The organism is Rhodococcus quanlei, assembly GCF_055231015.1.
This window is the reverse complement of sequence record NZ_JBUYWD010000021.1, coordinates 1-56534: the sequence shown is the minus strand read 5'-3', so window position 1 is coordinate 56534 and position 56534 is coordinate 1. Positions and strand designations below refer to the sequence as shown.

Here is a 56534-nt window from a genome sequence, read left to right as displayed (position 1 = left end):
GAACTGACGCCTCTTCGCGAGACCGGCAATTCAGTACCGACCCCGGTATCGGCGAAACTCTGCTCGAGGTCGAGAACGTGGGTTTTCGATACAACGCGCGGGCGCCGTGGCTCTTCAAGGATCTGTCGCTCACCCTGAAATCCGGTGACATTCTGTCGATCCTCGGACCCAACGCGCGGGGCAAAACGACGCTACTGAAGAACCTGGCCGGGATGCTCGAGCCGGTCCGCGGGCGAATCATCGCGCATGCACCGATAGGTTACGTTCCACAGGATCACGGCGCCCAGACTTCCTATCTTGTCAGGGACATGGTGCTGATGGGCCGTACCCGGATGTTGCGCACGTTTCAGGTACCCGGCCGCGGTGACCGCCAGGCCGCGACGGAAGCGATGGAGCGTGTCGGCGTAGCGGACTGGGCGGACCGCGAGTACTCGCAACTGTCCGGTGGACAGCGGCAGCTCGTGCTTATTGCTCGGGCGGTGGCGTCCCAGTCACAGATCCTGATCCTCGACGAACCGGCGTCAGCACTGGACTTACGCAATCAATCGAAGGTGCTCGACGTTCTCAGGCAGTTGGCCGGCGATGGGCTGGCAGTCATCATGACCACGCATCATCCGGACCACGCCCTGCATGTTTCCCGAAACGCGTTGCTCTTCGTCGGCAGCGAGGACACACGATGGGGGCCGACGGAATCGTTGCTGAGTGCCCCGGTCCTCAGCGACGTGTACGGTCTGCCGATCAGTGTGCACGGTGTCGAAACGCGCTCCGGGACAAGACAGGTTGCCGTGCCGGATTTCGGGCCGTCACTGAGAACGGTGCGGCCAGCAACAGAGTCTCGGCCAGCAAAACACGAACTAGGAGAACACGCAGTATGACGGTGTACAGGCTAGACGGACGCGTCGAACCGCCGATCCTCGAACACGCGAGCTGGATGGACGAAATCACCAGCGTCGACGTCTACGACTTGGACGACAGCGAGGCACGAAGCCGGATTCTCTCAGGTGCTGGACTCATCGTCCCGGCCGGCGCAGATCATATGTTTCTGGCCACTCACGTGGATGCGCTCACCGAGTTCGTTCGCGGAGGCGGTCGTGTGCTGATCAACGGGCAGATATCGGTTCCGTTCATCCGGGACCTGGCTCCCTGGTCGAAACTCACCGCCCGGTCGGCGCTGGAACTACAACCGATTCAGGTGAGCGACCACCCTGTGTGGGCCGGGGTCGACTACGACGACCTTCATTTCCGCACCGGAGCCCCGGGGGTTCACAGCTACGACACACTCGTAGAGATCGGTGTGGCCGGGTTCTACGGTCGTGGGTACCACGTCAACCTGCCGGCTGACGCTACGGTAATCACCGGGATCGGTCCACTCTCGCTTCCGTTGGACTACAGCTACCGGATCGGTAGTGGAGAGGTTTTGGTCCACGCCGGCCGGGATCTCGAAAAGTATGCGGACCCCCGATACAGCACAGGGGCTTTCGGGGAGAACCTCGTCCGATGGTTCCGTGGCGACACGTCCGCGGACGTATCCAACCAGACTTCGGAAGGAGTGAACGCATGAAACCGCCACGTATCGGAATCCTGCACTGCGGTTCGTTCCCCGCACTCTCGACTCTGCGTGATCCGGCGCTGCAGGCGTATCACGTTCAGCCGATATACCTGCCCACTGCGGATCCGGCCGAACTCGACGCGCTGGACGTAATTCTGGTGGGCGACCGCTTGCCGCCGGTGCAGCGGAAGCGGTTCGAAGCGGGGCTGCGAGGTGCGCTGGAGGACTCATCGAAGACGTTGATCGTCCTTGGCCAGAACGATGTCGAACAGTGGTTGCCGCAGCTTTCCTACACGTTCCGTCGACCCGTGTTCTGGAAATGGCGGACCGGTGAGGACACCGGCACACGCGCGCGGTTGAAGGACGACCCCTTCTGGGAGTACTTCACCATGTCGGCCCTCAATTGGCACAATCACGGTCTTGTGCATCCGAGTGAGGGTGCGAAGTCCTTGGTCGTGGTCGAAGAGGAGGGAGAGGACGTGGGCACTGTTCTCTTCGTCGACGAGGTCAATCAGCCGGCTCGCCTACTGGTCACCACGATGGATCCGGTTTACCACCACGGCTCTGGATTCATGCCAGGTGCTACGGAACTCCTGTACTCGCTGCTGCGGTGGGCAAGCGAAACGCGGCTGACACCTGTGAGTGGTTAACGACCCTCTGGACTCGCTAACCACTCACGGGCGGCGGAGCCGCGCCGTGACTTTCTCGGATTCCATTCGGCGCTCGGTCTTTTCGTCGTCCGGGTTGGCCACCTGTACGAGCGAAGCACCTGCCGCGAGGACGGAGAGGAGACCGTCGACGAGTTCCTCGGCCGTGGTCCACGGAGTAGACGACAGAACGCGGTCTGTGCCGCTGATGTTCTGCCGCGCCGCGGATTCCCCGGCCGCGGCCAGAAGGTCGTCGACGTTGCGGCCTGCCAGCGCAGGCCCTGCGACGGAGGGGATGAACTGGTCGCCGTGCACCCGCACTGATGTTGCGTAGTCGGTGATCCCCACGGGCAGGTCGGGAACCGGGCGGCCGAAGGCATCCAGGGACAAGACGGCGATTTCGGCGATATCGTCGACGTCGTCGAGGTGGTCGGCAGTGACCATCGCGAGGTCCGCGTCCGGGTCCGCAGTGAGCAGTACTTCGGCTCCGGCCCACCAGACTCCGAGGAGGACGGCGGCGGTCTGCCAGTGCGCGGGCAGCAGCACCGAAACCCGGGCTCCCGGCTCGATCGCAAATTCGTCCCGAACCATGTTGGCGGTCTTGGCCGCCCAATTGGCGAGGGTGATCGCTGACAGTTCCACCCGTTCACCGGAGTTGTCGTCGTAATAGGTCACGCGAGGGCCGGCAGGGTCGGCCGCGAGGATCGGATCCAGCAGCGCGTCGGTCAAGGTGCGGTTGGCGTGGTTCATGGACAAGACAATTCCGTTTCTCTGGTGCGCGCCCACATCAGTTGACGCAGCGCGGTCCTTCGGTGCCTGCATCGATCGGTCGTCCCGGCGGCGCAGGTGTGGGGGAGGTGGACGCGTTTCCCGTTCCTGACGAGGATTCGGCCGATGCGGAGCTCGAGTTTTCGGCGCTCGTAGGTCCGCTGTAGTCGTTCGAGAGGACAACGTGCACGGTTCCCTCGGGAAGCGACGTATCCGATTCGATCGCAATGTCGCCCAGTTTCGCTGCGACTGCGGCAGCGCCCTCGTCGTTTTCCGAGTGTGCGAACACGGTCGATTCGGACAGCGCTTCGCCTTGGTAGTTCGCGACCTCGCCTTGGCCGTAACCGGCGGAGCTCAACACGTCGGCCACGTCGCCGGCGAGGCCTCCGACACTGCCGGCGTTCGACACGTTCACGGTCACCGTCGACGGCTCGATGTTCGGTGCCTCTGTGGTCGTCGTCTCCACGGATTCGGGTTCTTCGCCGACCAGCCTGGCGATGTACTTCTTCACTTCGTCCGGCTCGACCCGCACGATCGATTCGCCGTAGTCGGTCATGCCGTTGATGTCGGCAACGGGAATCGTTTGGAACTTGACCGCACCGCCGGCGAGATCCTTCAGTTTCTGCGCGAAATCGACGATGTCCCACCCTTCGTCGAGGACCACCGAGCGCTCCACCGCCGAGGAGAGCTCGCTCAGCTTCGACGGATTACTGAGTGTCTCCGCGCTGAGGACCTTGTTGACCAGCGAGGCCATGAATACTTGCTGCCGCACGATTCGGTCGAGGTCGCCGCGTGGAAGCGCGTGTCGTTGACGGACGAAGCTCAGTGCGTCGGCGCCCTGCAGGGTCTGTTCGCCGGCCTCGAAATCGGCCCCGGACAGCGGTTCGTACACGTCGTCGTTGAGGCAGACGTCGACACCTCCCACCGCGTTGGTGAGGAGCACGAATCCGAGCAGCCCCACTTCGGCGTAGTGATCCACCGTGATTCCGGTGAGATCGGCCACCGACTCGATGAGGGCCTCGCGCCCTGCCTCGGTCGACTTCTTCTCGGCTTCCTCGGGTGTGGCACCGTTCTCGACGGCCTCGAGTCGTGTGGTCTCCTTCGTCGCGCCATACGCGGCATTGATCTTCGACATGCCGAGACCGGGCACCTTCACGTACGAGTCCCGGGGGATGGAGATCGCCGTGGCCGAACTGCCGTCGTTCGGAACACGGATCAGGACGATCGTGTCGGTGTTCGATGCGACTTCCTCGCCCGCGCGAAGCATCGCCAATTCCTGCTCCGACAACGGATTGCCGTGCGCATCGGTCCGGCTGTCGGTGCCCACCATCAGAATGTCGACAGCGCCGTCTTCACCACCGCCCAGCCCCAGCCCGCCGGCCGTTGCGAGGTTGTTGCGCAACGAGTCGATGCTCTGCCACGCAAATCCGGTGATGACCAACGCCAGTACGGACAGAACAGCGAGGGCGATGCGACCCGTACGCCGCGGGGGCGCCGAATGCGCGTCGGTGGTTCGCGAGTCGTGTGGCACGAAAACAAGGTTACTGGTCGGGGTCTGTGGGTTCGGGAGGCGCAAAGGGCGTGCCAGACTGTTGTTCGTGACGCAGATTTTGGTGACCGGCGCCAACGGCCAACTGGGGAGCAAGGTCGTCGCGCGTGCCGCTGCCCGGGGTTTCGACGTGCGAGCAGCAGGGTCCGACGACCTCGACATCACCGATGCGCAGGCGGTGAACGAGCAGGTCGAGCCGGGATCGATGGTGATCAACTGTGCCGCGTACACGGCAGTCGATGCCGCCGAAGCCGACGAGGAACAGGCTCGCGTGGTCAATGCGACAGGCCCGGAGAATCTGGCGCGCGCGTGCGTGGCGGTAGGCGCCGACCTGATTCATGTCTCCACCGACTACGTCTTCTCCGGAGAAGCGGACACTCCGTACGAAACGGACGCCCCTACCGATCCCCGCACTGTGTACGGTCGTACCAAACTTGCGGGTGAACGGGCCGTCCGTCACGTCATGCCGACAGCTCGGATCGTGCGCACGGCCTGGGTGTACACCGGCACCGGTTCCGATTTCGTCGCAACGATGCGACGGCTCGAGTCCGAGCGCGAGACTGTGAATGTCGTCACAGACCAAGTGGGTTCGCCCACGTTCGCCGGTGATCTGGCCGACGGGCTCGTCCAGTTGGCCGAATCCGGTGCCGGCGGCGAGACCGTCCTCCACGCAACCAACGCCGGCGAAGCGAGTTGGTTCGACCTGGCCCGGGCCGTGTTCGAGGAAGTGGGCGCCGACCCGAACCGGGTTCTGGGCTGTACCAGCGCCGAGTTCGTGCGGCCGGCGCCGCGACCGGCCTATTCCGTGCTGTCCGGGCGCGCCTGGGCAGCGGCGAAGTTGCGTCCCCTGCCGCACTGGCGTGATGCTCTCCGCACTGCTCTTTCCTGACACGGTGAGGTGCTGTCGCGGAGAACGGCTACGCTTGCCCGCGTGAGTTCGAAGCTGGCCGTGGTGACGGTGACCTACTCGCCTGGCGAGCATCTGGAGCATTTTCTGGAGACCCTCAGCGTGGCGACGACAGAAAAGCCGCTGGTGATCATGGCGGACAACGGTTCGACCGATGGCGCACCCGAAGCCGCCGCCGCGGCCCACGACCGTGCGAGGTTGCTGCATACCGGTGGCAACATCGGCTATGGCGGCGCGATCAACCGCGCGGTGGCCGAGATCGACGAGGACATCGAGTTCGTCGTCGTGGCCAATCCGGACGTGCGCTGGAGCCCCCGGTCGATCGACGACCTGCTGGCCGCGGCGCAGCGCTGGCCCCGTGCGGGGGCACTCGGCCCGCTCGTTCGCGAGCCGGACGGCAGCGTCTATCCGTCGGCGCGTCAGGTGCCCGACCTGGTGTCCGGTGCCGGACACGCGGTGTTGGGTTCGGTATGGCCGTCCAATCCGTGGACTCAGCGCTACCGCCAGGAGAACGAAGCGGTCAGCGAACGTTCGGTGGGCTGGTTGTCCGGCTCCTGCTTGTTGATGCGCCGCGCAGCATTCGATGCGATCAACGGGTTCGACTCCCGGTACTTCATGTACATGGAGGATGTGGACCTGGGGGATCGACTCGGCAAGGCCGGCTGGCTCAACGTGTTCGTCCCGACCGCAGAGGTGACCCACGCGAAGGGGCACGCGGCCGGTCGGCATCCGGAACTGATGTTGCCGGCCCATCACCAGAGTGCCTACCGGTTCCAGGCGGATCGGCACCCGCACTGGTGGCAGGCACCGATTCGCTGGGGGTTGCGGGGCGGGTTGGCTGCGCGGTCGCGGATCGCGGTCGCCGCTGCAGTGCGCGAACGACGTAGGGAAGAGAACGAGGGTGTGACCACACATGGCAATTGAGAAGAACACCGACGCGGTCGTACTGGTAGGTGGCAAGGGCACACGGTTGCGTCCGTTGACGTTGTCGGCACCCAAGCCGATGCTGCCCACAGCGGGGCTTCCGTTTCTCACACACCTGCTGGCCCGCATCGCGGATGCCGGCATCGAGCACGTCGTGCTGGGAACCTCGTTCAAGGCCGAGGTGTTCGAGGAACACTTCGGCGACGGGTCGAAACTGGGCCTCGAGATCGAGTATGTGACCGAGACCGATCCACTCGGCACCGGCGGCGGCATCCGCAACGTGCTCCCGAAACTGCGTGGCGAGAACGTCATGGTGTTCAACGGTGACGTTCTGGGCGGCACGGACCTGTCCGGCATCCTCGACACGCACGTCACCACCGACGCCGACGTCACCTTGCACCTGGTGCGAGTGGGGGATCCGCGCGCATTCGGCTGCGTCCCCACCTCCGAGGACGGTCGCGTCACCGCGTTCCTGGAGAAGACACAGGATCCGCCGACGGATCAGATCAATGCCGGTTGCTACGTGTTCAAGCGTTCGGTGATCGAGCAGATCCCGGAGGGGCGTGCGGTATCGGTGGAACGCGAAGTGTTCCCGGCGTTGTTGGCCGAGGGCGCGCGTGTGTTCGGCCATGTGGACAGTTCGTACTGGCGCGACATGGGAACGCCGGAGGACTTCGTTCGCGGCTCGGCCGACCTCGTTCGTGGCATTGCGCCCTCGCCGGCGCTCGAAGGCCCGCGCGGTGAGTCGCTCGTCCACCCCGGTGCCGGTGTGGCGCCGGGGGCCGTGCTGATCGGCGGAACAGTGGTCGGTCGCGGAGCCGAAGTCGGTGCCGGGGCACGGCTGGACGGTGCGGTCGTGTTCGACGGAGCGGTGGTGGAAGCCGGTGCGACGGTGGAACGAACCATCATCGGGTTCGGTGCCAGGATCGGGCCCCGGGCGCTGGTCCGTGATGCGGTGATCGGTGACGGCGCCGACGTGGGCGCCCGTTGCGAACTGCTGCGCGGCGCGCGAGTGTGGCCGGGTGTGGTGTTGCCGGACGGTGGTGTCCGCTTCAGTACGGACGTCTGATGAGTACTCACGATTATCAGCGGTATGTGGCCGTGGGCGACTCCTTCACCGAAGGCGTAGGCGACCCGGACGAGCGCTACCCGAACGGGCTCCGCGGTTGGGCCGACCGTGTTGCGGAACAGCTTTCGGTGAACAATCCCGAGTTCACCTATTCGAATCTGGCTGTGCGCGGGCGGCTACTGGTACCGATCGTCGACGAGCAGGTCGACGCTGCGGTGGCGTTGCGACCGGACCTGGTGACGATTTATGCGGGCGGGAACGATCTCATGCGTCCAGGCATCGACCTGGATGCGATCGTCGGGTACTACGAGTCCGGCATCGCGAGGCTGGCCGCTTCCGGCGCAAGAGTGTTGGTGTTCACTGCCTACGACGCCGGCTGGGCGCCCGTGTTCGGGATGCTGCGGGGGCGAGCTGCCATCTACAACGAACTCGTGCGTGAAGTCGCCGAGCGCTACGGTGCCACCGTGGTCGACTTCTGGCGGTTCGCCGAGTATCAGGACATGCGGATGTGGGACTGGGACCGGTTGCACATGTCCAGCGCCGGTCACCAGAACATGGCGGCGCGTGTGCTCGATGTCCTCGGAATCGACCACGACGCCGTCCGCCTCGATCTCGGACCCGCACCGGAACCGGACAAGCCCGCACAACTTCGCTCGGATCTGCTGTGGACCAAGGACTTTCTGCTGCCGTGGATCGGTAGGCGGGTGCGCGGCACATCGTCCGGCGACGGTGTGAGCGCGAAGCGACCTCAGCTCGAGCGGGTTCGTTGACGCTGCTCGGCCCGCTGAACGAGATTGTCGATCGTATCCTTCTCCGCCCCGGCAGGAAGGTCGCCGACGGGGAACCATTGCAGGTCGATGGACTCGTCGCTGCGCAGGATGCGCGCGCCGTTCGTGGCCCGCACCACGAACCGTAGGTCGAGGTGACGGGTCGGGCGCCCGAGGGAACACGTGATCGGATGCGTATGCGCAGACAAGAGGTTCGGATCGATGGCCAGGTCGTGAATACCCGACTCCTCGCGAGCCTCACGCAAAGCCGCATCGACCACGGTGTCGTCGGATTCCTCGCAGTGACCACCCAGCTGTATCCACCGGCCGACCTTGGGATGCAGTGTCAGCAGCACGTGTTCACCGGCCTCGTCGAGGACGATCGAGGACGCGGTGATATGACCTGGAGCGTGTTCGCGTAGGCATCCTTCGGGTGCCGAATCGAGAAACGCCAGCATGGTGTGCCGCAGCGATTCGTCTGCGGGGTCGGACGGACGCCAATTGTCGAGCTGTAGGACAGCCGAATCGTGCAGAGTCCGGGCGCTCATCGCTCTCCTGTGTTCATTGTCCGGCCGCGTTCACCGTTCGACCGCGTTCACAGTTCTACCAGGGCGTCGCCGGCTCCTACGGGTTCACGCAGGGTCAGCGGCTCGGTCGGGTGTCCGACGGCGATGGCGCCCAACGGCTCCCAGTCTTCGGGCAGGTCGAGGACGCTGCGGACGAGGTCCGCGGCGAAGATGGTCGACCCGATCCAGCAACTCCCGAGCCCCTTGGTCGCCAGCGAGACCAGGAGGCCCTGCACCGCGGCACCCACGGCGACGGTGAACATCGTCGATTCGGCTGCGGTTCGGCGCGCGTCCGGATACGAATGCGCACCGTCCGGTACGCAGAACGGAATCAGGACTTCGGGGGCATCGAAGAGGATGTTCCCTTTCGCCACCCGCCGGTCGACCGAGTCGGCGGGCGCGCCGTCGCCGGTCAGGTCGGAGCGCCACTGTTCGCGCATCGCGGTCAGAAGACGGTTACGTACGTCGTCCGTACGCAACCACACGAAGCGAACCGGTCTGGTGTGGTGCGGTGCAGGCGCCGTGAGCGCCTCGTCGACGGCGCCGCGCACGATGTCCGGGTCGACGGGCTGGTCCGAGAATCGGCGAATCGAGCGGCGCAGCAGCAGTGCCTCTGAACGACCCCGCGCGAACGACTCCTCGGTCCCGAGCCAGAACAGGTCTTCGGCGCCCTCGCGAACGAGAGTGCGCGCAGTGGAGCCGTCGTCGTGCGGCGACAGGCCTCGCAGAACGGCCACGGGGACACCGCCCAGTTTGCCCTTCACCAGGTCTCCGGCCGCTGCGATCTCGTCCGCTATCGCGACCTCGGTGACGAACAACTCGTTGCCCTGCCCGTCGACGGCACCGGCGTAGGCGTGCAGGACCGGCAGTCCGGACGATCCGATAGCAGCGTCGATCTGACCGGTGCGCCAGGCGCGGCCCATCGTGTCGGTGATCACGACACCTACCGTCACGCCCAACAGGTCCCGGATGCGCTCGCGCAGGGCGCGTGCGCTCGCATCGGGATCCGTGGGGAGGAGGGCCAATTCGCCGCCGTCCACGTTGGAACCGTCGATACCGGACGCAGCCTGGACGATGCCGAGACGATTCTCGGTGATGAGGGTCCGGCCTTTGCGTGCAAGCACGCGAACCGCCTCCTGATCGACCAGCCGTCTGCGCGCTGCATCGCGCTCGTCGGGGTCGGTGGGGGACACGACGATGCGGCCCTCGACCTTCGAGACCACTTTGCTCGTGACGATCACGATGTCGTCGTTCGCCAGCCAGGGTGCGGCTGCCGCCACGGCTGCCGCCAGGTCGTCACCCGGCCGGAACTCGGGGAGCCCGGCGACGGGTCGCAGTTCGATGCAGCCGCCCGGTGCGTGATCGACTCCCGCGAGGTCGTCGGTCGGATCGTGTGTCACAGGGCCAGTCCAGCCATGTCGAACGCGACCTGCACCATGTTTGCGGTGGTTTCCGGGTCGGTCATGATCAGCGGAATGCTGCGAACGTCCACACCCGGGACGTCTGCGGTGTCGGTGTCGTGGACCAACCAGCCGTCGAGTAGGCCGGTGTCCGAACGTGCGCCGTAATAGCGGCCGACGGCTTCTGCGGACGTCTCGACGCCGATGGTGTTCAGGCACTCGTCTGCCATGCCGCGCAGCGGTTTTCCGCCGACGACCGGAGAAAGTCCGATCACCGTGGCTGCCGTGGTGCGCAGGGCGCCGCGGATGCCCGGCACCGCGAGAATGGCGCCGACGCTGACGACGGGGTTGGACGGCGCAATCAGCACGATGTCGGCGGATTCGAGCGCCTCGAGCACGCCGGGAGCCGGCTTCGCTTGCTCTGCACCTATGTGCGCGAAACTGTGGGTGTCCACCTGAGCGCGGTGCCGCACCCACCATTCCTGGAAGTGGACGGCTTTCTGCTCGCCGTCCTCGGGATCGGTGATGACGACGTGTGTTTCGCTGCGGTCGTCGGTGACCGGAAGGAGCGCCACGCCGGGCTGCCAGCGGTTGCACAGCGCCTCGGTCACGGCCGAGAGAGGGTATCCGGTACGCAGCATCTGGCTACGGATGAGGTGCGTCGCGATGTCTCGATCGCCGAGGCCGAACCAGTCCGGCTTCGCGCCGTATGCGGCCAGTTCTTCCTTGGCGTTCCATGTTTCGCCGACATGACCCCAGCCGCGCTCGGTGTCGATTCCGCCGCCCAGGGTGTACATGCACGTGTCGAGGTCGGGGCAGATTCTCAGCCCGTGCATCCAGACGTCGTCGCCGACATTGACCACCGCAGTGATCCGATGCGCGTCGTCCTCACCTCCTTTGCCAGGGAACCTGCTCAGGAAGCTCTGCACGCCTTGTAGGAATCGCGCCCCGCCGACGCCGCCAACCAATACAGTCACGTTCACGGCCCCGAGCCTATTCGTATCGGAGAACTACGTCGTTCGGGGAGGGTGCGCAACTTCGCCGCAAACCATTTGCCGCGACGTGTGGAGGAGGCTGCGCTCGAGTACCGAAGGGCGGCGCGAAATAGTAATGGAGATTTACCCGTTCGCTTGACCGCGACACGCTGGACGTGTGTAATCACAGCTATGTCATTCGGTTGTTGCGAGGTGGAATCGCTTGCAGCACCTATCGATTCGAACGAGCGTTCGAACGCCGTGAATGCGGGTTCGGTACGAGATCGAGTTGCGGCATGGTTACCGAGTTCGCACGAGCTCGGCGGACCGAACAAGAAGAATGTCTGCGCAATCGAAGGTTAGGAGGCGAAACGATGCCCAGTGAGCATGTCGAGTTCGTAGCTCGCAACAGCGCAATGAGCGGAGAATCGCAGACCAATTCCGAAGTGGGCGCAGCCGAGGGCGCACCCGCACACGAGCCGGTCGATCGGCCCACGTTGAGTCTGGTTCCCGGATTCGACGAAATGTTCGACACGATCGAGGATCAGTGGCAGGAACGTGCCCTGTGCGCGCAAACCGACCCCGAGGCCTTCTTCCCCGAAAAAGGTGGCTCCACGAGAGAAGCCAAACGAATCTGCCTCGGATGCGAAGTCAAGGACGAGTGCCTCGAGTCCGCATTGGCCAACGACGAGCGGTTCGGAATCTGGGGTGGTCTTTCCGAGCGTGAGCGCCGTCGCCTCAAGCGCGGCATCGTCTGACAGGTTTCGTCAGTCGTCGTCTTCGTCCGGCAGGGTGGGGTCGATGACATCGGGGGCGACGCCCAGGTAGGTGCTCACCTGGTGCACCAGAACGTCGTGGACGAGTTCCGCGAGTTCGTCCGGATCCTCTGCTCGCCGTTCGAGGGGGCGCCGGAACAGCACGACACGAGCACGCGTCGCGGCGCCGTGCCGGTCGATGCCCGCCGGAATGAGTCTGGACAACGGAACGGGGCCGTCGGCAACCACTTCGTCCGGCCAGTTGACCGAGTCCGGGTCCAGTGCGCGAATCTTCGGTACCTCGTCGACTGCGATGTCCAGCTTGGTCAGACGGTTGTGCCACATGGCGTCGATGGGGACGAAGGCGTCGAGCACCACGAGATCGAACATTTCCGCGCGTGTGCGACGTGCAGGCACATCGGGGGGAAAGACGGAACTGCGAAGCCCACGACCCCGCCGATCCACGGATCGACTGCTGGTCGGTCGTCTGCGTCCGGGTCGGGCCATGCACGGGACATTACGGCACCGGTCGTCGCGCGCCGGTGATCACGGATCGCATTCGGATTTGCCCGGTGTGTCCGAGTAGGTCTGCGACGAGGAGAGGACTAGGGTTCCCAACTGTGAGATCTCTGCGTCGATGCTGCCGCCCCGGGTGCAAGAACTCGGCTGTCGCGACGCTCACGTATGTCTACTCGGACTCCACGGCCGTCGTCGGGCCGCTCGCTACGGTGGACGAGCCGCATTCGTGGGATCTGTGCGAGACGCATGCGTCGCGCATTACGGCACCCAAGGGCTGGGAGCTGGTTCGGTACGAAGGTGGCTTCTCGTCGAGTACCCCGGACGAGGACGATCTGACGGCACTCGCGGAAGCAGTGCGGGAGGCCGGCCTGGGGGACCGCGGCAGCGGTGAGCAGGACGAACCTGCCGACGAGGGTGTGTCGGCGTCGGTCCAGTCCGCGAACATACGCACCGGCCGTCGTGGCCATCTGCGGGTGCTGCCCGATCCTGCCAACTGACGGCCCGGCCGCACGAGGCATTACGCTTGCGCCAGCACTGGTGTGAAGGAGAAATCAGAAGTGGCGCGATCAGCCGAGTCCGTTGACGCCGTGATCAAGGCATATGACGTGCGGGGAGTTGTCGGTGAACAAATCGACGCCGACCTCGTGCGGGAGGTGGGCGGTGCGTTCGCACGGCTCGCCCGCGGAGACGACGACGGTGTCGACCGTGTCGTCATCGGGCACGACATGCGAGATTCGTCCCCGGAACTGTCGCAGGCATTCGCTGAAGGAGTCACTGCGCAGGGCCTCGACGTGGTTCACGTCGGCCTGGCCTCGACGGACCAGTTGTACTTCGCTTCCGGTCTTCTCGACTGCCCGGGCGCAATGTTCACCGCGAGCCACAATCCGGCGCGGTACAACGGCATCAAGCTGTGCCGTGCCGGAGCCAAGCCGGTCGGTCAGGACACCGGACTCGCCACCCTCTCTTCCGAACTGGTGGCCGGCGTACCGGGGTTCGACGGTGCCCCCGGATCCGTCACCGAGCGGAATGTGCTCGAAGACTACGCATCGTTCGTTCGTGGCCTCGTCGACCTGTCGGAACTGCGTCCACTCACCGTGGCAGTCGATGCCGGCAACGGGATGGGCGGGCACACCGTTCCCGCGGTCTTCGGACCGCTTCCGCTGACGGTGAAGGACCTGTTCTTCGAACTCGACGGAACGTTTCCGAACCACGAGGCCAACCCCCTCGACCCGGCGAACCTGGTGGATCTGCAGCGCCACGTCCAGGACACGGGCGCCGACATCGGGCTCGCCTTCGACGGTGACGCGGACCGATGCTTCGTCGTCGACGAGCGCGGTCTGCCGGTGTCACCATCTGCTGTGACGGCGTTGGTCGCAGAGCGCGAGCTGACCAAGGAGCCGCGCGCGACGATCATTCACAATCTGATCACCTCGCGTGCGGTGCCGGAGTTGGTCACCGAACTCGGGGGCACGCCGGTGCGGACCCGGGTGGGACACTCGTTCATCAAGGCGCAGATGGCACAAACCGGCGCGGTCTTCGGGGGCGAGCACTCGGCGCACTACTACTTCCGCGACTTCTGGGGTGCGGACTCGGGAATGCTCGCTGCATTGCACGTTCTTGCCGCTCTCGGCGAGCAGGACCGACCGCTGTCCGAGCTGATGGCGAAGTACGAGAGGTACGCGGCCTCGGGAGAGATCAACTCGACCGTCGCCGACGCATCCGAACGCACCGAGGCCGTGGTGGCGGCGTTCGCCGACCGGACCAACTCGGTGGACCGACTCGACGGTGTGACGGTGGACCTGAACGGCAACAGCTGGTTCAATCTGCGGGCCTCCAATACCGAACCGCTGCTTCGGTTGAACGTGGAGGCACCGACCACCTCGGACGTCGAGGCATTGGTGGCTGAGATACTGGGCATCGTGCGGGCCTGACTGCCATAGTTGAAGTAAGCGCAAGTGACGAGGAAAGGGGGTGCGGTGCCATGACAGCGCCGATGCCCCTGTTGGACCTCGACGACGGTGACGCACTGGTGGGTGCTGACGTCGACGGGATGCTGCGGTCGGCGGCGACGGGCGGTGCCCAGATTCGGGCCACTCACTTTGCCGTGCAGGAGGGAGTCCTCGACCGGTTGAGTGGCCTGCGCCCACGCAGCGTCGTGCTGGTCACCGGGGCCGGACGAGCTGGGCGGGCTGCGTCACTGGTCACCGCTCTACTGGGCCCTCATATCGGCTTTCCCCTTGTGCACGCATCGCACACTCCACGGTGGGTCGGATCTCTGGACGTCGTGGTTGTCGCCGGCGACGACGCTGGTGACCCTCGGCTCGCAGACGCCGTCGACGGCGCGCTGCGGCGCGGAGCCGAAGTCGTGGTTGCCGCCCCGGACGAGGGGCCCGTGCGCGGGGCGTCTGCCGGTCGGGCGATGGTGCTGCCGCCGCGAATTCCGACGGCACTGCACCATGGGCTGTCGCGTTTCTGTGCGGTGTACCTCGCCGTCGTGACGACACTCGAATCTAAGCCGAACACTGCTCTTGCGAATCTGCCCGAGCTGGCGGATGCAGTTGATGCGGAAGCACTGCGCGACAGCCCGGTCAACGAGGTTTTTCACAACCCGGCGAAGTCGCTGGCCGCCCGCATGCACGGTCGCCGAATCGTTCTCGTCGGGGACACCGAACCCGCCGTCGAACTTGCTCGTGCGGGGGCCGAGGCGTTGCTGTACTCCGGCCGGGTCGCAGCGGCCGCCGAACTCGCCGATGCGCTGCAGGCAGGTGCCGCGTTGGCGTCGCCGGTGGTCGACTCGCCGCACAGCGATCCCATCTTTCACGATCCGGATCTCGACGGTCCGACCGGTGACGAACCGGTCAGATTCTTCGCCCTCGCCTCGCGCACCTCTCGGCACGCCACCGAGCGGCGACTGACCGGGCTTCCGGACGGTGTGCTCGTCGTGACCGACCCGGACGAGGTGGGTGAGGCTGCGCCATGCGAGTTCGAGCAGGCGGCAGTGCTCGCTACGCGCCTCGACATGGCGGCTGCATACCTCCGATTGACGGGCGGGCGCTAGTGCACCTACTCGAAGGTGCGCTGCGCTCGTACGCCTGGGGTTCGCGCACCGCTATCGCCGAACTGCGCGGACTGCCGGTGCCCGCACCGCATCCGGAAGCCGAATTGTGGTTGGGTGCCCATCCAGGCGACCCGGCTCGCGTCGTCACGGGCGACGGAACGCAATCGTTGCTCGATGTGGTCGACGCCGACCCCGTCGGCCAGCTCGGAGCGGATTCGGTGGATTCGTTCGGTGCGCGACTCCCCTTTCTGCTGAAGCTGCTGGCAGCGGAGGAGCCGCTGTCACTGCAAGCACATCCGAGTGCGGAACAGGCGCGGGAAGGGTTCGAGAAGGAGAACGCGGCGGAGATCCCGCTCGATTCTTCCGTACGCAACTACCGGGACAACAGTCACAAACCGGAACTCGTCGTCGCTCTCAGTACGTTCGACGCACTGGCAGGTTTCCGTGATCCGCGACGTACGGTGAAGCTGCTGAGCGCGATCGATGTACCCGAGCTCGAATCGTATGCGGGTCTGCTTGCCGGGCAGCCGGATTCGGATGGCCTGCGGGCGCTGTTCACGACCTGGATCACGTTGCCCCCGCCTGTGCTGGCTTCACTGATGCCGGCGGTTCTGGAAGGTTGCGTGCGTTATCTGGCAAGTGGTGGCGACTCCGAGTTCGTGTCGGAGATCCGCACCGCGTTGGAACTCGGGGAGGCATATCCCGGCGATGCCGGAGTGCTCGCATCGTTGTTGCTGAACCGCATCACACTAGAGCCCGGCCAGGGGCTGTATCTCGATGCCGGGAATCTGCACGCATACCTGCACGGCACAGCCGTCGAGATCATGGCAAACTCCGACAACGTGCTGCGTGGCGGTCTGACTCCCAAGCACGTGGACGTGCCCGAACTGTTGAAGGTGCTCGATTTCGAAACGCTGGATCTGCCGGTGCTCGAGGCCGACCGGTTCGGTAACGCGGTCGAGTTCGGCTATGCGACACCGGCACCCGAATTCACCCTCTCCCGACTCGAGTTGTCGTCGGACACTCCGGGTATGTGCACGCACACGCTGGAATCCGGCGGACCTCGGATTCTGCTGTGCACCGGTGGACATGCACGCCTCACCAGCGGGGAAGGGGAGCTGTACCTCGATCAGGGTGCTGCCGCCTGGCTCTCCGCAGCCGACGCTGCCGTGACGGTCGAGGCGCGTGATCCGGACACACAGGTGTTCTGCGCAACGGTGGGTACGCCCGTCGCGTAGCCTGTGATCCGCCCCACGTCATATTCGATGCGGGCGCGAGGCTCCACGGAAGGAGTTGCCGGTGTCGGCACATGGGGGTAAGAAGGCGATTCTCGCGGCGCTCGGCGCGAATGCGGGTATTGCAGTCGCCAAGTTCACCGGGTATCTCATCACGGGATCGTCGTCGATGCTCGCCGAGTCCGTGCACTCGGTGGCCGACACGTCGAACCAGGGTCTGCTGCTACTCGGACAGAAGCGGGCCGAGCGTGAGGCAACCGACCTGCATCCGTTCGGGTACGGGCGCAATCGGTATTTCTACTCCTTCGTCGTCGCACTCGTACTGTTCACCCTCGGCTCGATGTTCGCGATCTACGAGGGTATCCACAAGATTCAGCATCCCGAGGATCTGTCGTCCCCGATAGTGGCTGTGGTCATCTTGCTGGTGGCCATCGGGTTGGAAACGTTCAGCTTCTACACGGCGATGAAGGAATCACGACCGATGAAGGGCGCCAAGAGTTGGTGGTCGTTCGTTCGGACGTCCCGCAGCCCGGAACTTCCCGTGGTGCTTCTCGAAGACTTCGGCGCCCTGGTCGGACTCTTCCTCGCCCTCGGTGGCGTCGGATTGTCCATGCTCACCGGCGATCCCGTGTGGGATGGCATCGGGACCCTCTGCATCGGTGCACTCCTGGGCGTCATCGCGATCATCCTCATCATCGAAATGAAGAGCTTGCTGATCGGTGAAGGAGCGACCCCGGACGAAGAACGTCGTATCCGTGCTGCCCTCGTCGACGGCTCCGATATCGAGTGCATCATCCACATCAAGACTCAGTACATCGGGCCGGAGGAAATGCTGGTGGCGGCGAAGTTGGGCATTGCCCGCGGGTCCGACATCACGGAGATCGCCGCGGCGATCGACGGCGCAGAAGCTCGAGTGCGCGAAGCGGTGCCGTCGGCGCGCATCATCTACCTGGAACCGGACTTGCTCAGGCCGGTGAACCCCTAGGCTGACGGCGGCGACGGACGAAGGAGACAACTGTGGTCGATTCGGACAAGCGCGCATCCGGGTTGTTTCGCACCAAGTCGATCGAGCAGTCGATCGCCGACACAGACGAACCGGGTAAGAAGCTCCGGAAAGATCTGACGTCCTGGGACCTGATGGTGTTCGGTGTCGCAGTCGTCATCGGTGCCGGAATCTTCACACTGACGGCACAAACTGCCGGAAACGTCGCGGGGCCGTCCGTTTCTCTCGCCTTCGTGATCGCGGCAGTGGCATGTGGTCTCGCGGCCCTGTGCTACGCCGAGTTCGCCTCGACGGTGCCCGTCGCCGGCAGTGCATACACGTACTCGTACGCGACATTCGGTGAGTTCGTGGCGTGGATAATCGGTTGGGACCTCGTTCTCGAGTTCACACTGGCCGCGTCGGTGGTGGCCAAGGGGTGGTCGCTGTACCTTGCCGACGTCCTCGCAGATGTGGTGTCGCCGACGGTGATGATCGGCTCGGTCCAGTTCGACTGGGGTGCTGTTGCGATCGTCGCGCTCATCACCGGCTTGCTGGTGACGGGAACGAAGCTGTCGTCGCGGGTGTCACTGGTGATCACCACGATCAAGGTGGCGGTGGTGCTGCTCGTGGTGGCGGTCGGCGCGTTCTATATCGACACCGACAATTACTCGCCGTACATTCCGCCCTCCGAGAGCAGCGACACCGGGTCCGGCATTCACCAGTCGCTCCTCTCCATGCTGACCGGCGCCGGCGGCAGCACATTCGGCTGGTACGGACTCCTCGCAGCTGCGAGCCTGGTCTTTTTCGCGTTCCTCGGATTCGACGTGGTGGCTACCACCGCGGAGGAGACGAAGGAGCCGCAGAAGGCGCTGCCGCGTGGCATTCTCGGGTCGCTGGTCATCGTCACCGTGCTGTACGTGGCCGTGACGGTCGTTCTGAGCGGGATGGTCGACTACCGCGAGCTGTCCGGTGAGGGCGCGACGCTTGCGACGGCATTCGGGATCCACGGGCTGGACTGGGCGAGCAACGTCATCTCGTTCGGTGCGCTGATGGGACTCACAACGGTTGTGATGGTCCTGTTGCTCGGCCAGACACGTGTGCTGTTCGCGATGTCACGCGACGGTCTGGTGCCGCGCGGCCTGTCCACCACCGGCCGTCATGGCACTCCCGTACGCATCACACTCGTCGTCGGTGTCGTCGTCGCGGCGCTCTCCGGTCTCTTCCCGATGTTCACTTTGGCAGAGATGGTCAACATCGGGACGCTCTTCGCTTTCGTGCTCGTATCGATCGGTGTCGTGGTGCTACGCAAGAAGCGCCCCGATCTCGAACGTGGGTTCCGGGTGCCGTTCGTGCCGTGGATTCCGATTCTTGCCGTGGTCGCGTGTCTGTGGCTGATGCTCAACTTGTCGGTCGAGACCTGGCTTCGCTTCGTCGGTTGGATGGTGATCGGCATGTTCGTCTACTTCTTCTACAGTCGGCACAACTCCGTTCTCGGCAAGCGGAGTGCTGGTGTCGGCGAAGATGATTCGACGGGACCGGACGATTCCGATGCCTCCGGTGCCGCGGCGGCGACCTCGGCGGACTAGGTGAGGTGCGTGAACGGCGCCGACTACCGATAACCTTGGGCGAACAGCAGCAGCCAACCAGGAGAGGCAGATGACGACCTCAGACTCCACCGCACCGACGGTGACCCATCTCAACGGGATCGACTTCACGGTCGCGGATCTCTCGCTCGCCGAGTTCGGCCGTAAGGAAATCCGGTTGGCCGAGCACGAGATGCCGGGCCTCATGGCGTTGCGCCACGAATACGCAGAGGTACTGCCCCTGAAGGGTGCCCGTATCTCGGGCTCCCTGCACATGACCATCCAGACTGCGGTCCTGATCGAGACGCTCTCCGCGCTGGGCGCCGAGGTCCGCTGGGCGTCGTGCAACATCTTCTCCACCCAGGACCACGCTGCGGCTGCCGTCGTGGTCGGTCCGCACGGCACTCCGGAGGAGCCCCAGGGTATTCCGGTGTTCGCATGGAAGGGCGAGACACTCGAGGAGTACTGGTGGGCAGCCGAGCAGATGCTCACCTGGCCGGACGCCGACAAGCCCGCCAACATGATTCTCGACGACGGCGGTGACGCCACCATGCTGGTGCTCAAGGGCGCGCAGTTCGAGAAGGCCGGTGTGGTTCCGCCGACGGACGACGATCAGGACTCCGACGAGTACAAGGTGTTCCTCGCCCTGTTGCGTGCTTCGCTCGAGGCCGACTCGACGAAGTGGACCCGCATCGCCGAGTCGGTGAAGGGCGTGACCGAGGAGACCACGACCGGCGTCCTGCGCCTCTACCAGGTTGCGGCTGCCGGTGAGCTGACGTTCCCGGCGATCAACGTCAACGACTCGGTCACCAAGAGCAAGTTCGACAACAAGTACGGCACCCGCCATTCACTGCTGGACGGCATCAACCGCGGTACGGACGTTCTGATCGGCGGCAAGGCTGCCCTCGTCTGCGGCTACGGCGACGTCGGTAAGGGTTGCGCGGAGGCGCTGCGCGGACAGGGTGCGCGCGTCGCGGTCACCGAGGTCGACCCGATCAACGCGTTGCAGGCGCTCATGGACGGATACGAGGTCAAGACCGTCGAGCAGGCCATCGGCTGGGCCGACATCGTGATCACCTCCACCGGCAACAAGGACATCATCACGTTCGAGCACATGAAGCAGATGAAGCACCAGGCGATCCTGGGCAACATCGGCCACTTCGACAACGAGATCGACATGGCCGGCCTCGAACGAGCCGACGATGTCACGCGCGTCAACATCAAGCCACAGGTCGACGAGTTCACCTTCGCCGACGGGCACTCGATCATCGTGTTGTCCGAAGGGCGTCTGCTCAACCTGGGCAACGCCACCGGACATCCGTCGTTCGTGATGAGCAACAGCTTCTCGAACCAGGTCATCGCGCAGATCGAGCTGTGGACCAAGCCGAACGAGTACGACAACGAGGTGTACCGACTCCCGAAGCACCTCGACGAGAAGGTCGCGAAGATCCACGTCGAGGCTCTGGGTGGCAGCATCACCAAGCTCACGAAGGATCAGGCCGAATACATCGGTGTCGACGTGGAAGGGCCGTACAAGCCCGAGCACTACCGCTACTGATACCCGCGTGTCCCTCCTCCGGTCGGCGCCGTTCGGCCGGAGGATAGGCTGCGTTGGTGGGATCTGTCTCGGGAACACTGGTGGCTCTGGAAGGCCTCGACGGTGCGGGTAAACGCACCCTCGTCGGCAAGGTGACGACGCTCCTCGAACAGCGCGGCCTTTCCGTCGGCACGATGGCGTTTCCGCGGTACGGGAATTCGGTGCACGCCGACCTGGGTGCGGAGGCGCTGAAAGGGCACCATGGGGACCTCGCCGAGTCGGTGTACGGCATGGCGACCGTATGGGCAACAGATCGCAAGGATGCGGCCGACGACCTGCACGAACTGCTGGCCAGGCACGACGCCGTCATCCTCGATCGCTATGTGGCCTCGAACGCGGCCTACGGCGCAGCACGCCTGCATCAGGATGCGGACGGCGACTACGTGGACTGGATCGCAGAGTTGGAGTTCGGACGGCTCGCGTTGCCGCGCCCGAACCTGCAGATCTATCTGGATGTCCCGGTCGATATCGCAGGCGAGCGGGCGCGCGGGCGTGAAGCCGCCGATTCTGCGCGCGCCCTGGACGCATACGAGAGGGACGGCGGCCTGCAGGCGCGCACCGGCGCGGTGTACCGGGAACTCGCCGATTCGAACTGGATCTCGCCCTGGTGGGTGGTGGGACCGGACACCGATCCGAGCGCCATCGCCGAAAAGCTGGCACTCTCGTACGGAGATCACGGCGCGCCGTGAGCCCAACGCCCTGCTGAACGCTTCCGGAATGTAACGATAGGGATATGAAACCAAGGATTCTGGTCGTCGATGACGACACGGCGCTCGCTGAGATGCTCACGATCGTTCTTCGCGGCGAGGGTTTCGATCCGTATGTCGTGGGTGACGGCACCCAAGCGCTGGCTGCCGTGCGTGAGACCCGCCCGGATCTGGTGCTGCTCGACCTCATGCTGCCCGGGATGAACGGAATCGACGTGTGCCGGGTGCTGCGTGCGGATTCCGGTGTGCCGATTGTGATGCTCACAGCGAAGACCGACACCGTCGACGTGGTTCTCGGTCTCGAGTCGGGTGCGGACGACTACATCATGAAACCGTTCAAGCCGAAGGAACTGGTCGCTCGGGTCCGTGCTCGACTGCGCCGGACCGAGGACGAACCGGCGGAACTTCTCAGCATCGCCGACCTGGTCATCGACGTTCCTGCACACAAGGTGAGCCGCGGAGACGAGCTGATTTCACTGACTCCGCTCGAATTCGACTTGCTGGTGGCGCTGGCGCGGAAACCGCGTCAGGTGTTCACGCGCGAGGTCTTGCTCGAACAGGTGTGGGGCTACCGGCATGCCGCCGACACCAGGCTCGTGAACGTGCATGTCCAGCGGCTTCGATCGAAAGTCGAAACTGATCCCGAGAATCCGGACGTGGTTCTGACGGTCAGGGGGGTCGGCTACAAGGCCGGACCGCCGTGACAGGTGTCTCACGATGGCGCCGTCGTGTGAATCGGCGGCTCACACCGATCGTTCGGTGGAGCCAGTCGATGAGCAACACGCTCGCACACACGTGGCGCCGATCCTTGCAGCTGCGCGTGGTCGCATCCACCCTGTCCCTGTCGATGATCGTCATCCTGGTGCTGGGTGTGGTGCTGACCAGTCAGATCACCGATCGTCTGCTCGAAAGCAAGATCGCTGCTGCGACCGAGGAAATGGATCGCGCCCGCAGCACGGTGGAAGCGCAACTGGCAGGGGCTGACGATGCCGCCTCGGTGTCGACGCAGTTGGACGGTGCGGCGTCGGCTCTGACCAACCGGGGCTCCGACTCGGGAGAGGCGTCCGGTGCGGCCGGAACGTTCGAGCCCGTACTGATCGTCGGCGGCGACGGTCCACGTCCCCCGGCTTCGTCGGGGCCAGCCGGTCAGATTCCGGAATCCCTGCGCGACTTCGTGCGGCAAGGTCAAATCAGCTATCAGTTCGCGACCGTCGACGAACCAGAGGGCTATTCCGGCCCAGCGCTGATCGTGGGGTCGCCAACCGGATCGTCGTTGGCGTCCCTCGAGCTGTATCTGGTGTTTCCGCTGGCCAGTGAGGACTCCACCCTCACCCTCGTACGCGGAACGTTGTTGATCGGCGGCGGTGTGCTCGCAGTCCTGTTGGCGGCGGTTTCACTACTGGTCGCACGGCAGGTCGTGCTACCGATTCGGTCCGCATCCCGCATTGCTGTGCGGTTCGCAGACGGTCGTCTCAAAGAACGGATGCCGGTTCGTGGTGAAGACGACATGGCCAGACTGGCGATGTCGTTCAACGAGATGGCCGAAAGCCTGTCGAAGCAGATCACCCAACTCGAAGAGTTCGGCAACCTGCAACGACGCTTCACCTCCGATGTGAGCCACGAACTCCGTACCCCGCTGACAACGGTGCGGATGGCAGCCGACCTCATTCACGACGGCAGCGAGGATCTGGACCCGGTCATGCGCCGATCGTCGGAACTGCTCGTTGCGGAGCTGGACCGCTTCGAAGGACTTCTGGCGGATCTTCTCGAGATCAGCCGCCACGACGCAGGCGTTGCCGAACTCGCATCGGAGCAACTCGACGTGCGGATGTGCGCCCGCGCATCGGTGTCGACGGTGCGTCACCTGGCTCGCGAGACGGCAACAGAACTGATCATCGATCTGCCGGACGAACCCGTCGTCGCCGAGGTCGACCCCCGCAGAGTCGAACGAATACTGCGAAATCTACTGGCCAATGCGATCGATCACGGTGAAGGAAAGCCGGTGCTGTTGCGCCTACGTGCGGACGACGACGCACTCGCCTTCATCGTCCGAGATCAGGGGATCGGGTTGCAAGCGGGCGAGGAGAAGCTCGTCTTCAATCGGTTCTGGCGTTCGGACCCGTCGCGCGTGCGCCGTTCCGGTGGTACGGGGCTGGGACTGGCGATCAGCGTGGAGGACGCCCAACTGCACGACGGGCGTCTCGAGGCATGGGGCGAAGTCGGGAAGGGCGCCTGCTTCCGGTTGACGTTGCCGCGGGTGCGCGGGCGCAAGGTCGCGTCCAGCCCGTTGCCGTTGAAACCGGGCACCGGCCGGTATGTGCAGGGTCAGCCGCTACCGGCAGCACCGGTGGCAACGAGCGGCGAACAGGACGGTGAGCCCGTGAACGGACCGTCGGTGCCGGGCACCGAGCCGTCGGCGCCCCCTGATGAACTGTCAGAGGCAGCACACGAATCTGCGACAGCATCCTCGGGAAGCGCGAACGTATCGTCGTCGATGGAGGATTCGTCAGACAGCGCAGCACAGGAGCATCGAGAGTGACGGCAATATCGGGGACGAGGCGTCGGGGGCTTGCTGTGGGGCTGCTGGCGTTGACTCTCGTCGGTGGCTGCGCGAGTCTTCCCGACTCGTCCGCGCCACAGGCGATCGGCACGATTGCCGTTGATTCGGGGGTGCCCGACGTCGAGGCGCCCACACCCGGGCGTGAGCCCAATCTGTTGCTTCGCGACTTCTTCGAAGCGAGCACGGCCCCGGCCGACGGACATCTTGCGGCGAGGCAGTACCTCACGCCCGGTGTGTCCGGTAAGTGGGATGACGCGGCGAGCACGACCATCGTCGACAAGATCGACGTACTGCCAGAACAGCGCAACGACGAACGCGCAACCTACACGATCCGGGCCAACAAGGTGGGACGGCTCGAGCCCGGCGGGCTCTACGTACCGGAAGAGGGCAGTTTCGAAACCGAGATCGGGCTGGTCAAGGTCGACGGCGAGTGGCGGATCGATCAGTTGCCGGCGGGCGTGATCATGGATCGAACACAGTTTCTCAATTCGTACGAACGTAAATCGTTGTACTTCCTCGACCCTTCGGGGTCGACAGTGGTGCCCGACCCGCGTTGGGTATCGGGTGCACAGGCTCAGATGGTATCGACGCTGATCGGTTTGATGATCGACGGCCCGAACCCCGCCCTGGCTCCAGCGGTCCGAAACGCACTCGACGGGGTGTCCGTGCGTGGTCCGATCACGAAGGCCGACGGGCGCACGAGGCAGGTCGGCGTCGGTCTCGGTGGCGTGCGGATCGACTTCGAGGGCCTCGGTGACCTGAGCGAGCGGGCCAGGCACGAGTTCGCTGCTCAGGTGGTGTGGACTCTGGCCAACTCGGATATCTCCGGCCCGTACGTGATTCTGGCGGACGGAGAGCCGTTGGAGCAGCGTTTCCCGAACGGATGGACCACCGCTGACGTGGCGTCGATGAATCCGTCGGCCACCCCTGGTGCCGATGTCGGCCTGCACGCGCTGCGGGACGGCTCGATGGTGAAGGTTGTCGATTCCGACGTGACGCCGGTTGGCGGGTTCTTCGGTACCGTCGACAGCCTGAGATCCGTCGGGTTGTCTGCGAACGGTGACCTGGTGGCTGCGGTATCGGACACCGGCCGAGCGCCACCGGAACCGGCCAATGCCCTCATGGTCGGTACATACGGTGCGGCAGCGGCGCCCGCGCTCGAGGGCGGGGCGATCACACGTCCGACGTGGGCACCGGACGGCAGCGCAGTCTGGGCGGTCGTCAATGGCAACACGGTGGTGCGGGTGCTTCGCGACCCGGGCAACGGCCGGCTGTCCGTGGTCAACGTCGAGGCAGGCGAGGTTACCTCGCTCGGCACCAACATCACCGAAATGCGGCTGTCCCGTGATGGCGTGCGGGCGGCTCTGATCGTCGACGGCAAGGTTTACACGGCGATCGTGGTGGAGGGGCCGGACGGCACATTCGCTTTGACGAACCCGCGCCCGGTCGCGCTCGGGCTCGGTAGCCCGGCGCTGTCGCTGGACTGGAGCGATGGAAAGTCCATCGTTGTGGCCCGGGCGGCGAACGACACCCCGGTGGTGCAGGTCGCCGTGGACGGCTCCCGGATGGATGCGCTGCCCAGTCGGAACCTCACGACGCCCGTGGTCTCGGTCGATGCATCGGCGAGCACGGAGTTCGTGGCGGATTCGCGAGCCGTGTTCGAGCTGAGCAGTAACGCTCCGGATGGTGACCGGTACTGGCGTGAGGTGCCTGGTCTCACCGGGATAGAGGCCGTTCCGATATTGCCCGGCTGACCGGTTGGTGTCGGGGTCGGTGCGCATACTGCACCAGTGGACGCTCTCCTGGACCTTGTTCTGCCTTCCGAATGCGGCGGATGCGGGAGTTCCGGTCTCCGATGGTGTCGGACGTGCGCGGCGGAGTTGTCCGATCACCCGATCCAACTCTCGCCCCGCGTCGACCCCGAGGTGCAGGCGTGGGCTCTCGGTCGCTACGGGGGACCGAGACGAAACGCAATCATCGCGATGAAGGAGCGGGGTCGACGCGACCTCGCGATGCCGTTGGGAGCAGCGCTGTCCGCTGCGCTGGGCCGTCTGGGTACCTGGGGTGTGCTCGACACGGCAGCACCGCTTGTGTTGATTCCCGCGCCGTCGCGAACCCGGGCCGCACGCAGACGTGGGGGAGACCCCGTCGCGCGCACCGCCACCTCGGCGGTGGGTTCGAGTGCCGTCTGCTCCGCTCTGTCGATGAGGTGGGGCGTACGTGACTCGGTCGGGCTGTCCGCGGCGCAGCGGCGCGGCAACCTCCGTGGCCGTGTGCGGTTGACGGCACAGGGCAGTGGTCTGGCGAGCCTGTTCGCCGAGGCGCCGCCCGCTGCGGAACGGCAGCCTGCAACGGTGGTCTTCGTCGACGACGTCATGACGACAGGAGCGACCGCTGCCGAGTCGATCTCGGTCCTGCACGGAGCCGGAATTCGGGTCTCTGCGGCCGTCGTCCTTGCGGGTGTCGTATGAAATTCTGTCGAACAGTGGCACTCGCGCGGGTTACGTACTAGCGTCGCGGACACACCCGAAATCACAGGTTAGGAGGTGAACTTCGAACCTTGAGCCGGGCGGAATCCCTCTCGGCCGATGTACACCTTCGCCACTACCTGTAGGGATGTGGCCGTAATCGGGAGGTACGAGTGACGACCCCTTCGCAAACCTCGGTTTTCGTCGATGACAACGTGTCCGATGCAGACTCGAGCGCGGACACCACCAATGCCGAGATAGTCGTCAAAGGACGCAACGTCGAAGTTCCGGACCACTTTCGGATATACGTGGCAGACAAATTGTCACGCCTCGAACGCTTCGACCCCTCCATTTACCACTTCGATGTGGAACTCCAGCACGAGCGCAACCGGCGTCAGTCGAAGAGTTGTCAGCGTGTGGAGATCACCGCCAGGGGTAAAGGGCCCGTGGCGCGGGCGGAAGCTTCCGCCGACAGTTTCTATGCAGCCTTCGAATCGGTGACAGCCAAACTCGAGAGCCGACTGCGCCGCACAAAGGATCGAAAGAAGGTTCACTACGGGGACAAGACGCCCGTTTCTGTTGCCGAGGCCACAGCCTCGCTCGCGGAGGACGATTCTCTCGGGATCTCCCCGGATATTTCGCTCGACGGCTACGAACCGGAGGAACACGCCCCGGGCCAGATCGTGCGAACCAAGGAACACACCGCGACGCCGATGACCGTCGACGATGCGCTGTACGAGATGGAACTGGTAGGACACGACTTCTTCCTGTTCCATGACAAGGAGTCGGACCGCCCGTCCGTCGTATACCGGCGGCACGCGTTCGACTACGGGTTGATCCGCCTGGCGTGAGTCCGGCCTGCCGAACCCCTGGCAGGGGCCACCGAAAAGGTCCGGCCTAGTCGCCTGATCGCGAATACGCCTACCATGGATTCCGGCCGCGGTTCTCGGACCACGGCCGGAATTCATGTGTCATCCATCTGTTGCCGAATTTGAGGACGAACAAGACTGTGCCGTCGCTGTCGCTATCGAAGCTGCTCCGTGTTGGTGAGGGTCGTATGGTCAAGCGGCTCAAGCACATCGCCGACCACGTCGAGTCCCTGTCATCCGAGGTCGAAGCGCTGACGGATGAGCAGTTGCAGGCAAAGACCGTCGAGTTCCAGAAGCGCTACGCCGACGGCGAGAGTCTCGACGAGATGCTTCCCGAAGCATTCGCTGTGGCTCGTGAGGCGTCGTGGCGAGTTCTCGGACAGAAACACTTCCACGTACAGATCATGGGCGGCTCCGCCCTGCATTTCGGCAACATCGCGGAGATGAAGACAGGTGAGGGCAAGACCCTGACCTGTGTGTTGCCTGCGTACCTCAACGCCATTTCCGGTGACGGTGTGCACGTCGTGACGGTCAACGACTACCTCGCGAAACGTGACTCGGAGTGGATGGGTCGCGTGCACCGTTTCCTCGGCCTGGAAACGAGCGTGATCTTGTCCGGCATGACGCCGGCGGAACGTCGCACCGCCTATGCGGCGGACATCACTTACGGAACCAACAACGAGTTCGGTTTCGACTATCTGCGTGACAACATGACGCATTCGCTCGAAGACCTGGTGCAGCGCGGTCACAACTTCGCGGTGGTGGACGAGGTGGACTCGATCCTCATCGACGAGGCACGTACGCCGCTGATCATTTCCGGTCCCGCCGATGCATCGAGCAAGTGGTACGGCGAGTTCGCACGCATCGCACCGCTGCTGAGGAAAGACGTCCACTACGAGGTGGACATCAAGAAGCGCACGGTCGGTGTGCACGAGGCGGGTGTGGAGCTCGTCGAGGATCAGCTCGGCATCGACAATCTGTACGAGGCTGCCAACTCGCCGCTGGTGAGCTACCTGAACAACGCCATCAAGGCGAAGGAGCTCTACACCAAGGACAAGGACTACATCGTCCGCGACGGCGAGGTCATCATCGTCGACGAGTTCACGGGTCGTGTGCTGGCCGGTCGCCGGTACAACGAGGGCATGCACCAGGCCATCGAGGCCAAGGAGAGAGTCGAGATCAAGGCCGAGAACCAGACCTTGGCCACCATCACTCTGCAGAACTACTTCCGTCTCTACGACAAGCTCTCCGGCATGACCGGCACTGCCGAGACGGAGGCTGCCGAGCTACATCAGATCTACAACCTCGGTGTCATCCCGATTCCGACCAACCGCCCGATGGTGCGCGTGGACAACGGTGATCTGATCTACAAGTCCGAGGAAGCCAAATTCGACGCAGTCGTCGACGACGTCGTCGAGCGGCACGAGAAGGGTCAGCCGGTACTGATCGGTACCACGAGCGTGGAGCGCTCGGAGTACCTGTCGAAGCAGTTCACGAAACGCGGCGTTCCACACAACGTGTTGAACGCGAAGTTTCACGAGCAGGAAGCCACCATCATCGCCGAGGCCGGACGCTCCGGTGCCGTCACGGTGGCCACCAACATGGCCGGTCGAGGTACGGACGTCGTGCTCGGCGGTAACCCGGACATCATCGCCGACCTCGCCCTGCGGGGGCAGGGACTCGACCCGGTCAACACGCCGGAAGAGTACGAGGCCGAGTGGGACGGAGTGCTCGAGAAGATCAAGGTCGAGGTGAAGGACGACGCTGCTTACGTACGCGAAGCTGGTGGTCTGTACGTTCTCGGCACCGAGCGCCACGAGTCTCGTCGTATCGACAATCAGCTGCGCGGCCGTTCGGGACGTCAGGGCGACCCGGGCGAGTCGCGGTTCTACCTCTCCCTCGGGGACGAGTTGATGCGCCGGTTCAACGGTGCGGCTCTCGAATCGATCATGACGCGCCTGAGTCTTCCGGACGACGTTCCGATCGAGGCGAAGATGGTCTCGAAGGCCATCAAGAGTGCACAGACGCAGGTCGAGCAGCAGAACTTCGAGATTCGTAAGAACGTCCTGAAGTACGACGAGGTGATGAACCAGCAGCGCACGGTCATCTACAAGGAGCGGCGCCAGATCCTCGAAGGTGAGGACATGGAAGGCCAGGTCGAGGAGATGACCACCGACGTGGTCTCGGCGTACGTGGAAGGTGCCACGGCAGAGGGATACCTCGAGGACTGGGATCTCGAACAGCTGTGGACGGCGCTGAAGACGCTGTACCCGATCGGTATCGATTACAAGGCGTTCACCGGGGAGAACGAGGACGGCGAGCTGTCCGACCTGTCGCCTTCCGAGCTGAAGGCGCTCGTTCTCGACGACGTCGCGCAGGCATATCGTCGGCGTGAGGAAGAGATCGACGGGCTTGCCGGTGACGGTTCGATGCGGCAACTGGAGCGGCGCGTTCTGCTGTCCGTTCTCGACCGCAAATGGCGTGAGCACCTTTACGAGATGGATTACCTCAAGGAGGGCATCGGTCTGCGCGCGATGGCGCAGCGTGACCCGCTCGTCGAGTATCAGCGCGAGGGCTTCGACATGTTCTCCGCAATGCTCGAAGGGCTCAAGGAGGAGTCTGTCGGGTACCTCTTCAACCTCCAGGTGGAGACTCAAACACCACAGACCGGTAGCGGTGTGAGCGTGACGCCGGCATCGGCGGCCGCGACTGCGTCGTCGTCGGCACGGTCAACGTCGTCGCCACGGCCGTTGCCCACGGAGTCGGCTCGTGTCGAGGCGGCAGCGGCGGCGAACGGGGAACGGGCAGCCGCACCGGCAGCTCTGCGGGCCAAGGGGCTCGAACCCGACGAGCCGCGAGGACTCACCTATTCGGGTCCCGCCGAGGATGGGACTGCACGCGCAAGCCGGCGGGCGAGTGACGGGGGCGGCGAGCAGGCCCCGCAGGGAACTCGCCGCGAACGCCGCGAAGCCGCACGGGCTCAGGCCAAGGGACGTAAGCGCAAGAAGTGAGGGTCGGCGGTGGCCGACATCACACCAGCTGCAATTGGGTGACCGTCCACGCGGGAGGCCTTCCCGCGTGGACACGGCGCCGTTTCATGTGTGCGGCGAACGCGAAGATGCGGTCACCGCGTGAGTAGGTGCCGAACACCTCCGCGCCGTCCCTTCTCTCCGTCCGAACCCGAAGCCGCTGAAGAGTTGCGGTGCCTGGGCGCCTGTTGGCACTCCGGGCATGGGAATGGGACCTGACGACGTCGATCATCGCGTCGCTGACGAACGGACGCAATTGGCGGGGACTTCGTCGTGAATCGAGTACCTCGAGTACGAGTCGGATCGCGTGTTCGGCGGCACGGTGGGCATCGTCGCGCACGCGTGGTTGCGCGGCGTGTGTCCCATGGGTGGGACGCGGAGACATTCCGGCGTGTGGCGACCTACGCGCCGGTGACCGTTGGGACGTAGCTTGCCGTTCGGGTGTTCGGGCGGTGGGCAATCGGTGTGAGTTGCGGGAGGCGGGTGGCCGCGTGTCCGTCGGTGGTTCACATTTGGGTGCACTCGACAAATAAATGTATGCGTCGTTCAAGACGATCCCCCCGGATTCTCAGATACTGTCCCCGAATCGACCGTTCGAGGCCGTGTTCGGACATCATCTTGGCATGGAATCGGATGTCGCGTCGCAGAATGCGGTAATCGAGATCTAGGGTGAGTACGACTTATCGGATATTCGTCCGACAACGAACCCGGACGGCTGTGAGTCCGTTTCGGGGGCGAGTCTGTCGGCAGTGAGGGGACTGTACATCGATGGCGACAAGACTCACCACGCAGGATGCCTCCTTCTATTTCCTGGAAGACAGCAGTACGCCGATGCACGTCGGTTCGCTCGCGATCTTTCGGCAGCCTCGCGGCGGTCTGGACTACGAGAAGCTGCTCGAGTTGGTGGAGTCGAGGCTCGGTCTCGTGCCGAGATATCGGCAGAAGGTCCGTGAGGTCGCGTTCGGGCTGGCCCGTCCGGTGTGGGTCGACGACCCGGATTTCGACATCGAATATCACGTGCGACGGTCGGCCCTTCCGAAGCCGGGTTCGGATACCCAGCTGAACGACCTGATCGCCCGTCTGACGTCGCGGCCGCTGGACAACTCCTGCCCGCTGTGGGAGATGTATCTCGTGGAGGGGCTGTCCAAGAATCGTGTCGCGATCTTCACCAAGTCGCACTCGTCGTTGGTGGATGGTGTGTCGGCTCCCGAGATCGGTCAGGTGATACTGGACGTGGACCGTGCCGGGCGTGATGTGCCGGAAGAACTGTGGATGCCGAGTCCGGAGCCGAGCGAAGCGACCCTGATTGCCGCGGCGGTCGGGGAAGTGGTGTCCAGTCCGCGCGAAGGTCTGGCACGGTTGCAATCGGCACTGGGCGGTATCGCGTCGACGACCGAAGAGAGCGTGCGCGCAGTGGGGCGCTTCGCTTCCGCGGTGCGATCGGCCACGCAGGTCGCACCGTCGAATCCACTGAACGCACCGATCTCACGGAATCGCAGGTTCGCGTCCGTCACGACAGACCTCGCGGACTACCGAGCCATCAAAGAGCGGTACGGGTGTGAAGTAAACGACGTGATTCTCGCGGTGGTCTCCGGCGCGCTTCGATACTGGTTGCTCTCCCGGGGGGAACCGGTATCCGAATCGACGATCGTGCGCGCACTGGTTCCGATGTCCGTGTACGCCGAGCCGGAAGGCGGCGAAGACGATGATTGCGATCCCGAAATGGGCGTCCGACGCGGCGACTGGTCCGAACCGCGCAGCATGGTGTCGTCGTTTCTGATCGACTTGCCCGTAGGTGAACCGAATGCCGCCGTTCGCTTGTCCCACGTCGCGCATGCGACCGAGGCTCAGGCGCGGCAATCGAGGCGGGTCAATGCGCAGACCCTGGTTCGTCTGTCCGGATTCGCACCCGCGACCCTGCATGCGATGGGCGCCCGGGCAGCCAGCAGTCTGTCTCAGCGCATGTTCAATCTCATGATCACCAACGCGCCCGGACCCCAGGTTCCGTTGTATCTGGCCGGGGCACGAATGCTGAAGATGTACCCGGTGTCGCCGTTGCTGAAGAATCAGGTGTTGAATATCGCGCTCACCTCTTACGACGGCAAGGTCCACTACGGTTTGAATGCGGACCGTGATGCCATGGCCGACGTGGATGTCATGGCGTCGCTACTGTACGAATCGCTCGAGGAGTTGCGAGATGCCAGCCGGTGACGTATCGAGGCAAGAAGGGGGAGCGTGACATGACGAGGGTGTACATCCCAGCCACCATCGAGATCCTGCAGCAACTCGTGGCCGACCAGGAGTTCGATCCGATGAGCAGGACGGCTTTCGCGGTCACCGCACGACTGCGCGAAGCGTATGCGTCCGGTGACGACGACGAATTGGCAGAGGTGGCGATGGGGGAGGCGGCGCGCGCTTCCTTGCGGTTGATCGCCGGCCGGGTGGCGGCCGATGCGCAGGTCTTTCACCGACGTGCGGTGGTGGCAGCGGACATCGACGATGTGACCCCGCGGCCGGATCTCGATGACGCGGTGGTACGGCTGCCGGCGCCCGTGCAGTTGTCACAGGTTGCCTCGGTGCATGTCGACTTGGCCGAAGCCGAGCCGGATATCGAACGTGCGGTCGCTGTCATCGACGAAGCGGATCTCGGTGATCCGGACGCGGAGTTCGTGCTCGGCGACGCCGAAGATCACGTGCTCGCATGGTACGCGACGCAGGAGCTGCCTTTTCTCGTCGAACTGATGTGAGGTCGTTCGCCCGCGGCGGCTGTACCGCCCTTCGTAAACCTACGCTATCGTAGGTTCATGCCTGCCGATCGGTTGGCGATGAACAAGTGTGGAGGTCGGATGGGTCTGAAAGCCTGGATCGAGGCGCCTGCGACGGAGGTCGTTCCCGCGGCGAGGTCGAGACTCAACTGGTTGCGCGGTGTCGCAGCACGGTTCACGACCCCCCTGCTGCCGGACGATTATCTTCACCTGGCCAACCCGCTCTGGTCGGCGCGCGAGCTGCGCGGGCGGATCGTGGAAGTGCGGCCGGAAACTGGGGACTCCGCAACGATCGTGATCAAGCCGGGCTGGGGCTTCGATTTCGGCTACGCGCCAGGCCAGTACATCGGTATCGGGCTACACGTCGACGGCCGCTGGCATTGGCGATCCTATTCGCTGACGTCGCCGCCGAACTGGGACGGGAAGCGGATCTCGATCGCGGTCAAGGCGATGCCGGAGGGGTTCCTGTCCGCACACCTGGTTAACGGGGTGCCGTCGGGGACGATCGTCCGGTTGGCCACCCCGACCGGAAACTTTGCGCTCCCAGAGCCGCCACCGGAGAAAATCCTGTTCCTCACCGCTGGTAGTGGTGTCACGCCGGTCATGTCGATGCTGCGTACCCTGAGTCGTCGCGGACGGCATCCCGACGTGCTGCACGTGCACTCCGCCCGCACCGAGGACGATGTGATGTTCGGAGACGAAATCCGGGCTCTCGCGGCAGAGCAGCAGGAGTATCGTTCGCACGTTCAGATCACTCGAAAAGCCGGCAAGTTCGCGTTGGACACGCTGGACGAGATGTGCCCGGACTGGCGAGAGCGGACCACATGGGCGTGCGGCCCACTGCCCATGCTCGACGAAATCGAGCAGCGCTGGGCCGACGAGGGGATCTCGGAAAACCTTCACCTCGAGCGATTCGCCGTGTCCCGCGCGGACACCTCGGGTGAGGGCGGCACCGTCAGGTTCGAGAAGTCGGGCAAGACGACGACAATCGACGGGGCGACCACGTTGCTCGAAGCCGGTGAGAACGCGGGGGTGCTCATGCCTTTCGGGTGCCGGATGGGCATCTGCCAGACGTGTGTGGTGCCGATTCTGTCGGGTCACGCCGTCGACCTTCGTTCGGGCAGGGAACATGCCGAAGGCGACCGGGTGCAAACCTGCATTTCGGCGGCCGCCGGCGATTGCACCCTCGACGCCTGAGGGCTTCCGTTCATCTTGATCGACTATTCTCGGGTATCCCGATAGACGGAGGACCACGGTGGCCATCACCGACATCAAGGAGTTCGCGCACCTGAGCGCGGCAGACATCGAAGCACTGGGGCGGGAACTCGATTCGATACGACTCGAAGTCGAGGAGTCGCGTGGTCTGCGCGATGCTCAGTACATCAGGCGAACGATTCGGCTTCAGCGCGCACTCGAGCTCGGCGGCCGGGCGGTCCTCTTCGGAAGCAAGTATCGCCCGGCGTGGCTGGTCGGTACGGCGATGCTGTCGCTGTCGAAGATCATCGAGAACATGGAGCTCGGGCACAATGTGATGCACGGACAGTGGGACTGGATGAACGACCCCGAGATCCATTCGAAGTCGTGGGAATGGGATCAGACGGGTCCGTCCGATCATTGGAAACGCGCCCACAACTATTCGCACCACACCTATACGAACATCGTCGGAATGGACGACGACGTCGGATTCGGCATCTTGCGTATGACGCGAGACGAGCCGTGGCGCCCGATCAACCTGTTGCAGCCTCTGGCGAACGTCATACTGGCGGCGACGTTCGAGTGGGGGATCGCGTTGCACGACCTGAAGTTCGCCAGCGACCTCGAGGGCGGTGAGGGAAGGCTGAACTCGCGAACCAACAAGGAATTCGCGGTCAAGAGCTTCCGTCAGGTCGGTAGGGATTTCGTGTTGTACCCGGCTCTGACCGGGCCGGCGTGGAAGAGCACCCTGACTGCCAACGTGACATCGAACGTGGTACGGAACCTGTGGGCCTACGTGGTGATCTTCTGTGGGCATTTTCCGGACGGTGCGGAGAAGTTCACAGTCGAGGAGTTTCGCAACGAGACGCGGCACGAGTGGTATCTGCGCCAGATGCTGGGCAGCGCGAACTTCAATTCGGGTCGTGTCATGGGATTCATGAGCGGAAATCTCAGCTATCAGATCGAGCATCACGTGTTCCCGGATCTGCCGAGCAACCGGTACCCGGAGATCGCGGTGCGGGTGCGTTCCCTGTGTGAGAAGTACGACCTTCCGTACACGACTGGTTCGCTCGCCAAGCAGTACTTGTTGGCGCTTCGGACCATTCACAAGTTGGCGCTGCCCGACCGTTGGCTCACGGCCACGGCGGACGACGCACCCGAGACGTCGTCGGAGTTGAAGTTCCGGAATGCCGGTGCGGCGATGGTCGAATCGCTGCGGACAGACCCGGTCACAGGGCAGCGCCGTGGGCTCCTGTCGGCACTCCGTGCGCGCGCGGAATCGAGGATTTCCCACCGGCGAAAGTGAGATGTACCACACCTACGTTCGCGTAACCTACGACACCGTAACTTACGGTAGGGTAGGCCGCGACGCATTCAGGTGTGACAACCATCAGCCGGGAGGGAGCCCCCGTGGCCATCGCAGACGTGAAGGAATACGCGCATCTCACGGAAGCCGACGTGGAAGCACTCGGTCGTGAACTCGACGCGATCCGTCGCGACATCGAGGAATCGCGCGGGGAGCGCGATGCGCGGTATGTACGCAACACCATTCGACTGCAGCGCAGCCTCGAGGTCGGCGGACGGGCCGTCCTGTTCGCCAGCAGGCGCCGCCCGGCCTGGTTGCTCGGAGCGGGGATGCTCGGGATTTCGAAGATCATCGAGAACATGGAGCTCGGCCACAACGTGATGCACGGACAGTGGGACTGGATGAACGATCCCGAGGTCCATTCCACGTCGTGGGAATGGGACAACACCGGGCCGTCCGCGCACTGGAAGCAGACGCACAACTATCTGCATCACAAGTACACCAACGTTCTCGGCATGGACGACGACGTCGGATACGGGCTGCTGCGGGTGACGCGCGACCAGCGGTGGAAACCGTTCAATGCGGGGAACCTCGCGTACAACACGGCGCTGGCGTTGATGTTCCAATACGGTGTTGCCGCACAGCATCTCGAACTCGGCAAAGTGGCGAAGGGTCGGGTGCCGAAAGAGGTGACCCAGCGCAAGTTGCGCGAGGTCGGCGAGAAGATCGGCAAACAGGTACTCAAGGACTACGTGGTGCACCCGGCGGTCACCGGTCCTGCGTGGAAGAGCACCCTCACCGCGAATCTCGCCGCGAACGTCATCCGCAACGTGTGGACCAACGCGATTATCTTCTGCGGTCACTTTCCCGACGGTGCCGAGAAGTTCACCAAGGCGGACATCGACAACGAAACCCAGGCCGAGTGGTACCTGCGACAGATGCTGGGCAGTGCCAACATCTCGGGTGGCAAGGCAATGGACTTCATGTCCGGAAACCTCAGCTACCAGATCGAGCACCACTTGTTCCCGGATCTGCCGAGTAATCGGTACGCTGACATTGCCGTGCGGGTTCGTCAACTGTGCGACAAATACGACCTCCCGTACACCACCGGGCCGTTCCTGGTTCAGTACGCCAAGTCGTGGCGCACCATCGCGAAGCTCTCGCTCCCGAACAAGTATCTGAAGGACACCGCGGACGATGCGCCGGAAACCGCCTCCGAACGCCGCTTCGGCGGAAACACCACCGCGGTCATCGATCCCGAAACCGGTCGACGCAGCGGACTGCGCACGGCCATTCAGCAGTCGCGTGGACGGAGTGGCGTCCGTGCCCTGATCCGTCGTGGGACACGAAACCGGTAGAACCGGTTACCGGTTCGTCCGTCGGTGCGGTTCGCTCACCAAGGCTCGTTGGTCGAGATGGCCTCGAGAAGGTGGCGGACCGCACCGACGCGGCCGGCCGACTTTCCTGTCAGCTCGTCGAGTGCACATTCGGGGTCTGCGGGCGGCCCGAGGTGAGTGCATCCGCGTGGGCAGTCGTCGACAGCCTCCGCGAGATCCGAGAAGGCGGCCACGACGTCCTCGGGTGAGATGTGGGCGAGGCCGAACGATCTGATGCCCGGAGTGTCGATCACCCACCCGGTGGTGGGCAAGTGCAGAGCGACCGACTGGGTGGAGGTGTGACGTCCTTTCCCGACTCCGGACACCACGCCCACGGCTCGATCGGCGTCGGGCACGAGTCGGTTGACGAGAGTCGATTTACCGACCCCGGAGTGCCCGATCAACGCGGTGAGTTCACCGGCCAACATCTCGGCGACAGGGTCGAGAGCGTCGTCCAGGCCGGCGACCACCACCGGGACGTCGAGGTCGGCGAACGAGGCCGCGAACTCTTCGGGTGATGCGAGATCGCTTTTCGTGAGGCACAGGATGGGGTGTAGGCCGCCCACATAGGCTGCTACGAGCGCGCGCTCCACGAAACCCGTTCGCGGGGGCGGATCGGCCAGCGCGACCACGATGAGCAACTGCTGCGCATTCGCGACGACGATTCGCTCGTACGGGTCGGTGTCGTCCGCCGTTCGGCGTAGCACCGTGCTGCGGTCGGACACTCGCACGATGCGCGCCAGCGTATCCGGCTTCCCTGACAGGTCACCGACGACGTCTACGCGATCGCCCACGACGATCGGTGTGCGACCGAGTTCGCGTGCCCGCATGGTGACGACCAGCCGGTCCGGATCACCGCCGAGCACGCACCCCCAACGTCCTCGGTCGACGGACACGACCATCGCGGACTCGGCGCTGCGATGCTCGGGTCTCGTTTTCGTCCGTGGGCGAGTCCCCTTGCCGGGGCGCACCCGGACGTCGGATTCGTCGTACTGCCGGCGACTCAGTTGCCCGCCTCCTGCTCGGGAGACGGCGAGGTGGGCAGCATGTCCGACCACAAGTTCTCGAACCCGGGCAGAGTTTTCGCGGTGGTTTCGACATCCTCGACCTCGACTCCGTCGACCCGTAGACCGATGATGGCGCCGGCGGTGGCCATCCGATGGTCCGCGTACGAACGCCAGGTGCCACCGTGAAGGTCGGCAGGTGTGACGACGAGGCCGTCGTCCGTCTCCTCCGCTTGTCCGCCGAGGGCGGTGATGTCGGTGCACAGCGCCGCGAGGCGGTCGGTCTCGTGGCCGCGCAGATGGGCGATACCGCGAAGCCTGGACGGCCCCTCGGCCATTGCCGCGAGTGCGGCGACGGTCGGGGTCAGTTCGCCGACGTCGTGGAGGTCGATGTCGATGCCGCGTAGTGTGCGCGGCCCTTGGACGGTGAGGATCGAATCGGTGAGCGCAACGTCCGCGCCCATTTGCTCGAGAATCACGCGGATCGCGTCACCGGGCTGTGTGGTGGTACTCGGCCAGTTCGGGATACGAACGCGACCACCCGTGACCGCGGCGGCGGCAACGAATGGGGTGGCGTTCGACAGGTCCGGTTCGATGATCCGGTCCACTGCGCGCACCGGGCCGGGATTCACCGTCCACGTGTTCGCCTCGGCGCCGTCGTTCGGTGTGCTCACCTGTACACCCGACTCGCGCAGCATGTCGACGGTCATGTCGATGTGTGGCATGGAGGGAACCGAATTGCCGTTGTGGCGGACGACGACACCCTCGTCGAAGGCGGCCGCCGACAGCAGGAGGCCGGAGACGAACTGCGACGAACCGGAGGCGTCGATCGTGACGGCTCCGCCCTTCACGCCGCCACGACCGTGGACGGTGAAGGGGAGCGCGTTGCCGTCGATGTCGGCGCCGAGGCCGCGCAGGGCGTCGAGGATGGTGCCGAGAGGACGGGTCCTGGCCTGTTCGTCGCCGTCGAACGACACGTCTCCCGGTGCGAGAGCAGCGAGCGGCGGAACGAAGCGCATGACGGTACCCGCCAGGCCGCAGTCGACGACGCCACAGCGCAGGGGTGCCGGGACGACATCGAGCGTGGTGCCGTCTCCGGTGATGCTCACGCCCAGGGTGCGTAGCGCCTCGATCATCAGGTCGGTGTCCCGGCTGCGCAGGGCGCCGGTGATGGTCGACGGTCCGACTGCGAGTGCTGCGAGCACGAGGGCGCGATTGGTGATGGACTTCGATCCGGGAAGGGTGACGGTGGCGTCGACGGGCGAAAGTGCGCGGGGGGCTTTCCACAGGCTCAGGGTCACGCCTTCATCTTCTCTCATTGTCGGAGCTTCGTGCCATCCTGGTCTCATGTGCGGCAGATACGCGACCACGGCGAATCCGGCGACGTTGGCGGCAGACCTCGATGCCGTGGACGAGGCGTCCGATCTGGACGAGTCGGTGCGGCCTGCACCCAAGTACAACGTCGCGCCCACCGATCGGGTGTGTGCTGTTGTGGATCGGCACGGTGCGCGGCGAATCAGGGGGATGCGGTGGGGTCTGGTCCCGCCGTGGACCACACAACTCGGCAAGGGTCCGATGCTGATCAACGCCCGGGCGGAGAGCCTTGCCGAGAAGTCCGCCTTCAGGGCGTCGTTTCAACGCAAGCGTGCTCTCGTACCCATGGACGGATGGTTCGAGTGGGAGACCGAATCGCAGATCAAGGCAGGTTCTCGCACTCCGAAGGCAGTCAAGATCCCCTACTTCATGACGCCGCGGGACGGTTCGCGATTGTTGGTTGCAGCCGTTTGGTCGGTGTGGCACGACCCGGAGGCCGAAGCCGCGGGCGAGACGGGCAGGGTGCCGCTGCTCAGTTGCAGCGTCGTCACCGTCGACTCGGCAGCGCATCTGACCGCGGTGCACGATCGCATGCCCCTCGTGCTGCCTCGTGATCGCTGGGACGCCTGGCTGGACCCGGGAAATCCCGCAGACCCTCGGTTGCTCGAACCGGTCGTCGACGCTTATGCGGACATCGAGGTCAGGCGGGTGTCCACGCAGGTCAATTCGGTGAAGAACGACGGTCCCGAGCTGATCGAGCCGTTCTCGGGTGGCCAGGCCGGTGACGATCGGGTTGGGCAACAGATCACCCTGCTGTGACGCTCAGACCGCGGTGATGTGCGCCGTGACCGCATCGGTGACGGCGATCAGGTCGGCAGGAGCGAGTTCGATCTCGAGGCCGCGCCTCCCTGCGCTGCACAGGAGTCGGCCCGTGGTGAGCGCGGACGCGTCGATCACGGTGGGAAGTGTTTTCCGCTGTCCGAGGGGCGACACCCCACCCAGAACGTACCCGGTGGTCCGTTCCGCTTTCTTGGGATCTGCCATCGTCGCTTTGCGGGCGCCGAGCGCACCGGCCGCTGCCTTCAACGACAGCGAACACGGGACGGGAATCACGGCGACGGCGAGGCGCCCGGTGTCCAGTTCGATCACGAGTGTCTTGAACACCTGATTGGCGCCCACGCCGAGCGAGGCACGGAGAGCGTCGACCGCCTCCGTTCCGTACGACCGAGCCCGTGGGTCGTGGTCGTAGGCGTGCACCACGTGTTCGATCCCTGCCCGCTTCAGGGCGGTGGTGGCAGGGGTGGTGCTTGCGGCCATTGCTCGACACTCCTTCCGAGGGGGTACCGGGATCGGATCGTACGGCGACCGGGAACAGACCGGATCCCACGGGTGTTGCTAGCAGCAGACACCACAGAGTATTGATCGAAGGAGTAGGCGTGAACGTGAGGTCTTCGGTGATGACGCGCGGGTCGCGTGTGCAGTTGGCGGTAACCTTGACGCCCACGGCGACCGAAGGGATCAGCGTGCAGGAAAAGGACGATCCGGCGACCGAGCCAACCGGGGCGAAAGGGCCGGCCGAATCTGCGGACGAGCTGATTGCTCGCTTCGAGAGGGATGCTCTGCCACTGTTGGATCAGCTCTACGGCGCCGCCCTGCGGATGACCCGCAATCCGGCGGATGCGGAGGATCTCGTCCAGGAAACGTATGTGAAGGCGTATTCCGCGTTCCGTTCGTTCCGGGCGGGCACCAACCTCAAGGCTTGGCTCTACCGCATCCTCACCAACACCTACATCAATTCGTACCGCAAGAAGCAGCGGCAGCCGGCCCAGTACCCGACCGAGGAGATCACGGACTGGCAGCTCGCAGCGTCTGCGGAGCACACCTCGACCGGGCTGCGTTCCGCAGAGGTCGAAGCTCTCGATGCGCTCCCGGACGACGACATCAAGGCCGCGCTGCAGGCGTTGCCCGAAGAGTTTCGGATGGCGGTGTACTACGCCGACGTCGAAGGGTTTCCGTACAAGGAGATCGCGGACATCATGGGCACCCCGATCGGCACCGTGATGTCACGTCTGCATCGCGGACGTAAGCAGTTGCGTGGCCTGCTGGCCGACGTGGCACACGAGCGTGGATTCAACCGTGGCGCTACGGCCCCGGAGCAGGAGGTTTCTCGGTGAGCGAGCAGGACGAATTCGAAAGGCTCGATTGCTCGGCCGTGATCGCCGACGTATGGCTGATGCTCGACAACGAGTGCGACGAGGCGTCACGTGCTCGCCTGCAACGCCATCTCGACGATTGCGGATCCTGTCTGGAGGCCTACGGCATCGAAGAGCGTGTGAAGTCTCTCGTGAGCCGCAAGTGCGGCGGCGAACACGCGCCGGAAGGTCTACGGCAACGGCTCAGCATGGAGTTGCGCCGTACGATCGTCGTCACCGAGGTCGGGCCGGACGAGCGCTGACCGAACCGGGGCGTTGAACCGAAGGTGAAAAGGCGTGGCCGGGAAGCTGCATGCTTCCCGGCCACGCCTCGTTCGTGTGCGTCTCAGCTGTTCGGACGCTTGCCGTGATTGGCGTTGTTGCCCTTGCGGCTGCGCTTCTTGCGACCACGCTTACCCATGAGTGGCTCCCTTCTGTTTCGCTCCAGTCTTTCACGTGTGGTTGGCTGTGATTGCAACTGGGTTTGTGGGACAACTGAAAGTGTCCGATTCGGGAATGAGGATTCACGATGGCAGAAGACGTGCGCGCCGAGATGGTTTCGACGGTCTTTCAGGTAGTGGTGAGTGCGGGTGACGTCGTGCAGGAGGGGGACACGCTTGTCATTCTCGAATCCATGAAGATGGAGATCCCGGTCATCGCAGAGGAAAGCGGCACCGTGACGTCGGTCGACGTGCAGGTGGGGGATGTCATCAAGCAGGGCGATCTGATCGCCGTCGTCTCGTGAGCTGATTCGTGTCGACTCTCAGTGATCTGCTCGCCGAGCACACGAACCTGCCGGGTTCTGCGGTGGACCACCTTCAGCGAGTGGTCGGTGAATGGCAGCTTCTCGCCGACCTGTCGTTCGCCGACGTGCTGCTGTGGGTCGGTACCGATTCGGGAATCGGCGGCGTCGGCTCGGTGATCTGTGTCGCTCATTGCCGACCCACGACGGCGTCGACGGCCTTCCCCGAGGACATGGTCGGCACCGTGGTGTCGGAGTCCGAGCACCCCCAGGTGCTGCGGGCGTTGGAGGACGGACGCATCGTCCGCGCGTCCGGCGAGAACGGCTACACGCGCACGAGCGAACACACCGGCCTTCCGCCGCGTGGTGAAGCCGTCCCGGTGCGCTGGGGAGGCGATGTGATTGCCGTTCTGAGCCGGGATACCAACTCGAGTCACCAACGCGCTCAGAGCCCTCTCGAGGTCGCGTATCTCGACTGCGCGGACGACTTGTGCCAGATGATCACGGACGGCACCTTCCCGATCCGGGAGGCGCGAGCGGACACCAATTCGAGTCCACGGGCGGGCGATGGTTTCATCCGTCTCGATATCGACGGAAACGTCGTCTACGCGAGCCCCAACGCGTTGTCGGCCTACCACCGGATGGGGCTCAATTCCGATCTGATCGGACAGAATCTGGCGGCGACGACGCGCGCATTGGTCACGGACCCGTTCGAGTCGCAAGACGCCGCCGGATACATCAGCGACACCCTCGACGACAAACCCGGCCGACGCATGGAGATCGAGGCCAGGGGGGCTACCGTTCTGTTGCGTGCTCTGGTGCTCAAGCCCGGCGGAACCAGGGTGGGTGCTGCGGTGGTGATACGTGACGTCACCGAGGTGAAACGCAGGGACCGGGCTTTGCTGAGCAAGGATGCGACCATCCGTGAAATCCACCATCGGGTGAAGAACAATCTGCAGACGGTGGCTGCGTTGCTGCGGTTGCAGGCCCGTCGAACTCAGAACGGCGAAGCGCAGCAGGCGCTCACCGAATCGGTTCGCCGGGTGACGTCCATCGCGCTCGTGCACGACACGTTGTCGATGTCGGTGGACGAGGAGGTGAACCTCGACGACGTGGTCGATCGGTTGGTGCCCATCCTGTCCGATGTCGCGACGGTGGCCACCCCGGTCGCCGTGGAGCGCGTGGGCAGTCTGGGGGTGTTCAGCGCGGAACGTGCCACACCGATGGTGATGGTGATGAACGAACTGATTCAGAACGCGATCGAGCACGCATTCGATCCGGGTGTTGCCGGGCATGTCACCATTCGCGCCGAACGATCCGCCCGCTGGCTGGACGTCGTGGTGCACGACGACGGCAACGGGTTGCCGCCCGGTTTCGATCTGGAGAGTTCGGATCGGCTGGGGTTGCAGATCGTCCGCACCTTGGTGGCCGCCGAACTGGGAGGATCGCTCACGCTCCGCAATGGCCCGGACGGCGGTACGGACGCCGCGTTGCGGGTTCCACACGGACGGCGAGGACAGAGCGGCGAACGTCGAAGGTCCTAGATCGTCGAAGATCTTGGGTCGTAGAAGGTCCTGGGTCGGAGGCGCCGAATGCCGTCGGTCAGCAAAAGGCCCGGCACCATGTGGTGCCGGGCCGACCTCATGTTCTGACGTGTCAGACGGTGGTGCGTGCCCGCGTGCGGGCGTTACGGCGCTTGAGTGCGCGACGCTCGTCTTCGCTCATGCCGCCCCACACGCCCGCGTCCTGGCCCGATTCGAGTGCCCATGCGAGGCAATCGGCGGTCACCGGGCAGCGGTTGCAGACAACCTTGGCATCCGCGATCTGAGCGAGAGCCGGACCACTGTTGCCCACGGGGAAGAACAATTCGGGGTCTTCGTCACGACAGATTGCGTTGTGGCGCCAGTCCATCCTTCTGCTCCTTAACTGGGTGCGAATTCGCACCGTTTCGTTTGATTCGAGTTCAGCTGCGCGTACTTGGTGTTTCCGCGTTGTTGCTTGTGAATGCTTTCACGAACTGGCGCGATGTCAATAGAAACCGGCCGTTCCGTGGGGAGGCTCACGTAGTTAGGTTTGCCTTTGTGTGGCGTTCCAGTATAGGATTCGAGGGTTGTCTGACCTGCCCGAATCATCCCAGTTTACGGCCTCGGCGGCGCCACGACATCCACAACGTCCGGTACGGCCACGAACTCGGCCTCGGTGCGCAATCCGATGTAGTCCCCGTCCATCTGAAGCCCGATGGGTTCCGATGCTGTGATGCGCACGCGCGGCACGTCGTCGACCCGGAAAAGATGCCTCGAAGCCGGCTTGGCGCCCCGCGTCAACAACTGCCGGACCACGCGCATCGTCGCGAAGAACGACGTCGTTTTCATGGCGAACACCCCGAGCCCGGTGTCGTACGAAGTTCCCGGATTGGTGTGCACCTCGCGCTTGTTCAGGTACGTCCACGGGCTGGCGTTGGAGACGAACGAGAAGTGCACGCCCTCGACTGAATCTTGCCCGGGTATCTCCACGGTCAGCGTGGGATCGGCGGACTTGCGCTGGAAGTAGCTGTGGATCGCCGATCGCACGTACCGGGAGGGGCTGGCAGGGCTTCCGTCCGTGCGGTGGGCGTCCACCGCCTCGCAGACCTGTGCGTCCCAGCCCATGCCGGCATTGAAGGTGAACCAGCGGTTGTCGCAGTGCGCGAGCCCGATTCTGCGTTTGCGCCGGAACGTCAGCAGGTCGATCAGTTGGTTGGTCGCGTCCACAGGGTCGGGTGCGAGGCCGAGCGAGCGGGCGAAAACATTCGCGGAGCCGCCCGGAACGACGGCGATCGGCGGGATCGGCCCGACGGTCACCGCCTGCATGCTGTCCGGATCGGGTGAGCCGAGAAGACCATTGACGACCTCGTTGACGGTGCCGTCGCCACCGTGCACGATGACCAGTCCCATGCCCTCTTCGCGTGCTCGTTTCGCCAGCTCCGCGGCATGCCCACGATGAGTTGTGTGCTCGACGGTCAGGCGTACCCGGCTCGACAGCGCGTGCGCGAGTAGGTCGCGCCCGGCGGGGGTCGTCGACGTGGCGTTCGGATTGACGATCAGCAGTGCACGCACAGGGCATGAGCCTAGCGGTCGGGGTCCGTGTAGACGGAGATGCGTAGTTCACCGTCGGGCAGGTGCAGGGTTTCGAAATCGTAGGTGACGACGCCGAGGACTGGATGATCGAACGTTTTCGTGGTGTGCCTGCGTGGCCCGACCTCATGGTTTGCCCAAAGTCGGCGAAATGTTGCGTCGGCAACCTCGAGTTCGGCGACGAGTTCGAGCAGATGCGGGTCGGTGGGGTATCGCTCGTTCATCGTCCGCAGTTGAGCGACGCTGGCCCGAGCAGTGGTCTCCCAGTCGACGAACAGGTCTCGGGCGAGCGGGTACGTGAAGATGTAACGGACCGTGTTCCGTCGATCCGGCGGCCACGATCCGATGCCGTGGAACAGGGCCATGCCCTCCGGATTGGCCGCGACCATGTCGCCGACTCGATTGAGCGCGTACGCCGGTGACGGTCTCAGCTGGGTCAGCAGGGCGTTGATGCTCCGCCGCACTGCTGTGACGGGGGCCGGTGCCGCGGCGACGGGAGGGTCGGCGGTGAGGGTCGCGAGGTGTCGCAGGTGCCGCCTGTCGTCGGCGGTCAGGCGCAGCGCGCGGGCCAGGCTGTCGAGAACCGCACGACCCGGCCGACGTTCGCGGCCCTGCTCGAGGCGGGTGTAGTAGTCGAAGCTCACACCCGCGAGGTGGCGAGCTCCTCTCTCCGCAGTCCAGGAGTCCGACGCAGGCCCAGCCCTGCGGGTAGACCGACGTCGGCCGGCCGGACCGTTGCCCGGCGAGAGCGGAGAAATTCGCCCAGTGGGCCGGAAGTGTTCACGCGTTCGATCCTTTCAACACTCCGGTGAGTGTTCCTGGTTGCGTCACTGCCAGGAACGGCTCTGCCTTCACGGCTCGGCCTCGACGCTCGAGAGTGGGTTGTGCATCCGGCAACGACAACCTGGAGGTTTCAGTGCAGACAGATCCAGTACAGACAGATCCAAGGGCGGCGACAAGTGCCCCGACAACTCCAAGCGCCCCGATTACTTCAAGTACACCGACAGTGCCGATCACGTCGCCGTCACATCCGCCGCGCCGGTGGAAGGTGTGGTTGCTGACCGTGTGTGGCATCTACCCGGTGCTGACCGTGCTGGTGGCTGGGTCGGCCCCGGTCATGGAGGGTCTGCCCCAACCGGTCCGGTTGGCGGTGATCGTGCCACTGGCGGTCGCATCCATGGTGTGGTTCGTCACCCCAGCTCTGAATCGGCGGTTCCACCGATGGCTGAGCAGGTGACGGGGTGACAGATCACTGCTGGGTAAGAACGGGCGCGTAGTGCTCGACGACGGGAAACGGGTCGTAGAAGTGGTGAAGCAGAGCACGCCAGCGCTCGTACTCGGCCGAGCCGCGAAAACCTACGGTGTGGTCTTCGAGTCGCTCCCACTCCACGAGCAGCAGGTAGACGTTCGGCCGCTCCATGCATCGCGACAGGTGTAACCGGCCGAAGCCCGGCATTCCGGCGATGATGGACTCGGCCTCGGCGAACGCCGACTCGAACTCGGTCTCGCGCCCCGGTCGCACCGACAATTGCGCATGCTCGACTATCACGCACCCATCATCGCGCAGCGTTCCTCCGGGCGGCGGGTCCGGGCCGGTGCTCTAGGCTGGTCGGGTGTCCGCACCATCAGTAAGCCACGCCCCGCCCCGCACCGTTCGATGCGCCGGTGCGTTGGTGACACTCGAAGGCCTGGTCGCTGTGGGTGTGGCCGTCGCTCTCGTGATTCGGGGTCTGCTCGGGCACAAGGAGACCTTTATCAGCGGTTACGGCACCGCAGCCTGGTTCGCAATTCTGGGTGGCGCTGTTCTCGCGGCTGGAATCGCGTTGTTGCTCGGTAGGAGGTGGGGACGCGCCATCGCCATCGTCGCGCAATTGCTGCTGCTTCCGGTGGCATGGGCGTTGCTGACCGACTCGCACCAGTTGCTCTTCGGGGTGCTCCTCGGGGTGGTCGTGGTCGGGGCACTCGGCTGCTTGTTCAGTGGGCCCACATCACGGTGGATGGAAGCCCAATACGGCGAGGAGTCCGAGGCGACGGACGAGCCCTGAGCGGTGTCAGTCGACCTCCGAGGCCAGGGTCTCGAGGGGCGTTCCGGCCAACCGGTACGTCGTCCACTCGTTCTGAGGTTTCGCGTCGAGGGATTCGTAGAACTCGATGGACGGTGTGTTCCAGTTGGCGACAGACCAGGACAGTCGGGTGTAGCCCTGGCGCACGCATTCGTGGGCGAGCGTCGCGAGGAGAGCCTTGCCGTGCCCCGATCCACGTTCGGTCGGTCGCACATAGAGGTCTTCGAGGTAGATCCCATGACTGCCGTCCCAGGTGGAGTAGTTGAGGAACCATACTGCGATCCCGACCACTTCGCCCGATTCGTTGCACGCCACGTGTGCGAATGCCGACGGATTCAGGGCGAACAGTGCCTCACGGATCTGCGCCTCGGTGACGGTGCACTCGTCGGCGGCTCGTTGATGGGTGGCGAGGAGGTGGATCAGCTCGGTGATATCGGCGGCGTCGCCGGGCTCGGCTCGTCGGATCGCTGCACCTCGAACACCTGACCCCTGGACACCTGCACTGCGATTCATACCGCACCTTCCTCAACCGGCGATGTTGTGACTGATCAGTTGCGCGGTGCCGCGCTCGAAACCGAGGACCGACAGCCCTGCGGCAGTCAATGCAAACCTACGGCCCTCCCGCACCGGAAGCTCGAGCCATCGGGAAACGAGTGCGCGGGAAAAATGGCCGTGCCCGACGAGAACGACGTCCCGGTCGGCCAGTTGCGACCGTGCGACGGACAGCACGAGGTCGCATCGGTGGTGGACGGCTTCGGCGGATTCTCCGCCGGGGCACGGGTGCGTCCACACCGTCCAGTCCGGGACGGATTCACGGATTTCGGGGGTGGTGAGTCCTTCGTAGGTGCCGTAGTCCCATTCGGCCAGAGCATCCCACGTACGGGTCACCCGCAGCCCCGCCAGGCCGGCGGTGCGGTGAGCCCGCAACAGGGGGCTGGACACGACGAGCGGCGTGCGAAGGCCGAGTGCAGCAATCGTGGGTGCGACACGCCGTGCTTGGTCCGTGCCGAGTTCGGTGAGCGGAATGTCGGTGCATCCGGTGTGTTTTCCCAGCTCCGACCATTCGGTCTGGCCGTGACGCAGCAACACGATGCGCGGATTCCGTTCGGATCGCGCGGCAACTGTGGCAACGGGTACTTCGGAAGCACTCATCGAACTATCATTGCAGCGACCACGCGGACACCGGGCGTTAAGTGAGGATCGATTACGTGACAACCATTCTTGCAGTGGCCAATCAGAAGGGTGGGGTCGCCAAGACCACCACCGTGGCGTCGTTGGGGGCGGCATTGGTCTCGCTGGGGCAGCGAGTCCTGGTGGTCGATCTCGACCCACAAGGTTGCCTGACGTTCTCGCTGGGTCACAATCCCGATCGACTGGACGTCTCCGTCCACGACGTCCTGACTGGGGACACGGCGGCGGAGAAGGTCGTCATCGACACGGACGACGGGGTGCGTCTTCTGCCGGCCACCATCGACCTGGCGGGGGCGGAAGCGATGCTTCTGATGCGGCCCGGCCGCGAATTCGCGCTCAAGCGTGCCCTCGCCCCGCTCCACGACGAATACGACACCATCCTCATCGACTGCCCGCCGTCGCTGGGTGTGCTGACGCTGAACGGTCTCACCGCAGCCCAGTCGGTTCTCGTTCCGCTGCAATGCGAAATGCTGGCGCATCGCGGTGTCGGACAACTGCTGCGCACAGTGAGCGAGGTGCAGCAGATCACCAACCCCGATCTCGTACTGCTGGGGGCGCTTCCCACGCTGTACGACTCGCGCACCACGCACAGCCGAGACGTCCTGTCCGACGTCTCGGACCGCTACGACCTTCCGGTTCTGGCGCCGCCGATCCCGCGGACAGTGCGGTTCGCGGAGGCCACGGCGTCAGGCGCAACTGTGCTCTCCGGCCGAAAGAACAAGGGCGCACAGGCCTATCGTGATCTGGCCGAGAATCTGGCCAAGCATTGGTCGGGATCCGAGTTGATCACTTTCGCGGTGGGAAGTGCCGGCTGAGCTCCTCCTGAGTGGGATGCCACGGCGCCGGCCAGTCGGCCTGGCGCAATTGTGCGTCGGTCCCACCGTCGGCGAACACCACGCTGCCGCACATCAGGGTCGAACCAGGTCCGAGTAGGAATTCGGCCAATGCGGCAATCTCGTCGGGCAGGCCACGACGACCGAGCGGTACGGGATAGAACTCCAGCGCCTTGGCGAGTTCGGGGTCGAGGTCGTCCCCGCCGGTCATCGGGGTATCGATCATCCCGGGGGCGATGGCGTTGAGGCGAATACCGCGTTCGATCCAGTCGGGCCGAATCGCCTCACGGCGAATCCATCGGGCGAGTGCGAGTTTCGTGGCCGGATAGGTCGGGATCGCGGTGAGCTCGTCGGCCCGTCGAACGGCGTCGGCCTCGTTGCCTGCAAGGCAGTCGGCGACGAGTTCCTCGGGGATGCCGGGCTGGGTGGTGGTGCTGCTCGACGAGACGACAACCACCGATGCGGACCCCGTGGCCTCGAGTGCGGTACGGATTCCCGCGGCGAATCCGACCGTTCCGAAGTAATTGACGGCTGCCAGTTTTCCACCGGAGTGGCCGGCCAGTGGTCCCAGCCCGGCGCAGCAGATCGCTCCGTCGAGCCGGTTACCGGCGAGTTCGGTCGTTGCCGCGGCGGCGTCATTGCGTCCGGCCGGGGTGGACAGGTCCGCGACGACGTCGGCGTCGTGGATGTCGACGCCGATCACGGTGTGGCCTGCGGCCAGGAGGCGTTTGCGGGTTGCCGCGCCGATTCCGGAGGCGGCACCGGTGATCGCATAGGTAGGCATTCATGGATTAGAACACGTTTCAGTCAGCGTGAGTGCGCACGCACCCCGCTGGTGCCGGGCGACCGATCCGGCAGGAGTACGAAATTCTCGTCGTAGTCGGCGTCCTGCGAATAGAACGGAATCGGATCCCGGTCGAACAGACCGCGCACATGCTCCGACAATCGGGCGGCGACGTCGTGGTAGTCGTCGGGCGTGAGGCGATCGGCACTGTCCACCAGAAACGGTTCCACCACGGACATTCCCGTGTACCAGAAGATGCCGTGCTGGATCGGGAACAGAAGCTCGTCCATCCGGCCGTTGATTCCTCGCGGGCCGACAGTGTGTGCGCTGCCGCCGAAGCTGACCACGATCGTGGCCCGCTTACCTGCGAGAAGTCCGTCGCCGTAACGTCGTGTCGAACCGACTCGCTGACCCGTCTCGACGGCGTTTCGGTGCACCCCGTAGCCGTAGCCTTGCACGAGAATGCGATCGAACCAGCCTTTGAGGATCGCGGGCATCCCGAACCACCACAAGGGGAACTGGACGACGAGGGCGTCTGCCCAGTCGATTTTGCGGTGCTCTTGGCGGATGTCGGCAGCAAGGGTTCCGTCGTCGAGTGCTCGCCGGGATCGCTTGCCCACGAGAAGGCGGCGACGCCCGTCGTGTCCGAAGTCGTCCCCGGTGACCACCGGGTTCCAGTTCATCCGGTACAGGTCTGAATGCCGTACCTCGTGTCCCGCCGCCTCGAGCGCCGCTATGCCGTCGGCGGCCAGATGCTGAGTCAGCGAGTGGGGTTCGGGATGGGCGGTTACCCAGAGGATCTTCATCGCCTCTTCCTTCGTCGCTCGGTGCGTCGTCTGTTTGCTGGTCCATCGTGTCGATGTCTCGGCGCACAGAACAGTGGCCGGACAGACATAGTGTGAAAGAATCCGGCCATGACCGAGAAGCGAGCCCATCGTGTGGCCGTCTTCGTCCGCGACGGAGTGCTTCCCATCGAACTCGGAATCGTGCACCGCATCTTCGGTGAAGCGCGTTCGGCGGAAGGGCAGCCGTTGTACGAGGTCCGCACGTGTGCGCTCGCAGCGGGCTCCGTGCACACGGATACGGACGTGATGTTGACTGTGGCGCACGGGGCCGAACTGCTAGGTATTGCCGATACGGTCGTGGTACCCGCCTCCAACGCCGATTACGACCCTCCAGGCGACGGCGCTCTTGCGACCGGTCCGGCCGAGGTGCTGGCCCGAGTCGAGCCGGGCACCCGTATCGCCTCCATCTGTACGGGCTCGTTCGTGCTTGCCGCTGCCGGGTTGCTCGAGGGCCGCACTGCCACCACTCATTGGAAGTCGGCCGAGGCATTTCGGCGTCTCTATCCGAATGTGCGTCTCGATCCGAGCGTGCTCTACACGCACGACGGGAACATTCTGACGGCGGCCGGTGTAGCAGCGGGAATCGATCTGTGCCTGCACATGGTGCGTGTCGATCACGGCGCCTCGGTTGCGAACGCAGTCGCGCGGGCGACGGTGGTCCCACCGCATCGCACGGGCGGCCAGGCGCAATTCATCACCCAGCCGATCCCGGAGCGCACGGGTTCGTCCACCGCCGCCGCCCGTGCGTGGGCGCTGGCGCACCTCGATCAGCCGGTGTCGCTCGGTGAACTGGCAGCACACGAACACATGAGCGTCCGCACCTTCACCCGTAGGTTCCGGGACGAGACGGGGACGTCGCCGCAGCGGTGGCTGACCGAACAGCGAATCAATCGTTCACGTGAGCTGCTCGAGACCACGGAACTTCCGATCGACGATGTCGCCGCCGAATCAGGGTTCGGCACCGCGACCGCGCTGCGTCAGAACTTCGTACGGGCGGTCGGTGTGTCACCGTCCCGGTACCGAGCGACGTTCCGCCGGCAATGTGTCAGCTGGGGCGAGAAGTGAGTGCCACGACGGTGTCCCCGCGCTGCTCGAGAATCACGCCCCCGAGCACTGCGGTCGTGATCGGCCCCTCGTAGTTGCCACGATCGAATTCGATGACGCGGTGCGGTCGTCCGGTGGCCAGGTCGAGGACGGCGATTCCGGACTTCACCGGGACGAGCAGGTTGTTGCCCATCGCCGCGCCGGGACCCAGTGCGCCGACGAACGCCCACTGTGGTTGCAGGCTGTGATGGTCCAGTTTCAGGACTTCGGTGCCCGTCCACCAGGTGATCGTGGGCCCGATCGCATCGTTCGACCCCGTGGTGGCGGCCAGCACGTTCGGGCCGACCGGCCGGGGGAGCGGATAGATCGACAACTGTTTCCCGTCGCCGCCATAGATACCGATCCGGTCGCCCGAGGTCGCTCCTGCAGGCAGATAGACCGCGGTGTTGTCGCCGCTCACCGCGATGATGCGGGCACCCTCCGCGTCGAGATCGAGTTCCGCTAGTACCGACGAGCCGAACTCTTCCGGTTCCCGGCCGTCCTCGGGCGCTGGGTCGAGGATCGTCAACCGGGCCGCCTGCTCGCCCGGACAACGCTCCAGGACAGCGGCCCGCGAGTCACTGGCACCGGAGTCGAGAAGTCGACACCCGCTGCGTGGCTGGCTGTCCGGGTTGACCTGAGCGTCCACCCGGCCGTACTCGAGGGTGCGAACGAGATCGGAACGCCACAACTCCATGCGCCGATCACCGCGGGACGAGACGTAGGTGCCTTCGTCGGTCACCGTGACGTCCGGGTCGGCGTCACTGTTGCGAGCAGCATCTCGGACACCCGTGCCGCCGCGGAGCTTGGTGGCCTGCGAGCAGCCACGGTCGTCGCGGTACACGGCCACCACGTCGTCGAAGGCGCCGACGACACCACACAGCGCGAGGTCGCGTTCGTATCGCCACAGTTCGTCCCCGTTCCGGCGGTCACGGCCCACCACTGTGCCGCCATCGGCGGTCACGACCACCGAAGCGGCGGCCGTCACAGGGGTGCTGGTGGCGGCACTCGGGGCTTCCCAGGCCTGGGCCAACGTTTCGGGTGGGGCCGAAACGGACGCGGCCTGCTCGGGCACCTGCTCGGCCGTCACCGAGGTGGTGCCGCGAGCGTCGCTGAACAACCAGACGATGGTCGCTGCCACGAGCAGAAGCACCGCGATGGCGGCCGCGACGATCAGATCGACGCGGGTACGCCGTTCGGGTGGGAGCACTGTGGCAGATTACTCCGATGCAGTGGAACCGGCCGCGGGGGTGCCGGCGGCCTTTGCCGGGCGACGGCGACGGCGACGACGCGGCTTGGACGCACCCTCGCTTCCGGAGGCGCCCGCTGCCGAATGGTCGCCGGGGGTCGTCTGTGCTGCGGGCTGCTCGTTGTTTGCGGACGTCGGCTTGCCGCCACGGGTGCGGCGACGGTTCCGGGTTCGGGCAGGCCGCTTGGACGTGCGCTCGGAGCTGCCTGCGTTCTCGTCGTCGCGCTTCTGAGCAGGCTTCTTCTTGATCGAACCCTTGGCGTCGGTCGGGATCGACAGTTCCTCGTACAGGTGCGGGGAACTCGAGTACGTCTCGGCCGGGTCCGGGATGTTCAGCCCGAGTGCCTTGTCGATCAGCTGCCAGCGGGGGATGTCGTCCCAGTCCACGAGGGTGACAGCTGTACCGGTGCGGCCGGCGCGGCCGGTACGGCCGATGCGGTGCACGTACGTCTTCTCGTCCTCGGGGCACTGGTAGTTGATGACGTGGGTGACATCGTCGATGTCGATGCCGCGAGCAGCGACATCGGTCGCTACCAGGACGTCGACCTTACCGTTACGAAACGACTTGAGCGCCTTTTCGCGGGCGATCTGACCGAGATCGCCGTGGACGGAGCCCACCGCGAACCCGCGCTCGGAGAGGTCGTCCGCCACCTTCTGCGCGGTCCGCTTCGTGCGGGTGAAGATCATGGTGGCGCCGCGACCCTCGGCCTGGAGTACGCGGGCGACCATCTCGGCCTTGTCGAGCGCGTGGGCGCGGTAGATGTGCTGGCTGGTCCGCTCGTGGACGGCGGACGATTCCGCCTCCTCCGCCCTGATGTGGGTGGGCTGCGTGAGGAACGTGCGGGCGAGAGTGATGATCGGTCCGGGCATGGTGGCCGAGAAGAGCATGGTCTGTCTCTTCTCTGGGACCATCCCGAGGATGCGCTCGATGTCGGGGAGGAACCCGAGGTCGAGCATCTCGTCGGCCTCGTCGAGCACGAGGACGCCGACCTTGCCGAGGATCAGGTGACCCTGCTTCGCGAGGTCGAGTAGGCGACCCGGGGTGCCCACGATCACGTCGGCACCCTTCTGCAGGGTCTCGATCTGGGCTTCGTAGGGGCGTCCGCCGTAGATCGCGAGGACTTCGAGCTTGTCCTTTTCGCCCTTCAGGTATTTCGAGGCGTTCTCCAGATCCTTGGTGACCTGGACACACAGTTCGCGGGTGGGAACGATGACGAGCGCGCGCGGAGTTCCGTCCAGCGCAGCGGTGCCTGTCGTCCCTGTGGAGATTCGGTGCAGCAACGGAACGCCGAACCCGAACGTCTTGCCCATACCTGTGCGGGCCTGGCCGATGAGGTCGTCGCCGGCGAGGGCGAGGGGCAGCGTCAGTTCTTGAATCGCGAAGGTGCGTTCGATGCCGATTTCGCCGAGGGCCCGGACGATCTCGTCTCGGACGCCGAGTTCGGCGAATGTGGGGGCGACGTGGGACTTGTCGAGAGTCGCCGACAAAGTGGTCTCGGTTGCGTCGTCTTCATGGTCGACGGTGATCTTGCTCAGGGGACTAGCCTTCCTCGTAGCTGCACGCACGCACGAGGTGAGGGCCAGGCCGAACGTTCGGCCCGTTTCCCAGTCGACGTCTTGCCGACGTCCTCTTCGGCCGGTTCCTGCCTCCGCCTCAGCGCGGAAATCGGATGATCTCGGCGAAGCGGTGGGAACGGACGATCAGGTGCGCGCACATTGTCTCGGAGCCGCTGACGAACAAAGTGGTTCGTTCGAAATGTGTGTCCGTCCGAAGAGTGCACAGGACGGCGATCGTGCGGCTTCCACAGTCATTGTAGCCGGATGGCCCTGTGGTGACCCCCGAGCATGGCAAACGTCACCGGCCGCGCACTACGCTCTGAGCTCATGGGAGCTGATACGTCCGCATCGTCGACATCCACTGTTTCGCCCAGCCACCCGGGGGTGGGAGAGCTGTTCGCCGTACTCGCCTACGGCGAGATCTCGGCGTTCTATCGTCTGGCAGACGACGCGCGAATGGCGCGCAATTTGGAAGGAAAAGTGGCACTGGCCAGCATGGCAGCCGCGGAGATGAACCACTTCGAGGTGCTCGAGCAGGCGCTGACCGATCGTGGGTTCCATATCTACGAGTCCATGGATCCGTTCGTGCGGGCCCTTGACGATTATCACGCGTCGACCAATCCGTCGACGTGGTTGGAAGCGCTCGTCAAGGCATACGTCGGTGACGGCATCGCTGCCGACTTCTATCGCGAGATCGGTCATTCGCTGCCACCGGAGGTGTCCGAGACGGTGGAAGAGGTCCTGGCCGACACCGGGCATTCCGAGTTCGTCGTCCACGAGGTTCGTCAGGCCATCGAGGCCAGCAAGCGCGACAAGGATCGACTCATGTTGTGGGGGCGCCGGTTGCTCGGCGAGGCGATCACCCAGGCGCAGTACGTGCTCGCGCAACGTGACGCGCTGACCGATCTCGTCATCACCGCATCCGGGGATCTCAACGGTGTCGTCGTGTTGTTCGATCGGATGCAGGAGATGCACGCGGAGCGAATGACCGTTCTCGGTCTCGTATGACCGATAGGCGCTTGTTCGCTCTCGGCACAGGCGTGCTGACCGCCGGAGCGCGGGCGGCTGCATTAGCCTGGCCTGGACAGCTGATAGTTCTCGGAGAGTTCGGAGGTTGACCGTGGAGGTCAAGATCGGCGTAATCGACAGCCCGCGGGAGCTGGTCGTCAGCAGCGATCAGACGGCGGACGAGGTCGAATCCCTCGTGTCGGGCGCACTGAGTGGAAAGGCCGACATCCTGACGTTGGCCGACGAGAAGGGCCGCAAGTATCTCGTGCAGGCATCGAAGATCGCCTACGTCGAGATCGGTCCGACCGACCCACGCAAGGTCGGGTTCGCTCCGTCCGCCTGAGAGCAGCCAAACAGTGGAGGGGCCCGCCGTCGACTGCGGGCCCCACCACAGTGTTGGGGCTGGGTGTTTATGCGCGGGGTGCAGGGGGAC

At 64.7% G+C, this 56534-nt stretch carries 60 protein-coding genes (2 of these 60 only partly in view); 39 read left to right on the top strand and 21 right to left on the bottom strand.

The window, feature by feature from the left end:
- A protein-coding gene (locus ACZI8Q_RS15565) for a FecCD family ABC transporter permease (protein ID WP_463374453.1) crosses the window boundary here: on the top strand, positions 1–7 show its end. The gene continues 1103 nt to the left of window position 1, outside the view; 7 of the gene's 1110 nt are visible here — the last part of the coding sequence; its start codon lies beyond the left edge, outside the window; the stop codon is at positions 5–7.
- A protein-coding gene (locus ACZI8Q_RS15560) for an ABC transporter ATP-binding protein (protein WP_463374452.1) crosses the window boundary here: on the top strand, positions 1–875 show its 3' portion. It extends 4 nt beyond the left edge of the window; the window shows 875 of its 879 coding nt (coding positions 5–879); the start codon falls outside the window, past its left edge; its stop codon occupies positions 873–875. Before ACZI8Q_RS15565 ends, ACZI8Q_RS15560 begins: the two co-directional genes overlap by 11 nt.
- On the top strand, positions 872–1561 hold the full coding sequence (locus tag ACZI8Q_RS15555) for a hypothetical protein (protein ID WP_463374451.1): 690 nt from the start codon (positions 872–874) through the stop codon (positions 1559–1561). Before ACZI8Q_RS15560 ends, ACZI8Q_RS15555 begins: the two co-directional genes overlap by 4 nt.
- A complete protein-coding gene (locus ACZI8Q_RS15550; protein WP_463374450.1) occupies positions 1558–2199 on the top strand; it encodes a hypothetical protein in 642 nt (213 codons plus the stop codon). The genes ACZI8Q_RS15555 and ACZI8Q_RS15550 overlap by 4 nt, the downstream gene beginning before the upstream one ends.
- Before the next feature lie 24 nt (positions 2200–2223).
- On the opposite strand, the gene ACZI8Q_RS15545 is transcribed toward ACZI8Q_RS15550, so the two are convergent.
- Together ACZI8Q_RS15545 and ACZI8Q_RS15540 are read right to left on the bottom strand one after the other, a co-directional pair.
- The gene (locus ACZI8Q_RS15545; protein ID WP_463374449.1) at positions 2224–2946 is read right to left on the bottom strand and encodes a TIGR03089 family protein; all 723 of its coding nucleotides are present in this window, start codon (positions 2944–2946) and stop codon (positions 2224–2226) included.
- A gap of 37 nt (positions 2947–2983) precedes the next feature.
- Positions 2984–4495: an LCP family protein gene (locus ACZI8Q_RS15540; protein ID WP_463374448.1), complete on the bottom strand. Its 1512-nt coding sequence runs from the start codon at positions 4493–4495 to the stop codon at positions 2984–2986.
- Between the two features lie 67 nt (positions 4496–4562).
- Between ACZI8Q_RS15540 and rfbD the strand changes: the two genes are divergently transcribed.
- From rfbD to ACZI8Q_RS15520, 4 genes are read left to right on the top strand one after another with little or no spacing between them, the layout of a single operon-like run.
- Complete coding sequence (gene rfbD / locus ACZI8Q_RS15535; protein ID WP_463374447.1) at positions 4563–5402, top strand: dTDP-4-dehydrorhamnose reductase; 840 nt, start codon at positions 4563–4565, stop codon at positions 5400–5402.
- 42 nt (positions 5403–5444) lie between these two features.
- Positions 5445–6344, top strand: coding sequence for a glycosyltransferase family 2 protein (locus ACZI8Q_RS15530; RefSeq protein ID WP_463374446.1), 900 nt, complete (start codon positions 5445–5447; stop codon positions 6342–6344).
- Positions 6334–7413 (top strand): mannose-1-phosphate guanylyltransferase, encoded by a 1080-nt coding sequence (manB, locus tag ACZI8Q_RS15525; RefSeq protein WP_463374445.1) that lies wholly within the window; start codon positions 6334–6336, stop codon positions 7411–7413. Before ACZI8Q_RS15530 ends, manB begins: the two co-directional genes overlap by 11 nt.
- The gene (locus ACZI8Q_RS15520; RefSeq protein ID WP_463374444.1) at positions 7413–8183 is read left to right on the top strand and encodes an SGNH/GDSL hydrolase family protein; all 771 of its coding nucleotides are present in this window, start codon (positions 7413–7415) and stop codon (positions 8181–8183) included. The genes manB and ACZI8Q_RS15520 overlap by 1 nt, the downstream gene beginning before the upstream one ends.
- Here ACZI8Q_RS15520 and ACZI8Q_RS15515 read toward each other — a convergent pair.
- Genes ACZI8Q_RS15515 through cofD form a run of 3 tightly spaced genes read right to left on the bottom strand, consistent with a single transcriptional unit; the run spans position 8162 to position 11129 of the window.
- On the bottom strand, positions 8162–8728 hold the full coding sequence (locus ACZI8Q_RS15515; RefSeq protein ID WP_463374443.1) for an NUDIX hydrolase: 567 nt from the start codon (positions 8726–8728) through the stop codon (positions 8162–8164). The two genes, ACZI8Q_RS15520 and ACZI8Q_RS15515, sit on opposite strands and share 22 nt — an antisense overlap.
- 47 nt (positions 8729–8775) lie before the next feature.
- Positions 8776–10146: a coenzyme F420-0:L-glutamate ligase gene (locus ACZI8Q_RS15510; protein WP_463374442.1), complete on the bottom strand. Its 1371-nt coding sequence runs from the start codon at positions 10144–10146 to the stop codon at positions 8776–8778.
- Positions 10143–11129 carry a 2-phospho-L-lactate transferase gene (cofD, locus tag ACZI8Q_RS15505; protein WP_463374441.1) on the bottom strand — a complete coding sequence of 329 codons (987 nt, stop codon included), beginning with the start codon at positions 11127–11129 and terminating at the stop codon, positions 10143–10145. Before cofD ends, ACZI8Q_RS15510 begins: the two co-directional genes overlap by 4 nt.
- A 515-nt stretch (positions 11130–11644) precedes the next feature.
- On the opposite strand from cofD, the gene ACZI8Q_RS15500 reads away from it, so the two are divergent.
- Positions 11645–11878, top strand: a complete 234-nt coding sequence (locus ACZI8Q_RS15500; RefSeq protein ID WP_463374499.1) for a WhiB family transcriptional regulator — start codon at positions 11645–11647, stop codon at positions 11876–11878.
- A gap of 9 nt (positions 11879–11887) precedes the next feature.
- Here the strand turns inward: ACZI8Q_RS15500 and ACZI8Q_RS15495 are convergent, their stop codons facing one another.
- Positions 11888–12382: a metallopeptidase family protein gene (locus ACZI8Q_RS15495; protein ID WP_463374440.1), complete on the bottom strand. Its 495-nt coding sequence runs from the start codon at positions 12380–12382 to the stop codon at positions 11888–11890.
- A 113-nt stretch (positions 12383–12495) separates the two neighbouring features.
- Here ACZI8Q_RS15495 and ACZI8Q_RS15490 point away from each other — a divergent pair, with 113 nt between their 5' ends.
- From ACZI8Q_RS15490 to secA, 14 genes are all read left to right on the top strand, one after another.
- On the top strand, positions 12496–12891 hold the full coding sequence (locus ACZI8Q_RS15490) for a DUF3499 domain-containing protein (RefSeq protein ID WP_463374439.1): 396 nt from the start codon (positions 12496–12498) through the stop codon (positions 12889–12891).
- A gap of 60 nt (positions 12892–12951) precedes the next feature.
- Positions 12952–14325, top strand: coding sequence for a phosphomannomutase/phosphoglucomutase (locus ACZI8Q_RS15485; protein WP_463374438.1), 1374 nt, complete (start codon positions 12952–12954; stop codon positions 14323–14325).
- A 50-nt stretch (positions 14326–14375) separates the two neighbouring features.
- Positions 14376–15452, top strand: a complete 1077-nt coding sequence (locus ACZI8Q_RS15480; protein ID WP_463374437.1) for a tobH protein — start codon at positions 14376–14378, stop codon at positions 15450–15452.
- Positions 15452–16690 carry a mannose-6-phosphate isomerase, class I gene (manA, locus tag ACZI8Q_RS15475; protein WP_463374436.1) on the top strand — a complete coding sequence of 413 codons (1239 nt, stop codon included), beginning with the start codon at positions 15452–15454 and terminating at the stop codon, positions 16688–16690. Before ACZI8Q_RS15480 ends, manA begins: the two co-directional genes overlap by 1 nt.
- Before the next feature lie 61 nt (positions 16691–16751).
- Positions 16752–17672: a cation diffusion facilitator family transporter gene (locus tag ACZI8Q_RS15470; RefSeq protein WP_463374435.1), complete on the top strand. Its 921-nt coding sequence runs from the start codon at positions 16752–16754 to the stop codon at positions 17670–17672.
- A 32-nt stretch (positions 17673–17704) separates the two neighbouring features.
- Positions 17705–19255, top strand: coding sequence for an amino acid permease (locus tag ACZI8Q_RS15465; RefSeq protein WP_463374434.1), 1551 nt, complete (start codon positions 17705–17707; stop codon positions 19253–19255).
- Between the two features lie 70 nt (positions 19256–19325).
- Entirely contained in the window at positions 19326–20810 is a 1485-nt protein-coding gene (ahcY, locus tag ACZI8Q_RS15460; protein ID WP_463374433.1) for an adenosylhomocysteinase, read from the top strand.
- A 56-nt stretch (positions 20811–20866) separates the two neighbouring features.
- Positions 20867–21538, top strand: coding sequence for a dTMP kinase (locus ACZI8Q_RS15455; RefSeq protein WP_463374432.1), 672 nt, complete (start codon positions 20867–20869; stop codon positions 21536–21538).
- A gap of 44 nt (positions 21539–21582) precedes the next feature.
- Positions 21583–22260 (top strand): MtrAB system response regulator MtrA, encoded by a 678-nt coding sequence (gene mtrA, locus ACZI8Q_RS15450; protein WP_463374431.1) that lies wholly within the window; start codon positions 21583–21585, stop codon positions 22258–22260.
- Positions 22257–24095, top strand: coding sequence for an MtrAB system histidine kinase MtrB (mtrB, locus tag ACZI8Q_RS15445; protein WP_463374430.1), 1839 nt, complete (start codon positions 22257–22259; stop codon positions 24093–24095). The genes mtrA and mtrB overlap by 4 nt, the downstream gene beginning before the upstream one ends.
- A gap of 5 nt (positions 24096–24100) precedes the next feature.
- On the top strand, positions 24101–25870 hold the full coding sequence (gene lpqB, locus ACZI8Q_RS15440) for an MtrAB system accessory lipoprotein LpqB (protein ID WP_463374498.1): 1770 nt from the start codon (positions 24101–24103) through the stop codon (positions 25868–25870).
- Between the two features lie 36 nt (positions 25871–25906).
- Positions 25907–26587, top strand: coding sequence for a ComF family protein (locus ACZI8Q_RS15435; RefSeq protein WP_463374429.1), 681 nt, complete (start codon positions 25907–25909; stop codon positions 26585–26587).
- A gap of 170 nt (positions 26588–26757) precedes the next feature.
- On the top strand, positions 26758–27435 hold the full coding sequence (hpf, locus tag ACZI8Q_RS15430) for a ribosome hibernation-promoting factor, HPF/YfiA family (RefSeq protein WP_463374428.1): 678 nt from the start codon (positions 26758–26760) through the stop codon (positions 27433–27435).
- 158 nt (positions 27436–27593) lie between these two features.
- Positions 27594–30464 carry a preprotein translocase subunit SecA gene (secA, locus tag ACZI8Q_RS15425; protein ID WP_463374427.1) on the top strand — a complete coding sequence of 957 codons (2871 nt, stop codon included), beginning with the start codon at positions 27594–27596 and terminating at the stop codon, positions 30462–30464.
- 19 nt (positions 30465–30483) lie between these two features.
- Here secA and ACZI8Q_RS15420 read toward each other — a convergent pair whose 3' ends face one another.
- Complete coding sequence (locus ACZI8Q_RS15420) at positions 30484–30822, bottom strand: Rv3235 family protein (RefSeq protein WP_463374426.1); 339 nt, start codon at positions 30820–30822, stop codon at positions 30484–30486.
- 428 nt (positions 30823–31250) lie between these two features.
- On the opposite strand from ACZI8Q_RS15420, the gene ACZI8Q_RS15415 reads away from it, so the two are divergent.
- From ACZI8Q_RS15415 to ACZI8Q_RS15395, 5 genes are all read left to right on the top strand, one after another.
- Positions 31251–32693: a WS/DGAT/MGAT family O-acyltransferase gene (locus tag ACZI8Q_RS15415; RefSeq protein ID WP_463374425.1), complete on the top strand. Its 1443-nt coding sequence runs from the start codon at positions 31251–31253 to the stop codon at positions 32691–32693.
- Positions 32694–32722: 29 nt separating this feature from the next.
- Entirely contained in the window at positions 32723–33229 is a 507-nt protein-coding gene (locus ACZI8Q_RS15410) for a DUF6912 family protein (protein WP_463374424.1), read from the top strand.
- A 99-nt stretch (positions 33230–33328) separates the two neighbouring features.
- Positions 33329–34444, top strand: a complete 1116-nt coding sequence (locus ACZI8Q_RS15405) for a ferredoxin reductase (RefSeq protein WP_463374497.1) — start codon at positions 33329–33331, stop codon at positions 34442–34444.
- A 58-nt stretch (positions 34445–34502) separates the two neighbouring features.
- Positions 34503–35747 (top strand): fatty acid desaturase family protein, encoded by a 1245-nt coding sequence (locus tag ACZI8Q_RS15400; RefSeq protein ID WP_463374423.1) that lies wholly within the window; start codon positions 34503–34505, stop codon positions 35745–35747.
- A 104-nt stretch (positions 35748–35851) separates the two neighbouring features.
- Entirely contained in the window at positions 35852–37105 is a 1254-nt protein-coding gene (locus ACZI8Q_RS15395) for a fatty acid desaturase family protein (protein WP_463374422.1), read from the top strand.
- Between the two features lie 35 nt (positions 37106–37140).
- Here the strand turns inward: ACZI8Q_RS15395 and rsgA are convergent, their stop codons facing one another.
- The gene (rsgA, locus tag ACZI8Q_RS15390; RefSeq protein ID WP_463374496.1) at positions 37141–38130 is read right to left on the bottom strand and encodes a ribosome small subunit-dependent GTPase A; all 990 of its coding nucleotides are present in this window, start codon (positions 38128–38130) and stop codon (positions 37141–37143) included.
- Positions 38127–39446 (bottom strand): 3-phosphoshikimate 1-carboxyvinyltransferase, encoded by a 1320-nt coding sequence (gene aroA / locus ACZI8Q_RS15385; protein ID WP_463374421.1) that lies wholly within the window; start codon positions 39444–39446, stop codon positions 38127–38129. Before aroA ends, rsgA begins: the two co-directional genes overlap by 4 nt.
- Positions 39447–39474: 28 nt before the next feature.
- Between aroA and ACZI8Q_RS15380 the strand changes: the two genes are divergently transcribed.
- Entirely contained in the window at positions 39475–40260 is a 786-nt protein-coding gene (locus ACZI8Q_RS15380; RefSeq protein WP_463374420.1) for an SOS response-associated peptidase, read from the top strand.
- Between the two features lie 3 nt (positions 40261–40263).
- On the opposite strand, the gene ybaK is transcribed toward ACZI8Q_RS15380, so the two are convergent.
- A complete protein-coding gene (gene ybaK, locus ACZI8Q_RS15375; RefSeq protein ID WP_463374419.1) occupies positions 40264–40758 on the bottom strand; it encodes a Cys-tRNA(Pro) deacylase in 495 nt (164 codons plus the stop codon).
- A gap of 206 nt (positions 40759–40964) precedes the next feature.
- On the opposite strand from ybaK, the gene ACZI8Q_RS15370 reads away from it, so the two are divergent.
- Together ACZI8Q_RS15370 and rsrA are read left to right on the top strand one after the other, a co-directional pair.
- Positions 40965–41615: a sigma-70 family RNA polymerase sigma factor gene (locus ACZI8Q_RS15370; RefSeq protein ID WP_463374495.1), complete on the top strand. Its 651-nt coding sequence runs from the start codon at positions 40965–40967 to the stop codon at positions 41613–41615.
- Positions 41612–41896 (top strand): mycothiol system anti-sigma-R factor, encoded by a 285-nt coding sequence (gene rsrA, locus ACZI8Q_RS15365; protein WP_463374418.1) that lies wholly within the window; start codon positions 41612–41614, stop codon positions 41894–41896. The genes ACZI8Q_RS15370 and rsrA overlap by 4 nt, the downstream gene beginning before the upstream one ends.
- 83 nt (positions 41897–41979) lie before the next feature.
- Here the strand turns inward: rsrA and ACZI8Q_RS15360 are convergent, their stop codons facing one another.
- Positions 41980–42054, bottom strand: coding sequence for a 50S ribosomal protein bL37 (locus ACZI8Q_RS15360; RefSeq protein ID WP_463374494.1), 75 nt, complete (start codon positions 42052–42054; stop codon positions 41980–41982).
- Positions 42055–42162: 108 nt separating this feature from the next.
- Between ACZI8Q_RS15360 and ACZI8Q_RS15355 the strand changes: the two genes are divergently transcribed.
- Positions 42163–42378: a biotin/lipoyl-binding carrier protein gene (locus tag ACZI8Q_RS15355; RefSeq protein ID WP_463374417.1), complete on the top strand. Its 216-nt coding sequence runs from the start codon at positions 42163–42165 to the stop codon at positions 42376–42378.
- An 8-nt stretch (positions 42379–42386) separates the two neighbouring features.
- Positions 42387–43919, top strand: a complete 1533-nt coding sequence (locus ACZI8Q_RS15350) for a sensor histidine kinase (protein WP_463374416.1) — start codon at positions 42387–42389, stop codon at positions 43917–43919.
- Positions 43920–44031: 112 nt separating this feature from the next.
- Here ACZI8Q_RS15350 and ACZI8Q_RS15345 read toward each other — a convergent pair whose 3' ends face one another.
- The 3 genes from ACZI8Q_RS15345 to ACZI8Q_RS15335 form a co-directional block, all read right to left on the bottom strand.
- A complete protein-coding gene (locus tag ACZI8Q_RS15345; RefSeq protein ID WP_378573355.1) occupies positions 44032–44286 on the bottom strand; it encodes a WhiB family transcriptional regulator in 255 nt (84 codons plus the stop codon).
- Positions 44287–44513: 227 nt separating this feature from the next.
- Positions 44514–45470: a diacylglycerol/lipid kinase family protein gene (locus tag ACZI8Q_RS15340; RefSeq protein ID WP_463374415.1), complete on the bottom strand. Its 957-nt coding sequence runs from the start codon at positions 45468–45470 to the stop codon at positions 44514–44516.
- An 11-nt stretch (positions 45471–45481) separates the two neighbouring features.
- Positions 45482–46246 (bottom strand): helix-turn-helix transcriptional regulator, encoded by a 765-nt coding sequence (locus tag ACZI8Q_RS15335; RefSeq protein ID WP_463374492.1) that lies wholly within the window; start codon positions 46244–46246, stop codon positions 45482–45484.
- 248 nt (positions 46247–46494) lie between these two features.
- Between ACZI8Q_RS15335 and ACZI8Q_RS15330 the strand changes: the two genes are divergently transcribed.
- Positions 46495–46725 carry a hypothetical protein gene (locus ACZI8Q_RS15330; RefSeq protein ID WP_463374414.1) on the top strand — a complete coding sequence of 77 codons (231 nt, stop codon included), beginning with the start codon at positions 46495–46497 and terminating at the stop codon, positions 46723–46725.
- A 12-nt stretch (positions 46726–46737) separates the two neighbouring features.
- On the opposite strand, the gene ACZI8Q_RS15325 is transcribed toward ACZI8Q_RS15330, so the two are convergent.
- Positions 46738–47037 carry an antibiotic biosynthesis monooxygenase family protein gene (locus ACZI8Q_RS15325; protein ID WP_463374413.1) on the bottom strand — a complete coding sequence of 100 codons (300 nt, stop codon included), beginning with the start codon at positions 47035–47037 and terminating at the stop codon, positions 46738–46740.
- A 64-nt stretch (positions 47038–47101) separates the two neighbouring features.
- Between ACZI8Q_RS15325 and ACZI8Q_RS15320 the strand changes: the two genes are divergently transcribed.
- Entirely contained in the window at positions 47102–47533 is a 432-nt protein-coding gene (locus ACZI8Q_RS15320; protein WP_463374412.1) for a hypothetical protein, read from the top strand.
- A 6-nt stretch (positions 47534–47539) separates the two neighbouring features.
- Here ACZI8Q_RS15320 and ACZI8Q_RS15315 read toward each other — a convergent pair whose 3' ends face one another.
- Both ACZI8Q_RS15315 and ACZI8Q_RS15310 read right to left on the bottom strand, forming a co-directional pair.
- Positions 47540–48064 (bottom strand): N-acetyltransferase family protein, encoded by a 525-nt coding sequence (locus tag ACZI8Q_RS15315; RefSeq protein ID WP_463374411.1) that lies wholly within the window; start codon positions 48062–48064, stop codon positions 47540–47542.
- Positions 48065–48076: 12 nt separating this feature from the next.
- The gene (locus ACZI8Q_RS15310) at positions 48077–48703 is read right to left on the bottom strand and encodes an acid phosphatase (protein WP_463374410.1); all 627 of its coding nucleotides are present in this window, start codon (positions 48701–48703) and stop codon (positions 48077–48079) included.
- 56 nt (positions 48704–48759) lie between these two features.
- On the opposite strand from ACZI8Q_RS15310, the gene ACZI8Q_RS15305 reads away from it, so the two are divergent.
- Positions 48760–49557, top strand: a complete 798-nt coding sequence (locus ACZI8Q_RS15305) for a ParA family protein (RefSeq protein WP_463374409.1) — start codon at positions 48760–48762, stop codon at positions 49555–49557.
- Here ACZI8Q_RS15305 and ACZI8Q_RS15300 read toward each other — a convergent pair.
- Together ACZI8Q_RS15300 and ACZI8Q_RS15295 are read right to left on the bottom strand one after the other, a co-directional pair.
- A complete protein-coding gene (locus tag ACZI8Q_RS15300) occupies positions 49529–50359 on the bottom strand; it encodes an SDR family oxidoreductase (protein WP_463374408.1) in 831 nt (276 codons plus the stop codon). The two genes, ACZI8Q_RS15305 and ACZI8Q_RS15300, sit on opposite strands and share 29 nt — an antisense overlap.
- A 23-nt stretch (positions 50360–50382) precedes the next feature.
- On the bottom strand, positions 50383–51165 hold the full coding sequence (locus tag ACZI8Q_RS15295; protein ID WP_463374407.1) for an NAD(P)H-dependent oxidoreductase: 783 nt from the start codon (positions 51163–51165) through the stop codon (positions 50383–50385).
- A 108-nt stretch (positions 51166–51273) separates the two neighbouring features.
- On the opposite strand from ACZI8Q_RS15295, the gene ACZI8Q_RS15290 reads away from it, so the two are divergent.
- A complete protein-coding gene (locus tag ACZI8Q_RS15290; RefSeq protein ID WP_463374406.1) occupies positions 51274–52269 on the top strand; it encodes a GlxA family transcriptional regulator in 996 nt (331 codons plus the stop codon).
- Here ACZI8Q_RS15290 and ACZI8Q_RS15285 read toward each other — a convergent pair.
- Positions 52250–53497, bottom strand: coding sequence for an Rv3212 family protein (locus ACZI8Q_RS15285; protein ID WP_463374405.1), 1248 nt, complete (start codon positions 53495–53497; stop codon positions 52250–52252). The two genes, ACZI8Q_RS15290 and ACZI8Q_RS15285, sit on opposite strands and share 20 nt — an antisense overlap.
- A 9-nt stretch (positions 53498–53506) precedes the next feature.
- Positions 53507–55102, bottom strand: coding sequence for a DEAD/DEAH box helicase (locus ACZI8Q_RS15280; RefSeq protein WP_463374404.1), 1596 nt, complete (start codon positions 55100–55102; stop codon positions 53507–53509).
- A 318-nt stretch (positions 55103–55420) separates the two neighbouring features.
- Here ACZI8Q_RS15280 and ACZI8Q_RS15275 point away from each other — a divergent pair, with 318 nt between their 5' ends.
- Positions 55421–56101: a ferritin-like fold-containing protein gene (locus ACZI8Q_RS15275; RefSeq protein WP_463374403.1), complete on the top strand. Its 681-nt coding sequence runs from the start codon at positions 55421–55423 to the stop codon at positions 56099–56101.
- 112 nt (positions 56102–56213) lie between these two features.
- A complete protein-coding gene (locus ACZI8Q_RS15270; protein WP_463374402.1) occupies positions 56214–56444 on the top strand; it encodes a DUF3107 domain-containing protein in 231 nt (76 codons plus the stop codon).
- The last annotated feature ends 90 nt before the right edge of the window (positions 56445–56534 follow it).

Bases quoted from the DNA above. Each gene is read 5' to 3' on its own strand.
- ACZI8Q_RS15545 (WP_463374449.1), bottom strand. From the start codon at position 2,946: ATGAACCACGCCAACCGCACCTTGACCGACGCGCTGCTGGATCCGATC.
- ACZI8Q_RS15275 (WP_463374403.1), top strand. From the start codon at position 55,421: ATGGGAGCTGATACGTCCGCATCGTCGACATCCACTGTTTCGCCCAGC.
- ACZI8Q_RS15500 (WP_463374499.1), top strand. From the start codon at position 11,645: ATGTTCGACACGATCGAGGATCAGTGGCAGGAACGTGCCCTGTGCGCG.
- ACZI8Q_RS15550 (WP_463374450.1), top strand. From the start codon at position 1,558: ATGAAACCGCCACGTATCGGAATCCTGCACTGCGGTTCGTTCCCCGCA.
- ACZI8Q_RS15515 (WP_463374443.1), bottom strand. From the start codon at position 8,728: ATGAGCGCCCGGACTCTGCACGATTCGGCTGTCCTACAGCTCGACAAT.
- ACZI8Q_RS15295 (WP_463374407.1), bottom strand. From the start codon at position 51,165: ATGAAGATCCTCTGGGTAACCGCCCATCCCGAACCCCACTCGCTGACT.
- ACZI8Q_RS15480 (WP_463374437.1), top strand. From the start codon at position 14,376: ATGACAGCGCCGATGCCCCTGTTGGACCTCGACGACGGTGACGCACTG.
- ACZI8Q_RS15300 (WP_463374408.1), bottom strand. From the start codon at position 50,359: ATGCCTACCTATGCGATCACCGGTGCCGCCTCCGGAATCGGCGCGGCA.
- ACZI8Q_RS15315 (WP_463374411.1), bottom strand. From the start codon at position 48,064: ATGAATCGCAGTGCAGGTGTCCAGGGGTCAGGTGTTCGAGGTGCAGCG.
- ACZI8Q_RS15380 (WP_463374420.1), top strand. From the start codon at position 39,475: ATGTGCGGCAGATACGCGACCACGGCGAATCCGGCGACGTTGGCGGCA.
- ACZI8Q_RS15555 (WP_463374451.1), top strand. From the start codon at position 872: ATGACGGTGTACAGGCTAGACGGACGCGTCGAACCGCCGATCCTCGAA.
- ACZI8Q_RS15345 (WP_378573355.1), bottom strand. From the start codon at position 44,286: ATGGACTGGCGCCACAACGCAATCTGTCGTGACGAAGACCCCGAATTG.
- aroA (WP_463374421.1), bottom strand. From the start codon at position 39,446: ATGAGAGAAGATGAAGGCGTGACCCTGAGCCTGTGGAAAGCCCCCCGC.
- ACZI8Q_RS15520 (WP_463374444.1), top strand. From the start codon at position 7,413: ATGAGTACTCACGATTATCAGCGGTATGTGGCCGTGGGCGACTCCTTC.
- ahcY (WP_463374433.1), top strand. From the start codon at position 19,326: ATGACGACCTCAGACTCCACCGCACCGACGGTGACCCATCTCAACGGG.
- ybaK (WP_463374419.1), bottom strand. From the start codon at position 40,758: ATGGCCGCAAGCACCACCCCTGCCACCACCGCCCTGAAGCGGGCAGGG.
- ACZI8Q_RS15495 (WP_463374440.1), bottom strand. From the start codon at position 12,382: ATGGCCCGACCCGGACGCAGACGACCGACCAGCAGTCGATCCGTGGAT.
- ACZI8Q_RS15290 (WP_463374406.1), top strand. From the start codon at position 51,274: ATGACCGAGAAGCGAGCCCATCGTGTGGCCGTCTTCGTCCGCGACGGA.
- manB (WP_463374445.1), top strand. From the start codon at position 6,334: ATGGCAATTGAGAAGAACACCGACGCGGTCGTACTGGTAGGTGGCAAG.
- ACZI8Q_RS15355 (WP_463374417.1), top strand. From the start codon at position 42,163: ATGGCAGAAGACGTGCGCGCCGAGATGGTTTCGACGGTCTTTCAGGTA.
- ACZI8Q_RS15410 (WP_463374424.1), top strand. From the start codon at position 32,723: ATGACGAGGGTGTACATCCCAGCCACCATCGAGATCCTGCAGCAACTC.
- ACZI8Q_RS15415 (WP_463374425.1), top strand. From the start codon at position 31,251: ATGGCGACAAGACTCACCACGCAGGATGCCTCCTTCTATTTCCTGGAA.
- ACZI8Q_RS15310 (WP_463374410.1), bottom strand. From the start codon at position 48,703: ATGAGTGCTTCCGAAGTACCCGTTGCCACAGTTGCCGCGCGATCCGAA.
- mtrA (WP_463374431.1), top strand. From the start codon at position 21,583: ATGAAACCAAGGATTCTGGTCGTCGATGACGACACGGCGCTCGCTGAG.
- ACZI8Q_RS15405 (WP_463374497.1), top strand. From the start codon at position 33,329: ATGGGTCTGAAAGCCTGGATCGAGGCGCCTGCGACGGAGGTCGTTCCC.